This window comes from Algoriphagus chordae, from assembly GCF_003254055.1.
GTDB classification, from domain to species: Bacteria; Bacteroidota; Bacteroidia; order Cytophagales; family Cyclobacteriaceae; genus Algoriphagus; species Algoriphagus chordae.
Map to the genome: position 1 here is coordinate 211,082 of NZ_QKZT01000003.1, position 57,671 is coordinate 268,752.

The following is a 57,671-nucleotide window of genomic DNA, read 5'->3' on the forward strand; positions in this document are numbered from 1 at the left end:
CTTTGTCTATGATGGCACTTCCAAGTCTTTGGCGATTACAGGCACACTTCCAGTGGGAACAGCTGTCGCTTATACCAACAATTCTAGAACGGATGTAGGGACTCAGGAAGTGACTGCAACGATCTCAGGAGCAAATTATACAATGCTAGAGTTGAAAGCCGATCTGACGATTACCCCAGCAACAGTCATGGGAGTCGCATTTACGGATGATAACTTTGTCTATGACGGCACTGCCAAGTCTTTGGCAATTACGGGTACACTTCCAGTAGGAACTGCTGTTGCTTATACCAACAATTCTAGAACGGATGTAGGATTGCAAGAAGTGACCGCTACGATTAGTGGCTCAAATTATTTCACTTTGGTGTTGACAGCTAATTTGGAAGTTACACCCGCTATCATACCTGGACTTGGCTTTAGTAGTGGAAGCTTTGTCTACGATGGTACAGCCAAATCATTGATGATTTCTGGAACGCTACCTTCAGGTACTTCAGTAGCTTATACTAATAATTCCAGAACAGATGTGGGAACTCAAGAAGTAACCGCTACCATTTCTGGCTCTAATTACAATCAATTGGTTGTGAAAGCAGACTTAACCATTACTCCTGCAACAATTACAGGAATTACACTTGCTAATGGAAGCTTTGTGTATGATGGTACGGCAAAATCATTGATGATTTCTGGAACGCTGCCTTCAGGCACTTCAGTAGCTTATACTAAAAATTCAAGAACAGATGTGGGAACTCAAGAAGTAACCGCCACCATTTCTGGCTCTAATTACAATCAATTGGTTGTGAAAGCAGACTTAACCATTACTCCTGCAACAATTACAGGAATTACACTTGCTAATGGAAGCTTTGTGTATGATGGTACGGCAAAATCATTGATGATTTCTGGAACGCTGCCTTCAGGCACTTCAGTAGCTTATACTGATAATTCTAGAACAGAAGTTGGATCTCAAGAAGCGATAGCAACCATTTCTGGGTCTAATTATTCGACTTTGGTGTTGAAGGCAGATCTTACTGTACTTCCAGCAAACATTGCAGGACTGACATTTGAAGATGGAACTATTGAATATGATGGAACAGGCAAATCGCTTGAGATTACAGGTACACTTCCAGCTGGTACTTCAGTCACATATGCCAATAACAGCAGAACAGAGGTAGGATCTCAGGTGGTGACTGCCACGATCAGCGGGTCAAACTTCACTGAGGTTTCATTGACAGCAGATCTAAGTATTACTCCTGCAACTTTGTCCGTGGTGGCAGATGAAGGACAACGTAAAGAGTTTGGATCTATTGAACCTGTTTTAACTTATGATGTGACAGGATTTAAAGGAGCTGATACCGATGCGATTTTGTCCGGGGCATTATCCAGAGAGCCTGGAGAAGATGTAGGAACTTATTTGATCAACCAAGGAAGTTTAGGCGCTGGAAACAATTATACGATTGACTTCACTGGAGCTGAGTTTAGCATTGTAGAAGAACCAAATATAGACAGTGATGGCGATGGCGTACCGGATGATGTTGAGCAGGAGCAGGGCACCGATCTACAGGATCCTTTGGATTACTTAGACACAGATGGAGATGATGTGCCAGACTATGTGGAAGGCCAGCAGGGAACAGACCCAACAGATGCAGGAGATTATGTGGATACAGATGGAGACGATGTGCCAGATTATATAGAAGAGCAGCAGGGGACAGATCCAAACAATGACACTGATTTTCTTGATGCTGATGGAGATGGAGTACCTGACTATGTACAAGACAGAGCCATTACAGAATTTGTAACACAAAGCTTAGAGGCAGTTTGGGGCACAGCAGCAGATGAACTGAAGGTTCCTGAAGATGTGATCGCCATCACCGCCAAAGGAGAATTCATCAACTTGGCTGTTACTTGGGATCTGGGTGGTTATGATCCACTTAATTCAGGGATTAACAACCATGAGGGAGCTGTAGTATTTCCAGCAGGATTATTTAATCCAGCGGGATTACAATCTAATCTGGTGATCATTGTACTAGCCAAGCCTGCCCCAGAAGATGTGAGTCTGAGTGCCAATAGTTTCATTGGAATCCCAGATCAGTACTTCCAGGAGATCGGAGCCTTTACGGTAATCGACCCAACAGATGAGCTGCATACGCTAAGTCTGGCAGCAGGAATACAGGACAATGATTACTTCGAAGTGCTCGATGGAATCCTGTTCTGGAGTAGTGCTGAGCAGGCACCAGGAAGAACAGCGTTCACGATTAAGTTAACGGTGCTCGACAGAGCAGGCAATGTGCTGGAGAAGAGCTTCCAGATCAGCAGAACTAGAACGCTATTGGAGCAACTCGATGTGTCAAATACCTTCACACCAAATGGTGATGGGGCAAACGACACATGGGGAGTGCTAGCACTTCGCTATTATACTGGCGTGAGGATCTCGGTGATGAATCTTGGTGGAGAAAGAGTCTTCTACACAGAGAATCCAGACTTGAAATGGGATGGCCAGTTCAACGGCAAAGCCATGCCAGTAGGATCTTACTTATATGTGATAGAAGTAGGGGAGACAGGGGAGGTCCGTAGAGGAATGCTGAACCTGCTTAGGCAATAGCAAAGGGATAGGCCATTGATGCAATCTAGTATCAATAGTCAATCTCACTACTAAATTTTAAACGAATCAAAATTTCATTTTTCAGTCTTTGAACTTCGACATCATGAAAAGATTAACATACCTAGCCATTTTCCTTTTCACTGGACTTGCATTGACTCAGGTGCAGGCACAATCCCGGAAATACATATCAAGTTTCGACTTTTTCCAGAGCTATTACAATCCTGGGCTGACAGGCTATGAGGGCTCGACGGTGAGAGGATTTGTACGGAACCAGTGGTCTGGAGTGGATGGGGCACCGAAAACCTATTTCTTCAGTACTGAACTGGATTTTGGAGAGCTGGCAGGAGAGGAGGATCCGGCATTGATGGGGAAAAATGCGGTCTCGATCAACCTGCTTCATGATACCTACGGAGCATTTCGGGAGACCGAACTGACGCTAGCTTATGCGAGTAGAATCCGCCTGACCGAAAAGCTGAACCTACGACTGGGAGCAGGGGTCAATTACCAAAATATCAGATTGGATGGCAATGAGCTGACCACCGAGGAACAAAACGATCCGACTTTGAGTCAGTACATCGGTCAGTTCTCAAATATGAATGTGCTAGACTTTAATCTAGGTATCGCTTTGACGCATGCCAACTATTACCTGTCCTATGGAATGCATAGAGTGAATGGTGGCAAGATCAGTTCTGGGGACAAATTTATGGATGGTTACCCAGCGAGTTCTATTTTTCAGGCAGGCTATCGCTCAGCGCTGAGTAATAACCTAGCCGTGATCGTCAATGGGATGTATAGCATCCAAAAGGATCAGGATGATAACATCGAGTTTAATATTAAAGCCTTGATGATGGATAGAATCTGGTTGGGTATAGGGCATCGCATAGACTATGCAACCAATGCTCAGATAGGCATAGTGACCAACCGTCTTCGAATCGGATATTTGTATGAATTTCCAAATGCCCATAGTTACAACCTCCCAGGCAATACCCATGAGTTTACCGCGGTATTCAATTTATTTCGGGACAATGTGCGCACAGATTCACAACAAGTAGTGATGTGGTAACTTGAGATTACTGACTTTTATTGTTTCAAGTTTTTAAGTAATGGCATTATAAATACCCAGCTAATAGGTTTGTCGGGGTGAGTTTTCCAAACTTTTTATTAGAAAACAATGAATGCGAATTCTGAAAATAAATGTCCTAGTTGTACGAAAGCTGGGACAAAGACTAGGTCTTCCGGAGCTGGTAGGAGCAAAGCAAAATCTCTTTATTCTATATGTCTAACAGTGTTAATCGCGCTCTTTCCAAAATGCCCTTTTTGCTGGGCTACATATATGAGTGTTTTTGGAAGCCTTGGCTTGAGCAGAATGCCCTATCAAAGTTGGATGTTACCTGTTTTTATGGCTTTGCTCGCTTTTCATTTATTCCTGTTATTCAGGAATTATAAATCTAAGGGACCATTGCCTATTTTACTTACCCTGGTCGGAGTTCTTATGTTGATTTCTTCCAAATTACTTTGGCCTGAGCTTAGCTCAGTTCTTATTATTTCAGTCTTGTTAATTACAGTTGGATCAGTTTGGAATAGCATTTCCATTCCAATTGAAAATAAATTCTTCAATCATTTTAATAGAAATCATGAACAAATCGCTAAGAATTAGACGCTCAGTAAGAGAGCTTGAAAAAGAGTATGAAGTTGGTAACACGAATGCTTTGGAGAAAGTATTGATTGCATGGCAAGGTATCAAGGCCCTGCCACCTACTAATCCACATTCGTTTTTTATGTTGGGAGGTTTTCATGGAGAGCCATTTCGAGGAGCCGGCTGGGGGAATAATACCTATTGGGGAGGATATTGTAATCATGGGAATGTATTATTTCCTACCTGGCACCGAGCTTATTTAGTAAAATTAGAAGAGGCATTGCAAAGTATACCTGGCTGTGAAGATGTGATGCAGCCGTATTGGGACGAGACTTGTGACGAGTCTCTGAAAAATGGAATTCCTTGGTCATTGACGAAGGACCAGATTTTCTTTGATGGTAAACTTCAAGATAATCCTCTGAAATCATTCAAATTCCCACAGGCAATCGTTGATAATATCAATGGAGATAATCCAAATTATGGTAAGCCAGCAGGGTATGAAACGGTTCGTTATCCACTCTCGGGACTAGTAGGGACAGCGGATGATCGAGCAAAGTCAGCCCAACATAATTCTAGATTCTCCAATTTTGAAGAGAGGGTGAGGATCCTAAATGATAATGTGACGGACTGGTTGACTAGCAGTATCATGGTGAATGGAAAGGTTATTCCTACCAATACATCCAAGAAATTCAAAGACTGTTTGGATTCTCCAAATTTCACTGTTTTTTCAAATACAACATCGGCACAGGAATATAATTCTATTTTGCCAGAAAATGGTAAGGTAATTACGCCACTTGAATCTCCGCATAATGATATCCATTTAGCAGTCGGCGGGTGTGAAGTGCCTGGCTATAATCGCTCGCCAATCCCAAATGCCAATGGTGATATGGGAGAAAATGATACGGCTGGGCTGGATCCAATATTCTTTTTCCATCATTGCAATGTAGATCGGATATTCTGGCTTTGGCAGCAAAGACATAATTCCACAGATCACTTAGATATCATCGCGGGATATCCAGGTACCAATTCTGTTGACTCTCAAGGTCCTACTCCTGGCACGGCTCCCAATTCTTGGCTGGATCTTGACTCTCCATTAGACCCATTCAAAATTTCGGATGTAAGCGGGACCAATAGACCCTACAATTCCAAAGATTTGATCAATATAGAATCTCAACTGGGTTATACTTATTCAGCTGGATCATTAGCTGAGGTATTGACTTCAAAAGCATTACTGGTAACAGAGAATTCTCCAGTGGTGCGTATTTCTAGAATCAATAAGGCTCCTGTAAGAGGTTCCTTTACGGTTTCGGCATTTGCCAATTTGAATGGGAAAAAAGTACACCTTGGTACGGAGGCAGTCTTAAGCAGGTGGTCAGTGATGGGCTGTGCCAATTGTCAAACCCACTTAGAAGTGAAAGCCTTTTTCCCAACACATGGACTATTGAAAAGTAACGAGGTCGATCAGAATGATATCCATGTGGAAATCCATGGAAGGGAAGGAGCTATGGTTTCTCCGATGTTGATGAAAACTGAGGGAGGTAATAAAATGAAATTCCATTTAGAAATCAGATAATAAATCAGGGCCTGGATTTTGGACTTGCCCCCAATAAGTGCATAGCTTTTTGGGGGCAGATCTCCTCTTGGGGTTTTCCTATTAATCCTTCGGCGGAGTAATCATAATATGTGCACGATGGGTACCTGGATCCATAATCCATGGCATTCCTGGAGCGCTGGGTTTTAGGGGGAGCCCTGTTACCTCTGATGTAGCCCAAGGCAAATAAACTACATACCTCAAATAAGTATCAGATACTTTTCCTGTAGTGATATCGAAATTTTCTGCGTCGGCAGATAGAGCGAATAGGGTAGCACCATCTTTTGGCATTTTTAGCTTACCACTTTTAGCTTCAGCTTCTCTAGTATCAAAAATTTCTTGAAAAGATTTCCCTTCTTTTTTTAGTTCGCGGCCTCTTTCCATAAATGGCTCTAAGTCGGACTGATAGCAAGAAACGCTAAATCCTTTGCCATTTGGATCATCTGCAAGGCATATCATTTCATTACTACCTTTTCTCAATTCGATTAGTTCTCCACTTTCGCTATATCCCAAAACTGTTGCATCCTTTTGTTTCTCTTCAGGAGCGGCCAATACCGCTGTTTTTATTTGAACTTCCTTGGAAGGAATCACTGCATCTTGCGAGAAAGCTGGAGAAATAGCCAAGCAAATTATACTAGCACTAAGAAATATTTTCATGGTGTTGGAGTTAAGTAATGAAGTAATTTAAGCTTTATCAGGTAGTTTGACAACTTGAATTTCAGTCGCTTAGAATTCTGTAACTTTATCTACCACAAATTGACGCATAGCTTCACCTTCTTTTAGCGAATATTGAAGTTGACGCATTTTATCAGTTTTCACCCAAGTATCACCATTCTGCTCATAGATAGGGAAGCGTCTCATCAATTTGGTTTCGACGATAGCCATATCTCCACCTCCGTGGTATCCTTTCTTTTGCTCAGCATCCAAAGGAGGAATAGATACTCGGCTCATTGATTTTTTGTCATTTACAGAGAATCCGATCGCAAATTCTTCAGGGTTTTCATCGTAGCTATTGAAAAACAAAATGAATTCTGGTGATCCATCGGAGTTCATGTCTTCTGCTTCTGCTCTAATAAATCCACCTGCAATCTCTATGGTTTGAGGATCATTGCTTACCTCAAGGCCTTCTGTTGTGAGAACTAGTGAATTTGTTGGTTGATTATTGGTAGCCGTAATAGAGAGGCTAATACCTTGCAAATCGAGCTCTTGGCCAGCGCTAAAATTTTGATTAGAGATTTTGGCAGGAGCGTCTACAGGAGCTGTGGAAGATGCCTCTGTGGCAGCGGTAGGTTCTTGGGGGTTTTGTGTCGTTTGATCCTCTGAATCTGAATTTTTGGAAGGTGAACAAGCCGTAGCGAGTAAACCTGCAGCGATCACTGCTGAGTAAAAATGATTTTTCATGGTTATTAGAATGTTTTAATAAGCGTAGCTGATAGTCTAATGGGTAGAAATACTGCTTATAAATTGGGGGTTATCCCAGCAAAATCAAGTCTTAAGAAGCTCTGTTTCATTTCAATATAACGAGTATTCCTGTTTTCTAGAAATTTAGAGACCAAACACCGCCTTTTACAGCTGGAGTAACAGGAAGTACTTGACTGTTTAGCATAGCTTGAACTTTCCCAGTTGGCTTAAGATCCCATAGTTCTCCATGGAGAAAAACTTCCAAACCTACTGTCGCTATTTTGTTTGCCGGGGCGGTAGTTTGACTTTTAGCTTGATTTGAGTCATAGCTTGTCAGTCTGCCTATGTCCTGAGAATCTTGTTGCTCTGTGTTATTCACTAGGCTGGCCCCATCTTGAGTAGTAGTCATAGCATGTTCTCCAGTACAAAATGTGCTGATGAAATCACTTGCTTGCTCATAATTTTCATTACTGGCATGTGGCTTCTTATGCCATTCATTACTGCAGATTGAGACGGAAGTTTTCCCAAATGGCAATTCGAAAACTTGTGTGATTTGTGAGTCCTTAGCCAGCTCAGAGTTAGGAAATGGTCTTAAAATAGGGTCTCCAAGTACTTTTCCCTCAGGGCCAAATAGGAATGAAGCATTGTAAAGTGGGCCGTCGAGTTCCAAATAGATGTTACCATCCACCACACGAGGAGATGGTAAAACAATAGATCCTGCGATAATATAGGTTTTTGATTCAGCTGAAAGCTCCGAAAAAGTTTTGTAATAAGCTGCCAGCATGGTTTTGGCTTTCATCCGAAAAATAGCTGAGGATTCTTTATTGGCTTCATTGCCAGTCTTGAGGTATCCAAGGAAGAAATCAAATGCATTACTCATCGCCAGAGTTTTCATCATTTCTTTTAAGGATTTTTTTGCTGCAAGCCTATGTTTTTCACCGATTAATACTAGCCATGTGCCAATATTCTCTGGATAAATAATTAGTGTATTATTACCAATAAAAGCTTTGGCATTTGCAGCTACTAAATATTGTCGAATTTTCTCTTTATAAATGATCTGGTCAAAGTAGTCGGTCGCTACCATGTAGGGTTGAATTCCTAGGATATTTCGCTTCAAGGAATCAGAAGGATTGATTTCTTCAACCACAGATAGGTAGCTTTCGCCCTCTTCCAAAGGAGTGTTTCTCCCTGAAAAGGACCATATCAGCCATACAAATACAGTAAAGATAAATAAGGTAATAAGCTTCCTGATCATAAGCCGAATGTAAGAATAGCATTGCTGAAAATTACTTTTTCGTCAAGATTAGCTGTTATTTTCCGCTAATTGATGCTTCGAATAATTTTAATTCCTTTACAATTCAACCTCGAAACTTTGTCCTTTTTCCAGATCTAGATCCATCTCTGACCCATCATAAAGAACCTTAATTCTTCCATTTTCACCGGCATGAATTCGACAAGTTTTGAGCTCACCATCTTGCCAAGTCATATCAACTGTATAGTTACCTCTAGCTTTCAAACCGTGCACAGATCCGTTTGCCCAAGCTTTGGGTAGTGCAGGCAAAAGCCGAATTAAACCAGTTTCATGAGATTGAATAAGCATCTCAGAGATTCCAGCTGTATAGCCAAAGTTTCCATCGATTTGAAAAGGCGGATGACCATCAAATAAGTTTGGATAAAGAGATTGGGAAAGTAGCTTCTGAATGTGTTCGTGAGCCATTTCACCATCAAGTAATCTTGCGGAGAAATTGATCAGCCAGGCCCTAGACCAACCAGTGCCAGCTCCACCATTAGCCAAGCGGAATTCTAAGGTTTTTCTCACCGCCGCAAATTCATCTGGGGTTTCGCTAAATGTAATGGCATCACCAGGGTGGAAGGCATATAAGTGAGACATGTGTCTGTGTCCTTTTTCAACTTCCTCATAAGGCTGGTCCCATTCTAGGATTCGTCCATCTTCAGCTATCTGAACTCCAGGACGAAGGTTTTCGAGTTGTTTGGTGACTTTTGCGCGAAGAGGACTCTCTTTCCCAAGAATCTCAGAAGCTTTCAGGAAGTTGTTGAAAACATCAGCTATGATCTGCTGATCCATCGCCGCTCCCATGGTGGTAGCGACAGTTTCTCCTTCAGGATTGAAAAATTGATTTTCGGGTGAAGTAGAAGGAGAGGAGACTAGAGTTCCATCTGATGGATATTCTACTAGCCAGTCAGAATAGAATGCGGAGATATTTTCGAGTGCTGGATAGGCTTTGTCTTCGAGAAATTTCTTGTCTTGGGTGAATAAATAATGATCCCAATAATGCCTGCTAATCCAGCCACCAGCACCAATCCAACCTCCCCAGTAAGCTGTAGCAGCACGAAGAAAAGACACTTGCCAGAGGTCAGTAGTATGAGGGACCATTGATCCAGCCATATCGAAGTTTTGACGCGCGGCATTTTTTCCATTTTCAATTAAGCCATCGATGAAATCAAATAATGGCTCGTTCATTTCACTTAAATTGGTGACATCAGCTGGCCAATAATTCATCTGAAGATTGATGTTGACATGGTAGTCAGCATTCCATGGCGCAGCGATATGTCGATTCCAAAGCCCCTGTAGGTTGGCTGGATTGCTGCCTGGCCGCGATGAAGAAATCAATAAGTATCTCCCATAATCAAAGAGCAATTTTTCCAAGTGCAAATCTAGTTCTCCACTTTTTACCCGTTCAATGCGCTGATCAGTAGCAATATTGTCAGGCTCATCAGTACCCAGTTGTAAATTCATGCGATCAAACCATGAAGCATAGTCTTTCTGATGAGCATGAAGAATTTCGCCCCAGCTTTTCAACTGGATTTTCTCGAGTTGACGATCTGCCTCTTCTTCGAAATCCTCATGGTAAAACGAAGTTTCTGATACCAACTTGAGGATAAACTCCGTTGCTCCAGATACCACTAGGCTGGAATCGCTGGTAGAAATATCTCCAGATTGATTCTGTGCAAAGACTAAGGTTCGGAACTTTACTCCAGTCAAAATCTCAGTTGGTTTGGAATCTATTTGTCCACCACGCTGGGTCACCATGCCCGACATCTCGAGTTGCTTGTCATTGAGCGCGATGGTTTTTGCAGTCGCGAAGCCATTATCTAAAGGTCGACTCATGGTGATTTTGCCATTGAATCCTTTCGGGTTATTCGTCTTAAATCTGAGGATCAGAGCATCGTCAGGAGCTGAAGCGATTACTTCCTGGCTCACCTCAAATCCCTCACTTGTGAATTGAGTGAGAACGGTGGCTGTTTCTAGGTCAAGACTCCGCTTGTATTTTTTGGGTTCCTTAAGGTCAAAGTCAAACCATAGATCGCCCATGGTTTGGTGAGATCTTGTAACTCCTTTTCTGGAGAATTTCAATACTAAAAGTGAATCAGCTTTTTTGTTTTCCCCTGCAAGCAAATAGGCTCTAATTTGGTCTAAATCGGCTCTATTGCCATCTGCCAATCCCCATTCCTCATATCCTCCCGGCCATAGAGAATCCTCATTGAGCTGTAGATGTTCTTGTCCAGGCACACCCATGATCATCGCTCCAAGTCGGCCATTTCCGACAGGTAATCCCTCTTCCCATTCGATTGCTGGTTGAGTGTACCAAAGAACTGAGGAGGATTGTGCTAAAGTGAAATTGTATAGGATAACTGTGAGCAGGATGCTCAGGAAGTACTTTTTCATATTATTTTGGGTCAAAAAATAAGATTACGACAAATCTTTGAGTCAGCCAACGATTAAAAGTGGAAAGTATCCTTTAGCTAGGATTAAGCTTACTGTGAAAGTAAAAAATCCCGAAACTCATCGGTATTGAAATTGCTCATGCCTTCTTGATAGAAGACGATTTTCCCTGCTGAATTCACTACCATAGTAGTAGGGATGGATTCACTTTGAAGACTTTGATTTAGTCCGTAGCTGGCATGAGCAGTAGGGAAGGCCCAACTTTTTCCTTCGATAAATCCCTCACTTTTCTTAATGTCATTGTCAATACCGATCATTAAGAACTCTAAATCTGGTTGATCTTGTACAGATTTATATAGCTCGGATATATGAGGCATTTCTGCACGGCAAGGCCCGCACCAGGAAGCCCAGAGATTGATAAAAAGTGTTTTTCCTCTATAGCTTTCCAAATTGATTTGCTCACCGTCAAAAGTCAAAAAATTACCACGATAATCGAACTGCTGGTCAGTTAAATCAGGGATTTCAATCTTAGGTTTGATCAACCCCGTGGAAAGTAGCACAGATTGTAAACCGCCTACGATGACCGGCAAAAGCCCTGTGAAGTATAAAAATGCAACTACGCTGGCTGTGATGCCCCAGCTTTTGATTTCTTTTTTCCAATCTATGCTCATTTCAGATAGTTGATTTACGAGATTATCAGGACTACAATTACCAAGTCAAAATTTTACTTCCTATTTTTTTCAGTTTGAGATATCTGCATACCATGACGTCCATACGGTATTCAAGCTCAAAAGTTGATAATTCAAAATTACCCTCAGAAAGCCAATCGATTAGTGACCTTCGTCACAGATTTTAACTTTTTGATTCATTCCTACCCATGCTAATCCCTTACCTTCGGGCTCAGAATTGATTCCAAAAATTATGAATTACGAAGTACAAATAGCCGCTGAACTCCAAATCAAATCACATCAGGTAAATGCCACCGTAAAGTTGCTGGATGATGGAGCTACGGTTCCATTTATTTCACGATATAGAAAAGAAGCCACTGGTGAGCTGGATGAGGTGCAGGTGGCTGGGATTCGTGATAGGGTATTGCAGTTGCGAGAGCTGTCTAAGCGAAAGGAAGCAATTCTAAAATCTATCGAGGAGCAAGGTAAATTAACTCCTGAATTGAAGGGAAAGGTAGAAGGAGCGGAAACTATGTCAAAGCTGGAGGATATTTATTTGCCATACAAGCCTAAGCGTAGAACCAAGGCGACAATCGCGAGAGAAAAAGGCCTAGAACCACTTGCTGAGCAGGTTTTTGAGCAGAGATCATTAAATCTCGAAGCTGAGGCTGAGAAGTATGTGGATGCATCCAAAGAAGTAAATTCTGTAGAAGAGGCTTTGCAAGGTGCCCGTGATATTATGGCGGAGTGGATCAATGAAAATGCTGAGTTGAGGGAAAAACTGCGAAAAGTCTTTTTCAATGAAGGTGTTTTTTCTTCGAAAGTCCTACCAGGAAAAGAACAAGAAGCGATCAAATACAAAGATTATTTTGACTGGTCTGAACCTATAAAAACTGCACCCTCTCACCGAGTTTTAGCGATGAGAAGAGGTGAAAAAGAGCTTTTCCTGATGCTAGATTCTCTTCCGGAAGAGGCATCTGCGATCTATCAGATGGAGAAAATGATGTTAACCGATGCTGCTAATTCATCGGTGGATCAGGTGAAGCTTGCTATCAAGGAGTGCTATAGAAGGTTGTTGAAGCCAAGCATGGAGACGGAGGTTCGTCTAATTACCAAGCGTAGAGCGGATGAGGAAGCGATCAAGGTTTTTACTGAGAATATTCGCCAGTTGCTGCTTGGTGCGCCCTTGGGAGAAAAATCCGTGATGGCGATTGATCCAGGATTCCGAACAGGCTGTAAGTTGGTTTGTCTAGGTCCACAGGGACAGTTCTTACATTACGAAGCTATTTTTCCTCATGAAGCCAATCGCAGAGGCCAAGAAGCTGCAATGAATGTAAAAGGGTTGGTGGAGAGATTTGGTATTGAAGCAATAGCAATAGGAAATGGTACGGCAGGTCGTGAAACCGAGGCTTTTGTAAAAGGGCTAGGTTTACCAAAATCTGTGATTATCACGATGGTGAATGAATCTGGAGCATCGATTTATTCGGCTTCGGATGTGGCTCGTGAGGAATTTCCAGACCTTGATTTGACGGTAAGAGGAGCTGTTTCTATCGGTCGTAGATTGATGGATCCTTTGGCAGAATTGGTGAAAATCGATCCTAAATCCATTGGGGTTGGTCAGTATCAGCATGATGTAGATCAGAATGCCTTGAAAAATGCACTGGACGACACCGTGATGTCTGCGGTAAACGGAGTAGGCGTTGAAGTTAATCTGGCTTCCAAACAACTTCTTACTTACGTGTCTGGATTGGGACCAACATTGGCGCAAAATATAATTGACTTCAGAAATGAAAATGGGCCATTCAAAAGCCGTGCTCAGCTGAAAAAAGTGCCTAGATTAGGCGATAAAGCCTTTGAGCAAGCAGCTGGTTTCTTGAGAATCAGTAAGGCAAAACATCCGTTGGATTCCTCTGCGGTGCACCCGGAGCGCTATGCCTTGGTAGAACAAATGGCTAAAGATGTTAATGCTTCTGTTTCTGATTTGATGAGTTCGGAAGACTTGCGAAATCGAATTTCACTTAAGAACTACCTTTCTGAAACGGTTGGTTTGCCGACGCTTCAGGATATTCTGGAGGAACTTGCCAAACCGGGTAGAGATCCTCGTGAGAGCTTCGAGGTTTTTGCATTTGAAGAAAGTGTAAATAGTATGTCTGACCTGAAAGTTGGAATGAAGCTGCCTGGTGTGGTGACGAATATCACAGCTTTTGGGGCTTTTGTAGATGTGGGAGTTCATCAGGATGGTTTGGTTCATTTAAGTCATCTGGCTGATCGCTTTGTGAAAGATCCGAACGAGATCGTTTCTGTCAATCAAAAAGTGCAGGTGACTGTCATGGAAGTGGACATTCCCCGCAAGCGAGTGGGGTTGAGCATGAAGTCAGATCCATTTGCGGAGCGTGGGAAAAAGATGGTGAAAAAGCCAGCTTCTAAAGTTCAGACAATAGAAGCGGAAGGCTCTATGGCTGATAAACTAAAGTTGCTGAAAGGGAAGTTCGGAGGCTGATGTTTCTTTAACAGCAAAGTCCGCTGAGTTTGCGCAGAGAGGGCTCGGAGGATTTTAGCATGTGAGTGAGGACACTCACATGGGCGATGTGGAGGATTATGCCCTCGTGACTGTCTTCACACGACTATACTTTGCCCAAGTTGGAGTCGTGGTGACCATCTTATTTAGATCATGTGATCGATGACACTCAAATGGGCAGGGTTTTCTCAATACATCATCCCAAATAACCACAACGGTACTTTTTTGCCGAATCCATGCTCTATCTCGTCAGCAGCGATCAGGTAGTTTTCGAGGTGGTTGACTTGACTGGCATCCTTGTTTTTGCCACCAACTTCAATCACTAGGTCATCCACTTGGAAGTCACCTGAGTTTGGAAGTCGAACTTCTTTATTGATGTTTTTGAGTTGATTCAGAAGGAAAGTTTCTCGTATGGAGCCGATTTCCGGAGTAGCCTTTAATGCGTAGGATAGATTGGTGTTTTCTAAGTACACTTTATCAGGCTTTTGTAAAAGTGAAACGCCTTTTCCTTCTGTGATCAGGAAATTAAGTAATTTGGCTTTTTCCAATTGGGTAAGCCATTCATACACTGAGTCCCGACTGGTTTCCACTTTTCGTGCAATCGAAGATACATTCGGTTTGAAAGGAACTGACTCTGCCAATACACCAAGTAGTTTTTTGACTTTATAAGCTGTTCCAGCATTGTAATCAGCTATAAATGCCAGATCAGACTCAACCACCGTATTGATGATCTGCTGGAGGAAAACCGGGATGGTTTCCGGATTTGACCCGGTGATGATAGGGAGATAACCTATTCTCAAGTACTCTTTGAATGCAGGTAGAGGTTGGAGTTTTGAGGTGATCTCATGTGTAATCTGTGAATGTGAAGTTTGGATTTCTGCCAAAGAAACTGATTGAAAATTCTGCTCATGAGTTAAGTTCAGGTATTCCCGAAAAGACATTCCCGGTAATTCATAGCTGATCACTCGACGACTCAAGTCAGATTCACCTCTATAAATATCCAGTGCGGAAGAGGAGGAGAATACCACTTTCAGATCAGGATATGAATCATAAATATTCTTGAGCTCCCGCGACCAATTTGGGTATTTGTGAACTTCATCAATAAAAAGAAATCTACCACCATGTTGATAAAAGCTATCCGTGGTCTCCACTAGGTTGTGAGTGTAAAACCAATAGTGATCAGCTGAAAAGTATAGCACTTCGTTGGATTGAGGCTTTATTCCATACTTGATTCGTTGGAGCATCAAGGTTGTTTTGCCAGAACCTCTAGGCCCCTTGATGGCAATCATACGTTGGTTCCAATCAATTTTATCGAAAAGGTATCTGAAGAACTTATCGTCAGTTTGATTGAGTAGGTTTTGGGAAATTGAAAATAGAATATCCATTATTTGTCGAATCTATTCTGCAGATGTAATTTATAAATGTCGATTAAAAAGGACAATAAATATATTAAAAAGGACAATAAATATATTAAAATGTCTTTTTAAATCGACAAAATTGAATAATCAAGTATTTCTTCTAACAGGAGGCCAAATTGTCTTCGCCCGAAAGCGAACAAAATTGTTCGGGACTTAATCATCGAATTGCCTATTAAACCTCCCTTACGCCTCTAATGAAGGTTTTTTTTTGGTTTGATCTTAGATAAAAGCTACCTGCTAATTAGTAACTGATAGTAAATATCTGAGTGAAGACACTTAGGTAGGTTTAGTCAGTGTTTAGTTGTACTTGACTAGACTAATTAGGAAATCTGAATGAAGTCACTCACAAGGGCGCAGTAATTATATTTAAAACCATGTGGAATACATACTCTAAAATCGCTTGGCGAAATCTTAAAAAAGGTAAGCGCGTGACGCTGATCAATATTTTTGGCTTGACATTGGGCATCACAGCTGCATTTTTGCTTTTCACGGTAGTGAGCTATGAACTTAGCTTTGATAATTTTCAGTCCAATTCGGATAGTATCTATCGCATAGTCACTCAGGATGAATACTCAGATGGCATCAGTCATAATCCTGGGGTTTCGCCACCTATGCCTGAAGCATTGAAAGATGATCTCACTGGCGTCGAAACTCTGGTGCCCGTAGTTAATTCTTCAATTTTTGTCAGCATCGATAATGCGGTGACCAACAGTGGAGAGAATAATTTCATAGTAGAAGATGCTTTCTTTACCGAAAGTGGATATACAAGACTTTTTGACCTGGAAGTTCTCGCGGGGGACCTAGATGCCTTGGATGATCCAGGTCAAGTGGTACTTACAGAAACTGAAGCAAAGAAGCTTTTTGGAACATGGGAGAATGCCTTTGGCAAATCCATAATGTTGGCAAAGCGAGTGGAAGCCACAGTGGCGGCAGTCGTGGCAGATATTCCTGACAACAGTAATTTCAGATTCAACATGCTTGCTTCTTACCAGACTTTAAAAAGCAATAAGGAGGTCTTTGGTTACGATTTCGAGGAATGGGGGAGTTTTGGAAGTAATTTTCAACTGTATGCATTGATCCCAGAATCCCCAGAATCTGCAAATGTGAGCCAAGTAGATCAGCAGTTGCTGGCTTTTGCTGAGAAGAATTACAAAGATAGAGGCACATCCAAAAAGTCGTTTTTCCTGCAAGCAATGCAAGAAATTCATTTTGATAATCGATTTGATCCTATCAGTGGAGAGATGATTCGAAAAGCAACGATTTACACTTTAGCATTAATCGGAGTTTTCATTTTGATCATGGCTTCGATCAACTTTGTGAATCTGTCCACAGCTCAGGCAATAGGCAAAAGCAAAGAAGTTGGGATTCGAAAAGTAATGGGAGGAAGCCGACTTCAGGTGATCGGGCAGTCCTTCGGAGAGACCTTTATCATTGTCTTAATTTCGGCTCTCATCTCTACCCTTGCCGCTACAGTTTTACTTCCCTATTTGAGCAAAGTAGCAGAGGTCCCAGAGACAATTAAATTGATCACACCTTCATTTTTACTTTTTTCAATTGCCATAATTCTAGGCGTAACCTTCCTTTCTGGACTCTATCCAGCGATAATTCTTTCAGGATTTCAGCCTATTCAAGCGCTGAAAAATAAGATTCAGGTGGCTCAAATTGGCGGAGTTTCCCTTCGCAGAAGCCTTGTTGTTATGCAGTTTGCGATAGCACAGATTCTGATGATTGCGACCGTGATAGCAGTGAAGCAGATGACTGAAATTCAGAATGCTGACCTAGGCTTTTCGAAGGAGGCTGTGTACTATTTCGATATCCCAAGTGATGAGGACAAAGACGGTCGAATAGATGTGCTGAAGCAGAGATTACAGGGGAATTCTCAGATCAAAACTGTCAGTGTGTCTAGTGATGTGCCTTCCTCTAACAACAACTGGGGCTCGAATTTCTGGTTTGATGGTAAAAGGGAAGATGTGCAGTTTATGACTTCCTTAAAATATGGTGACGCGGATTACTTTGAAAATTATGGGCTTCAGTTTGCTGCTGGAGTCGGTTTTTCGGAAAGCGATACGCTCAAGGAAGCTGTGATCAATGAGACCATGGCGAAGAAATTGAATTTGGGGAGTCCAGAAGAAGCCATTGGGAAAACAATTACTATAGGTGGAGGTGAACCTTGGATGACGATCACTGGTGTAGTGAAGGACTTTGCTCAGAACTCGCTTCGGGATGAAGTGAAGCCATTTATTATCGCAACAGAAAAATCTCAGTATGGAGTTTTAGGTTTGAAACTGGATAAAAATGCCGGTAAGGAAACGCTGGCAAGTATTGAGGAGGAGTTTAAAAGTATCTATCCCGACGCGATCTATTCAGGGACTTTTTGGGATGAAAGTATTGCCAATTTCTACCAAAGAGAAAATCAACTGGCACTGGTGTATAAAATCTTCGCTGTACTTTCGATTGTGATTTCTTCCATTGGATTGTATGGTTTGATATCCTTTTTGGTAGGGCAAAAGCTAAAAGAAATCGGAATTAGAAAAGTGCTTGGCGCATCAATTCCTCAGATTACTTTCCTGCTTTCAAAGGAATTTATTTACCTGGTATTTATCGCTTTTGTGATTGCCGTTCCGCTGGGTTATTACCTCACTGATCAATGGCTACAGAATTTCTCCTACCAAACTTCCGTGCCGATTTCTCTATATGTTCTCGTCATTGCAGTTTCACTTCTGATTACTGCTGCGACTGTGGGCTTTAGAGCTGTGAAGGCTGCACTGAGTAATCCTGTGGATAGCTTGACGGATGAGTAAAGAGATTTAGAAAAGTTTCCTGCCGATTTAAAAACAAGTTTCCCGCAGATTTTCGCAGAAAAGACCCGCAGATTGACGCTGATTTTTTTGTGCAAATAACTGAATTGAACATGAATCCAAATCTGCGAGGATCTGCGATAGTTATCTGCGAAGATCTGCGGGAAGTTAAGGTGGTTAAATCTAGCTAAAAGCCAAATTCACGGAAAGTAGAATAGCTTTTGAATATCAATAACCTAGGCTATCTGTGTTTCCTTCGACTAATCCTGTGGATAGTTTGACAGTTGAGCAAAGCAACATCGGAGTTAGAATGATTTCCCGCAGATCTTTTAGTAATGACCATGTTGAGATTGAAAAGGACTAGCGTTTTTAGGCGTGTATTCCTGCATAAATCTGCAGGAGAATAGATGCTCGAAAATAATAGAAATGCCCCTGAATCACAATGATCCAAGGGCTTCTGTTTTATGTTTGGCTTAAGGACTTAATCCTCCAAATACCCGAATTTACCGACGTTGAAGTCGTTGAATGCTTCCATCAATTCTGCTTTTGTATTCATCACAAATGGGCCATGCGAAGCTATAGGCTCATTGATAGGCTCACCGCTCAGTACCAAAACAACAGCATCTTCACTTGCTTTGATTTCAAAGGTTTCTCCCTCTGTTTCGAATAATGCGAACTTGTCTGTCCCCACATTATCTTTTCCATTCACTTCAATTGAGCCTTCGATTACTAGTAATGCTGTGTTGAAATGCGCAGGAAATGAGAAGTTAGCAACTCCATCTTTTTTCAATTTAGCATTCATCAGATTCACCTTCGTGAAGGTACTTGCAGAGCCTGTTAAGCCTTGGTATTCACCGGCGATTACTTCGATTTCACCAGCATTATCAGGCAAAGTGAATTTCTGAATTTGATCATTGGTGATTCCCTGATATTTGGGAGGACTCATTTTGTCTTTGGCAGGAAGATTCACCCAAAGCTGTACCATCTGAAATTCTCCTCCAGTACGGCTGAATTCTTCCTCGTGGTATTCTTTGTGCAAAATCCCTGAAGCGGCAGTCATCCACTGCACATCACCTTCACCGATTATCCCAGAATTCCCCGTGCTATCATGATGGGCTACTTTGCCTTTATAAGCAATTGTCACAGTCTCAAAACCTCGATGAGGATGAACTCCAACTCCCTTTGGTTCATTTGAAGGAGGGAAGTGAAACTTGGAATTATAATCCAGCATGATGAATGGAGACATGCGCTGCATGTCCAGATGATATGCGCTTGGAATGAAATTGTGAACTCTGAATCCATCACCTACAAAATGAGGAGCAGGTGGATTGACGATGATCTCTATATTTTTGATTGCCATGATATTTGTTATTTATCTGTATTTGTTAAGATTAATCTCAATTATGCTAGTAGCCTTATTTAAGAGGCTGGAAGACCGATGTGGCTTCTAATCAGCACTTTTCCTTCTCCTTCAAAGGATGCATTTGCTTGCATTAAAGAAGGTTTTACATAATGATTATACAAATATCGACATGTGGAAATCCCTGTGCCTTGATGTATGGTAAGTTCGCTTCAGGACTTGAAATTCTTTTTTGCAAGATCTTTTCTCACTCTACTCAATGATTCGGGTGTAATGCCCAAATAGGACGCAATCATCCAAAGTGGCACTCGGAGTAGTAGATCAGGATATTTCTGGATGAAAGTTAAATAGCGTTCTTCGGCAGTTGCTCCAAGCAATTGGTTGATTCGCTGTTGCAGTTGGTGAATATGACTTTGGAGTGCCCGATCATTTGCCTTTCGGAATTTGGAACTCATCTCTGAAACCATTCCCATAAATTCCGCGCTGATGAAAACCACCTTGCTGTCTTCTATCGCTTCAATGAAAAATTCTGAAGGCTCATTGAAGTAAATACTACTTCTATCAGAAATCAGCCAATTTTCTGGAGCGAATTGAATAATGTGCTCCTTCCCGGATTCGTCCACAGTGAATGCTCGAAGTAGTCCTTTCTCTGTGTAAAAAGCATGTTTGCAGACATCGCCAGCAGTGAGTAGAAGATCACCCTTTTGGATGACTTCTACTCTTACATCTTTCAGTAATTCATCAATAGCAGCATCCGTAAGGTCGCTTTTTTCACTTAGGTATAATTTGAAGTTATCTAACACATCATGGGGTTTGGTCTTCAAAATAGCCAAAAAGAATCAATATCTGAGTTATGAATTTATCCTATAACCTCGGCAGTGATTTCTAAAGATCTCAATCGCTTTTCTGTATCATAGATATTTGTAGACACCATCAGCTCATCGACTTCTACTTGCTTGAAGAAGCTGTCAAATTGTGGTTTGAGGGATTCTTTAGTGCCAATAAATGTGCAAGCCATCATGTTCTGAATAGCAGCGGCTTCAGGTTCTGACCAGATGCCATCCATGCTTTTCACAGGCTTTTTCATAGGATAAGATTTTCCTCGAATGATACCCAAAGCGGTCTGGTAAAAGGAAGTTGCCAGATAATGTGCTTCTTCATCAGTGTCCGCAGCAATCACATTCACGCAGGAGATAAAATACGGATTGGATAGATTTTCAGAAGGCTGGAAGTTTTCCCGATAATGCCTCGAAGCATTGATCAGATATCCTGGTGCAAAATGACTGGCAAAGGCGTAAGGCAATCCTTTTTCTGCACCAAGCACCGCAGAACTCATGCTCGAACCCAGCAAGTAGATAGGTACATCTATTCCCTCGGCTGGGAATGCCCGGACTTTGGAATCTATATTGTCTTCAGAGAAATAGCGACGTAGGTCATCGAGGTCTGAGGGGAATTCTTGCACCGATTCATGTCTTCCTCTTCGAAGGGCCGTAGCAGTCGTCTGGTCTGTGCCAGGCGCACGGCCAAGTCCTAGATCAATTCGGTTGGGATAAAGTGTAGCCAGGGTTCCAAATTGCTCAGCGATGATCAGTGGGCTGTGATTAGGAAGCATGATACCGCCAGATCCCAGTCGGATGGTAGAAGTGCCATTGGCTAAAAATCCGATTAGAACTTGGGGTGATGAGCTGCCTACATTTGCCATGTTGTGATGCTCGGCTAGCCACATTCGGGTGTAGCCAAGTTTCTCGGCCATCTGGGCAACTTGCATGCTTCTTTCATAAGCATCTTTGGCATCAAAGTCTTCACGGATAATGGCAAGGTCGAGTAGGGAATATGGTTTGGTCGTTTTCAAAATAGCGGTCAATTTGTTGTGGTAAAAGGTGCTTGCAAAATATAGGTTTGCTCTTTCCTTTCATGCTAATAGAAAAATGCCTCGGAAAGTTTCTTGTAGAAGAAAGCAAATTATCCTGGACTATACATTATGGCTCGTGTCGAGGGCTCGACACCTAAGAAAAGTAAAGGAAAACGACTGATCTTCTGCTGCGTTTTAGGTTTTATGGAGGTCCATTTTTCCATTACTATTGGCATCAGCGCGATTTAATTTTATCAGCTATATGTTTTGTTTCCTGCATCCCCATACTGAGACTATTATGCCCCGTCTGCAAAAATGAATATTTAGGATATGAAGCTGAATTTAGCTTAAAGGACTCGCTGAGTAGCTATCACTTACTGGCTTGTTTTTTGGGACTCATTATGCCGAGAGGCTATAATTAGGGATAATTCACCCTTAGGTTTTGAAATAATTTAAGCTATCCTAGACTTCTCATAAGAAGATATTCTACACTAAAATTTTGTCCTATGAACTCAATAACGCAAATAAAAAACAATTGCATAGTAGCTTGTGAGCGATGTATTGCTGACTGCCTTGCCTGCATTGAATCATGTCAAAAAATGAAAGGAATGGAACAATGCATTTTGCTCTGTGAGCGATGCATAGATGCCTGCAAAGATTGTATTTCTGCCTCAGAAAGCAGCTCGCTGGATCGCGCTATAGCTATGCAACAATGTATGGATGCTTGCTACAACTGCGCCAGTGAATGTGAAAAACATGAGCATGATGCCTGTAAAGCCTGTGCTGATTCATGTCGTAAATGCATCGCTGAATGTGAATTGCTCTTAGCTTAAGTGCAAGAAAAAGATAAGCAAAAAGAGGCTGATGGGTTATCCATCAGCCTCTTTTTCGTAGTCTACAGTCTACTAATTAATTGTAGATCTCGTTGTAATCATCCATACTCGTTCCTTTGTTGAAGTGACGGATATTGTAAGAGAAGGACAGCATAAAATAACGTTGCATTACATTGTTTTGACCATCTTCTACATAAGCATCAGTGACATTTCTATACACAGATCTATTTTGGCCCAGTAGATCATAGACATTCAGAGATATTTCTCCTCGCTGATTCCCGAATACTTTTTTACCAATACTCATATTCATTAAGATCACATTTGCATCGTAACCTTCAGAAAGTCCAGAATTCAACTGATGATTGATATCCAATCTATAGACAAATCCTTCCCAAATAATCCAGCTAAAATTCAGTCTTGAACGCTGATTGAAATATTTGTTGTTTAGGCTAGAATTTAGCGTGTTTTCTACATCATTGAATGAAAGACGAGTAGATATATTGAAGTCAATTTGGTCTGAGATATTAGAGCTTAATGACACGCCTGTACTGATTCGAGAGGAGTTATTGAAACTCAATTGATCATTTATCTGACCAGGTCTTTTGGTACTACTGAACCCGCCATTGATATTGAAATTGGATTTGACAAAGTCAAGTGGAATACCATAGCTTACCCAAGATCTGAAGTCTCTGTATCCATCCAAATTCACAGGTCTAAACAGTTGTGATCCTTTTTCCAAAATAATTCCACCTGGCAATTCTGTAGGTTCCTCTGCAGTAAAAGTACTGTTGGATACCGCATTCTTTACGAGGTTGTACTGTGCAAATACAAACCATGAACGATCATTCTCAGGGTTATTACTTCGGAATCGCAGCCTAAGTCTATTAGAATATGATTGCTCTAGATTTGGATTACCAGTTTTTAGTTGCAATGGGTTTGAGTTGTCTATCACATTTTGAAGGTCACCTACCGAAGGTGCATCCACATCTGTATCATAGTCGAGTTCAAAATTTGTGTTATCCGAGATTTCATAATCAAAACGAACAGTTGGCATAAAGCTCTTGAAAGTACGGTCTATTGTACCTGCTGCTGGAAAAAACTGATCATTTTTAAGAGTTGCATTTTGATGCTTTAGTTCTGCTTGGAATTTTAATTTTTCCAACTGGTATTGGTATCCTAGCTCCACTTCATGTCTCAGGTATTTACTCTCGAAAGAGTTACTTAAAGCTGTGTCAAGCGCAAGGTCAGGATTGTTAAAGTCTTCATTTAAGATATCAAAAGTCAATTGGTCCGAGTCGTTAAATCTATTACCCACTTCATATTCTAATTCCAATTGCCCATTTTTTCCTAATGGTTCTGTGTATGAAATGCCTGTTTCCCAGTCATTTCCAGATCTGTCACGGGTGATGTTTTGATTGATTATTTCGGTACGCTCAGTTGGTTGGTAGTAAATATTGGTTGCCGTTCTATAAGCATCGTCATTGTTGGCATGACTTCCAGTGTTGGCACTAAGCGTTAGACTTCTGCCTGCTTTTCCGAATTTGTGGCTATAAAAAAGACGATGAAACATATCGTAATCCTGATTGTCAGCAGTTCGGATATTTTCAGTCTGGTTTAGTGGACCATCAGAATTGACACTTTGTCCAAAGAACCCTGAGTTTTCTGTTTCGAAGCTAGCTGAGATTCTAGGACGATAAAGAATTCGGTTATTCTCATTGATGTTGTATTCCAACCTCATATCAAAGCGATGATCCTGTCTGGTTCGCGTTTCTCGACTGTCTTCTGTGTAGACTTGATCTGACGAAGAGCCAGTTACATATTCTCTGGCTAGGCTAGATTGGTCATTGTTTTTACGGTGATTAAATTGATAACTACCAGATATTTTTATTTTTTCACCCCAATTATCGGAATAATTCACACCAAGAATATTTGTGGTGATAATGCCATTTTGAGGACGATTGTTGCTCTGTGAATTCGCATCGCTGGAATAATCCAACACATTAATGTTATTGCTAAGTCCCGTAAAGGTTATACGCTGGTCTTCATTGAAGGCGTTAATACTTGCTCCTACCAAATAATTATCATCGGTGCCATAGCCTGCCGTAGCTTTTCCAAATTGCCCTTTTCGCTTATCAGGTTTTGTGATGATGTTGATGGTTTTCATCCGTTCACCATCATCAAATCCACTGAGGAGGGCTTTATCACTTTTTTGATCGAATATTTCAATACCCTGAATAACCTCTGCTGGGAGATTTTGCAGTGCAGTGTTTACATCACCACCAAAGAAAGGTTTTCCATCTACCAAGACCTGAGTGATCGCTTCTCCTTGAGCCTGTAAGGAGCCATCTTGGGATATTACACCAGGAAGCTTTTGGATTAAGGTTTGGGCACTGGCGTCTTGCATGGTTTTGAAAGCATCAGCATTATATAGTGTAGTGTCACCTTTCTGTTCGCCCTGTGCTCTTCTTGCGCTAATGGTCACCTCATCTAAATCCGTTGCTGATTCCTTAAGACCTAATACTCCTAAGTCCATATCCTGAGTCACATGGATAGATTTATAGAGATTTTCGAATCCTAGGTATTGAATTTTTAGCAAGTACTCACCAGTCTTGATACCGTTAATCTCGAATTCCCCATCCAAATCTGAAATCATTCCTTCTACTTGCACAGAATCAGGCAGATTTTGGACTAAAACAGTTGCATTCGGGATGGTGATCTCAGTACCTGCTTGCTTTACTTTTCCCTTGATCGAATAGGTCTGCGCAGTGACTTGAGAAATACTTAAAAATATGATTAACAGGTATATATAGTTTTTCATCATCATTGGTAATTGAATAAATCCTAAAATCTTTCCTTTGCTATAAAGAAAGAATACTCCTTTTGCGGTGGCTTGTTTTATCAACTACAAAGTAACGGACTTGCGCTACGATTTGGGAGTGATAAATGGCTAAGCGGTCAAATGGAGTACTGAGTAGCAGATAAAGGATATGTCTATACAGTTTTTCACTGAAAAAGATTGTTCTGCTACATAATCTTACTGTTTTGAGCTACAAAAGTTTTGACTTGACAATCTCTGTCAGACAATATGTTGATTTTTCATTCATTGATATGTTTATAAAAACAACATTTATATATTAGCTGATGTTAAAAGAATCGACTATGGAAAACCAGGAAAAAATCAGCATTACGACAAAGACTTTGGCTTCAGGCAATTGTCAAGTAAAATTTTTCATCGAAGACGAGGCAAAACCGCAATACGGTTATTTGCTGGTAAATGGCCCCAAGCCTGTCGGAGAAATTATCGATGAGATTAAAGAACGTATGGAGAGAAGACGGAGCACTGCTTTGAATATGAATCCGTTTTTTCCTGCAGCTGCTAGCCCAGAAGATCATAACTTTTATTTATACTCAGCATGAAATATCTAGCGTCTAACCTTCGCTTTTTGCGCAAGCAAAAAGGAATAACTCAGACTGAGCTAGCGGATCAACTAGCTGTACAGCGGACTATGATATCTGCCTATGAAGATGGTAGATCTGAACCAAAGTTGTTGACACTTGGGAAGATATCTGATGTGCTAGAGGTAGGGCTGGAAGAGCTGCTCAATCATGATATAGAAGGCAAGGGCAGAAAGGCAATTCAGAAAAGAGGAATCAATATTCTTACGATTGCCTGTGATGAGGATGAGAAGGAGAACATCACTCTGGTAGGGCATAAGGCTTCAGCTGGCTATCTAAATGGTTTTGCAGATACTGAATACATGGAAAGTCTTCCTCAGTTCCAGATTCCTACGCTATCTAAACAGGCAACATACAGGGCCTTCGAACTGGCAGGAGATTCGATGCTTCCCTTGACTTCTGGTACAATTGTCATAGGAGCTTATGTAGATCAGCTGAAGGATATCAAAAGCGGCAAAACCTATGTGCTTGTCTCTGATTCGGAAGGTGTGGTTTACAAGCGTGTTTTCAACTACTTAAGTGACAATGGTAAACTCTATTTGGTTTCTGATAATGAGCAATACAAGCCTTATGAGATTAAGGGAGAGGATGTGGTGGAGGTTTGGGAAGCCAAAGCTTTTATCAGTACAGATTTCCCAAATCCAGGAGATAAGAAGAAGCCTTTGACTTTGGAAGATCTTGGGGAAATGATCTCTGATATTCGAGCTGATCTACGTCAGATTAAAGGCTAATTTCTTTTAAGTGCTGCTGTCAATTCCTGATTGGAGCCTACGACTTTCAATGTTCCTTCCCAAGATCGACCTCCATTACTGGTTTTGAGAATGAACTCTCCATATGAGTCGTAGTAACTATTGTAATAATCTAAGTAAAGTGTGTTCCCGGAGATAGACCCTGTTCCTGTTCCAACATTTGAACCGTTTACATCATACTCGACAAATTGAATTTCTTCCGGGTACTGATTCATTACAAAACTGCTGACAATTTGACCATTGGAATAAACTACCCAATTCCCTTGGACATTTAGCGGACCATCTTCTGATAACTGAGCGCTAGCCTCCTGATTGAAATCATCGGTTACATATTCTCTGTTAGAATCTATAGGATCGTCATAATAAGGTTCATCATCAGGAATCAAACCAATGATAAGAAATGCTACAAAGACGCCTAAAACCCAAAGGTAATTTTTAGCCCACCAACTTTTAGGCGGCTTGGGTACAGGTCTTCGAATTGGATCAGGTTTGGGCTCAGTTTTATTAATCTTTGGAATGACCTGTTCTATTGATTTGATTAGAACTCCTACGTCATATTTCCATCGAGAGATAGAAATCTCTTTCCAGTGTTTTCCAGCCAATTCTTTGATATTATCTGGAAGTTGGCTAGCTGATGGCAAGATTGCTTTTTTGATTAGAACGGGCACCACTCGCACGCCTTCCATGGAAAGCGCCATTGCTACTTCTCTTCTTACCCAGTCATTTTCTTTGAATAGACGCAGGTTTCCTTCTTCGTCTTTTACCTCCGCCCAAGTTGGGCCAATCATCACCAAAACCACTTTGCTTTGGCTAAGTGTTTTTTCGATGGCATCGGCAAAGTTTAACCCTGGCTCAAGGGTCTCTATATCGAAAAAAACATTTTCCTCTCCAAAGACTTCCACCAGGTCTTCTTTGAGTCTACTGGCCTCACTTTGTGTGTCGCTTTGACGATAGCTTATAAAAATTTTTCCTTTTTCCATAAAAAAACCTGATTCGTTCTCTCTAAAGTTAAGCGAATCAGGTTCTTAATTGCAATATGAAGGCTAGTTTTTATTCTTCAATTAGATTTTCAAATCCATCTTTTATCATTCCAACTGCATCAAAAGAGGTGTCAATGTTGATCACTCCCTTTCCAAGTTCATGCCAGTAGCCATCTCCGCATTCGATGTATGAACCACGTTTGGTACCTGCTGTTTCTTTGGCGATCTCATAGTTGTAATCCGGAGAAAACACTAGCTTCATCAGTTGCACAGCATATTCCCAGTTAATAACTTTTGACTCCTTATTGGACACTAAAACTGCTTCTCGATTGGAGAAATTCATCGTGATAGAGCAGTCAAGACTGTTCTCATTGGTTACTTGACGGTAGTTGACTGTAAGTGGAGCTTCTTTCTGAGAAGTCTCATAGATAGCCTGGATGACATCTTGAGCTAGCATTTGCCAAGCTTCCTGATCTGCAGGAGCTTTTGCAGAACTTGTCTTGCCATCTTCAATTGCGGCAAGGTTGAGACCTCCATCTTCTAATTGTCTACCACTCCATTTTACTTTTTCAAACTCTTTAGAAACCACCTTTTTCCAAACTGAATCAAGACTGCCTTTGAAACTGAAATCATCATTTGCAGTGAATCCTTCATCGAGGATCTCATCTTCTGTCAAATCTTCTCTGTCAGTATAATGCAGTTCAAGTTCTGCGAGCAGTTCAGCGTTGCTCCAGTCTAGTGAAAGTCTGTATACATGACTATAAGGAGCCGGGATTATTCCTGAATCGAATTCAATTACGATTCCGCTAGTGTGGTCGTTACTCTTTTTCATCGCTGCAAAAGTAGGTCTTTTAGCTCAAAATTTCTTAGCGCAATTCAATTTCAAAAAGAGTGACTTTTCCTGGATTTACTTTTTTACTGCTTTTTTCGTAAGAAGGGATGCCGAAAACCAGACTGGGATTATTGGAAAAGCCAAATTCATCCAATGGATAGCCTACTTTGTTTTTTCGTATTGCTCCGTCCTCGTCATGATCATGGAATACGGTAATAGCATAGTTCCCAGCAGGTACATCTTTAAAGGTCTTCCTAGCAATACCCTTTTCAATTGGGAGTCTCACCATCTCCCAGGCATGGTCAAGTGATTCTGGCCAGCCTTTGCTTTGGTCAAAAATAAGCAGCTGAATCACCCCGTTATCTGAATTGGTTTCAGAAATGTGCAGTTCTATGGTTCCCAAATTACTTTGTACTTGAGAGATATTCATAAAAAATAGAAGGCTTAAAAATGCCAGTTTCATAAGTTTAGTATGGTTTTCGGTCTGTTTACTTTTCCAGTGCTTGACCTTGAAAACTCAGAGATTACAAAAATGTTTTTAGGGACTTCATATTTTTCTAAGATCAGCTTCAATTTTTCGAAAAGCTTGCTTGAATTATCTAAATCATCTTTTGATTCAATCACCAAACATAATTTCTCTCCGAGTTTCTCGTCGTACATCCCAAAAAAGAAAAATGATGAGTTGGGAAAAAAGCTATTCATAGTGTCTTCAGCTTTTGCTTCCAAAAGCTCTGGGTGAAGCTTAATTCCTCCAGAATTGACAACGAAGTCAGCCCTTCCAAGCCATCGAAAGGAATTGTCATCAACTAACTCAATCAGATCATTTGTTTGAACCAGTTCATCATTACTTGAAGCAGATTTCACCCAAAGTGCTTTTCTCTTGTCCACACCAAATTCAACTTTGGGGAGTAGTTTATAGATCAATTCTCCATGTTCAATTTTGGCCAAGGCGATATGAGAAACTGTCTCGGTCATGCCATAAGTCTGGTAAGCTAAGATACCCTGACTGACAAGTTGATGCTTCAAGCTAGCACTGACCGGAGCTCCACCGATGATAAGCTGCTTGATTTTTTTTAGCTTTTCTAATGAAGTTTTGTGCAGTAAACAGGCTTCTACTTGCAGTGGAACCATCGCCACAAAATCAGGAATCTCATTTATCTCCAACAGTGGATTAGACTTAGGTTCGCACAATTCGATTCTGCAATTCCAAACCATCGCTCGTACAAGCATCATTTTGCCAGCGATATAGCTAGGATCAAGACAGCAAAGAAGCTTGGTGTTTTGGTTAGTTTGGAAAAAAGCCTGGGTCGCTTCTGCGCTAGCGATCATCTGAGATCTCGAAATTTCAATATTCTTAGGCGTTCCTGTTGAGCCTGAGGTTTGCTGCACAAAAGAGTTTTGACCTGAAAGCCAATCCTGGCAGAATTGAAAAGCGGCTAGGGCAAAGTCAGGAAAATCATTGTTTCCAAATTCAAAGTTTTCTTTTGTCTGAAATCTGTGTTTGCCGAAGCTAAGTTGAAACATTTGAGCTGTGCTTGATAATGGCTTTCCCGAAGGTAATAATCTAAGTTCAAAATTCAGGGAAGGCTGTTATCTTGCAAAAGAATTAGATTTTTAACCAAATCGGAAGTTATGAACTGGATCACAGCAAAAGAATACGAAGATATCACCTATAAAAAATGCGATGGCGTGGCAAGAATCGCCTTCAATCGCCCAGAAACAAGAAATGCTTTTCGCCCGAAAACTACGGCAGAATTGTATGATGCTTTTTATGATGCCCAAGAAGATACTTCTATTGGTGTAGTGCTATTGAGTGGGGAAGGGCCTTCTGCAAAAGATGGAGGCTGGGCATTTTGCTCAGGTGGAGATCAAAAAGCTAGAGGCAAGCAAGGCTATGTGGGCGAAGATGGTTATCACCGATTGAATATTTTGGAAGTGCAGCGCTTGATTCGTTTTATGCCAAAGGTGGTGATTGCAGTGGTGCCGGGTTGGGCAGTAGGAGGAGGACATTCTCTGCATGTGGTCTGCGATCTGACTTTGGCGAGTGAAGAGCATGCGATTTTCAAGCAAACGGATGCAGATGTGACTAGCTTCGATGGTGGCTATGGTTCTGCTTATTTGGCCAAAATGGTTGGGCAAAAGAAAGCTCGTGAGATCTTTTTTCTGGGAAGAAACTATTCAGCTCAGGAAGCCTACGAAATGGGGATGGTAAATGCTGTGATTCCTCATGCTGAATTGGAGTCAACTGCTTATGACTGGGCGCAGGAGATCTTGGCTAAGTCGCCAACTTCTATCAAGATGCTGAAATTTGCGATGAACCTGACTGATGATGGTATGGTTGGTCAGCAGGTTTTTGCTGGAGAAGCAACTCGCTTGGCTTATGGAACAGATGAGGCGGTAGAGGGTAGAAATGCCTTTTTGGAGAAAAGGAAGCCAAATTTCGGTAAGAATAATTGGATACCCTAAGGGAGACGTTAGTAGCTAGATACTAGAGTTGAGAGAATGAGATTGGGTGCAAACTCAAATAGGATTGAGGTTTACGAGACTACTGCTGTGAAAGCAGTCACTCTTGTTCGGATATCCAACATCTACTTTCTAAGGCTAATGTCTTACTACTAACGACTAAATACTATCTTTCTATTCTATTGCTTGATAAACCATCTGTCTCATTTTTTGGTCGTAGAATCCGCTGAAAGGAGCTGTTTGAGTCATAAGAATGGAAATTAGATCTTCTTTAGGATCAATAAAGAAATAGGTGCAGTATGCGCCGCTCCAATAATATGTTCCTACCGATCCCAAGGATTTCGTGTCAGCCAAATTGGTTGTTACTCCAAACCCAAATCCAAAACCCTGACCTGGTTCTCTTTGGATATCTCCTATCTGATTGATCGTCATGATTTCCACTGTTTTTGGACTTAGATACCTTTTACCTTCCAATTCCCCTCCATTACTCATCATTAGTGCAAATCTCGCGTAATCATGCGCCGTGCTGAATAAAGCATTTGCACCAGCAAAAACTTTATTTCCCGATGTTGGAGTTTGTCGAGGAGCGACAATCAATTTTCCTGACTTGTCATAGCTGTGTAAAGTTGCCATACGGCTGGCCTGCTCCTCATTTAGATTGTATCTGGTGTCCGACATGCCCAATGGGCCTAGTAGTCGTTTTTGTAAAAACTCATCTGCTGTCATTCCAGAAAACACTTCGATCAATCGAGCCAAAATATCGGGAGCGGCTGAATAATACCAGCGCTCACCTGGCTGTGCATAGAGAGGAAGACCTGCATAAGCCTCCACTCGGGACTTGATATCTGGATGATCTACATAATAAATGCCCTGGAGTACTTCCTTATCTACTTCAGACTGTCCTAAACCATGTGATAGACCAGCTGTATGACTCATTAGTTGATGGATTCGAATTGGCGAATCCAAAGGCTCCAAACCACCGGCCGTTCCCAGTTTGGCATCTTTAGCAACCATCGCATCCTTAAATTCTGGAATGTATTTAGATACCGGATCATTCAATAGAAAATGACCTTCTTCGTATAGCATCATGAAAGCCGTCGTGATGATAGGTTTTGTCATTGACTGGATGTAGAAAATCTGATCTGCTTTCATCGGAGCTTTGGTATCCAAGTCACTATATCCTAAGGTCTTTTGATGCGCTTGTTCGCCATTCTTATAAATCAAAGTGACTGCACCGGCTAGTCTGCCTTCATCGATTTCTTTCTGTAAATAGTTGTCATAGCGCACTAAGCGTTCAGGAGAAAGCTTGGTCTGTTCATGGTGGAGTGCCTGTGCCAATGCTCCGTCACTGAGAAGCAGGAGCGCAATAACAAGTAATCTTAAGTGATTTTTAAACATGAGGTTGGGTGGTTATTGTTAAAGGTTAACTTGGGACTTTCTATAAATTTAATCAAATCATTTTCTAATGTTAAAAAAAGCCCTTTCTGGATAATCCTGAAAGGGCTCATGATGTTTGTGACGGTCATCGGACACCAAACATATTATCAAATCTCAATCTTTGCTCCCAGTACTTTTAGAAACTCACGAATCCAGGCTGGATGACCTGGCCATGCTGGTGAGGTTACCAAGTTGCCATCAACATAAGCATCCGTTGCAGGAATGTCCTGAAATTCTCCACCTGCGATAGTCACTTCAGGGCCTACTGCAGGATAAGCAGTGAGTTTTCTGCCTTTTACCACTCCAGCAGCAGTAAGGATTTGAATCCCATGACAAACTGCAGCTACGGGCTTATTGGTGTCGAAGAAATGCTTCACAATCTCCAGAAGTTTCTGGTTTAAACGAAGGTATTCTGGCGCGCGGCCTCCGGCAATCGCCAAGCCCACATAATCATCCACATCTACTTGATCAAAAGAGTAGCTCAGCATAAAATTGTGGCCTGGCTTTTCAGTGTATGTTAGATCACCTTCAAAGTCATGAATGGCTGTTTTGATGGTTTCTCCTTTTTTCTTTCCAGGACAAACAGAATGCACTTCATATCCTACCATCTCCAGCATCTGCACTGGTACCATAGTTTCATAATCTTCTGCAAAATCGCCTGTGAGAAATAATATCTTTTTCATTTTCTTGAAATTAGTTGGTTAGAAAAATTGGTGGAAATTCTACCAATTATAGTAGGACCAATTTAAGAAAATGCAATCGAATAGAAGTTAATGGTAAGTTAAGTTTTGCTAATCATATTTAGGAAATTGGTCTTCGACTTCGCTCAGCCTGACAATTACCTAGAAATTACGATTGTCAGGTCTAGAGGAGTCGAGATTAGTTATTGTTTCAATTGAAAGTCTTTGAATTTATAAGCAGCCATTTTTTAGCTTTCGATTTTCTGTGCAACTTATCATTCCAAACCCGAAATCAAGTACCCCATGAATCACCTCGAAACTTCCTATAAAACTCATGACAATCAAGAGTTGTACCTCCAAGCTTGGATGATTGATTCGCCAAAGGCGTCGTTACTCCTTGTTCATGGTCTGGGTGAGCATAGCGCTAGGTATTTGCATTTGGTAGAAAAGCTGAATGAAGTCGGGATTTCAGTTTTTACTTTTGATGGGAGAGGGCATGGGAAGTCGGCAATTGATAAGCCAACTGCCTATTTTGAGTCCTATGAGGATTACCTGAAAGATATTGACGCGCTTTTTGGAAAGGTGAAAACTTACGTTCCAGGAGTTCCAGCATTTATCTATGGACATAGCATGGGAGGAGGCTTAGTCGCAGCATATGCCTTAAAATATAAACCAGTTACAGCGGGGTTGATTTTGAGTTCTCCAGCCATTAAAGAGGCGGAGGGGACATCGAAACTTCTTATTGCCGTTTCTAGCCTTGTGAGTAAGTATCTGCCAAGGCTAAAAGCGCTTCAACTTGATGCTCAAAAAGTATCCAGAATTCCTGCTGAAGTAGAAAAATACCTGAATGATCCATTGATTTATACCGAGGCTATTCCTGCAAGAACTGGCTACGAATTGCTTCAAATGATGCGTTTCATTCAAAAAAATGCTTCGAAATTTGCACTTCCATTTTTAATGATTCACGGTTCCGATGATGGATTGACTAATCCAAAAGGATCTGAATTGCTTTATGAAAAAGCTAATTCTACTGATAAAACACTTCAGTTTTTTCCTGGTGGCTATCATGAATTGATCAATGATCTGGACAAGGAGGAAGTGATGAAACTGATTGTGAATTGGATTTCTGACAGAATCTAGATTTTGGGCGTTCCAAGCAAATACAGCAAATGAGTAGGCCCTGATTTGATTCTGCCTATGTCCCAGGCGAACTTTTCCTTGCCTTCAACTTTGGCTACCAGCTGATTCATTTCTTCTACTGAGTAGGTTCTCAGGCAGGAAACCATGCCATCCCACCAAACGAAAACAGGGACAATGGGGATCAAATAAGTGAAAAGCAATCTTCCTAATGAAAAAGGCCGGATAAATGGAGTAGTCAACAGAACTGTGATCGGCGAGAAAAACATCGCAAGAAAACTTGGAATAGCTCTTTCCTGACCTTCAGCTATGAATATGGGTTGATTGGAGATTATGGCGTTTTCTAAGATTTTTACAGCATCATCTGGTTGAAAATGATGAAGTGAAAGGAACTGCGTGCGCAAACCTGTTAGGATTTCTGGGACTTTTCTAGCATCAATTGATTCCTTGGAAAAATTGATGTTAGAAGCTTGGGAACATGTGTGCTGAAAGGCTTCTAGATTGGGGAAAAAATCAGTCAGTAGAATAGAGACTTCAGGATTAGATTCCAATATTTCCTTATTCAGCGAGAGAATTCCTCCTCCGCCGCCTGATGCTAAATCTATGATTTTTGAGTTTTTTGAAGCAGTTAATCCCTTCTCCATCCACGGGATTAATGGGACAAACATCCTTGTTTTATTCGCCAAAAATTGAAGGAAGTCTGTTCCGTAGTTTCTGATAAAACCAGGAAACCATTTCTGATCTTCCAATTCAAAAAGGTGAATTCTGCTCATTAAAAGTTCTGCTAAATTATAATGGTAAGTTATTAAAGTTTTGGATTATATCTCTGCCATCAATCCATTGATGTCCAATTGCCTCGTGTACATCTGAATACTGCCATCAGGGTTCAATGGCCATTCCTCTCTTGGCCTATCCCAATACAGTTCAACACCATTTTCATCCGGATCATCTAAGTACAATGCTTCTGATACACCATGATCCGCAGCACCTGTCAGCGGGTAGCTGGCATCCACTAGTCTTTTTAAAAGCACCGCTAAATCACGTCGGGTCGGTAACACTATAGCCGTATGGAAAAGTCCCGCTGTGTTTTTGGGAGCTGGCTTTCCGCCTTTGCTCTGCCAAGTATTCAGACCTATGTGATGATGATATCCACCAGCAGAAATAAATGCAGCATCCTGACCATACATAGCCACCAATTCAAAGCCTAACAAACCTTGGTAGAAATCCAGCGATCGCTGAAGATCGGAAACTTTTAGATGAATGTGTCCTATGCGAGTGTTGGCGGGGATAGTGTATCTTTCCATTCAATAAAACAAAAGCTAATAAGTGCTAAACATACTTCATTATTCGAAATTAAGAATTCATCATTCGACTTTTTTCAATAATGAATATCAAACATCGAATGATGAATTTTGAAGGAATTTCAAATTATAGGTTTCAAATTTTTTATCTCTAAATCCCCGGCGCATTTGGGAACATCAAACTCTTATAATACTCCAAATCTCCTTCTGGTTGCTCGATATCTGCCGGGAAAGGTCGTTTTGAGAAAGTCTGGAAGTATAGCAAACAAGCATTTCTCCACCATTCTGCCTCTGTTTCCTGAACTTCTAGAAGCTGTCGTACATGGTCGAATTGAGCTGGATCAATCTCCGATTCCAAACTAGCCCAAGTTTGCTGCATTTTTCGCACTTCTTTCACTCCTCGATCGTAATGATAGGCAATTCCATCCCATAGCGTATTGCCGTCTTTTATCTCGAAATCCCATGGAACATGATGAAACCAAAGCAAATACTTCTCAGGAATCTCATGTGGATCAGACCAAGCCTTAGCCACTTCTGGAGCGTATTGTTCCAGAGCTCCACTTCCATTGCTAGTTCTGTCAAAGCCAATTCCCAGACTATCTGCCTGATGGTAATAAGGAGCAGTCCAGTCTGCTCTTCCGCCCATCACCCAAGGTCCTGGGCCATAGTGATGACTTCTGCCCATGATATGATGCAAACCGAGCGGAGTCATATAATCCACGGCAGCTTCATGGGATTCGAGCATGATTTCTTCGACTTTGCTCAGGACTTCAGGCTTAGTGCCGAACGTCAGTTTGATCCATTCTTCAGCGATTTGCTTGGATTCCAGGCTTGGATCCCAAGCCTGACGACCGAATGCATACCAGTTTGATTGTCCAAATAGATGTCCAGTCCAGTTTTGATCTGTTCCGATATTGGATACTCCGGCGATAAGGGTAAGCTTTTGTCCGCTTTCCTTTCCTTCGAGAATACTAGCTACTGTCGTTGTTGGAGTAGGCCGAAAGGTTTTGGTCTTCAGTACTTCTTCCCACATAGGAGCGAGGAAAACGAGGTTTGTAGCTTGTCCTAGGTATTCCTGAGTGATTTGGAACTCCATACCCACATTGGTTTTGGTGATGGCGCCGTATAGTGGGTGAACAGGTTCCCGCGGCTGAAAGTCAATTGCGCCGTTTTTTATTTGGATGATAACATTGTCTTTGAATTGCCCATCCAATGGCCCGAACTCATTATTTGCCTGCATGTGCCGATCTACATCGTCTTCATGGGAATAGACAAAAGCTCTCCAGATCAATACCCCGCCATGTGGTTCGAGTGCCTCGGCTAACATATTAGCTCCTTCGGCGTGATTCCTCCCATATTCATGTGGCCCTGGCTGGCCTTCCGAATTTGCTTTGACCAAAAATCCTCCAAAATCAGGAATGAAAGAATAGATCTCATCTGTCTTCTTTTTCCAGAAAGCTTTCACTTCTGGATCTAGCGGATCAGCAGTCTTCAAGCCACCAATCTGGATAGGAGCAGAAAAGCGAGCAGTGAGGTAAACCTTGATTCCATATGGTCTGAAAATGTCTGCCAACACCTTCACTTTCTTCATGAAATCCGTTGTCAAAATCAATGCATTAGCATTCACATTAGTCAGCGACACGGCATTGATCCCAATGGATGCATTGGCTCTGGCATAGTCCGTATAGCGAGGATCCACATAGCCTGGAAGCTTGTGCCAATCCCAGATCGAGAAACCTGCATAACCTCTTTCGACAGTACGATCTAAATTGTCCCAGTGATTTAGCATTCTAATTTTAATTTTCGGATTATCAGCTAATTCAATGGTTTTGTCGAAAGTGTTGCTTTGAATAGAATTTAGCCAATTATAGACTCCGTAAAGCGCGCCGACTGGTTGGTTTCCAATAATCGCGTAGAAGGATTTTCCATCCAATTCTATATTTCCTCTCCAGTATCCATCTTCTCCAAGTGCCTTGATTTTGCTTTGTTGATCAAGTGAAAGTGTTTGTGAAAGTTGTTCGCGCGTACCAATCCAAAGCTTCGTATTTTGAAGCCTGTCTTTTGAATAAATAGGAACTTTTCCTAGCATCTTTTGAGAAGCCAGGTTCAACTCATTTTTGATGGCTTGGTATGTGGGGTTGTCGCCGTAGAAGTAGATTTCGTTAAGAAGAGGTTCGACGTGAGATTTTAATTGTGAATTGCTGATGGGCCGGTAGTCCAGCCAAAGTTTGTAGCCGTCGTTGGCGAGTGATGTCACTGTGAAGCATAGCCATAGCAAGGCTGTGAGGTAAATAGGTTTGTTCATAGGTTATGGGTTTTCTAATCCAAAAGATCGATAATTCAGAGCTAATTCCAAGGGTTTGATTTTGAATGCGGTACTAAAATACTTGATTAATATCCCGACAATTTTTGTCAAACTTAATTTCTGATTGCCTATAAACTGACTCCCTTCCTTATCTTAGTTCCATTACTTTTTACCTATGGATCAGAAACCTTTCATCATTTACAAATCCTCCGCTGGCTCGGGCAAGACCTACACGCTGACGCTGGAGTATCTCAAACTTGCACTACAAAGTTCGCATGCTTTTAAGCAAATCCTCGCGGTGACCTTTACGAATAAGGCCACTCAGGAGATGAAGGAGCGGATTGTAGAGGAGCTGAAAAGACTACGAAATCAAGTGAATCCTGAAGAAAAAATGGATTTCGAATTGATGAGTTCGCTTGGCGTTGATGAATCTGGTCTAAAATTATTGGCTCAGCAGACGCTTACTGCGATACTTCATGATTATGGAAGATTCTCTGTCAGTACCATCGATAGTTTCTTCCAAAAAGTAGTGCGAGCCTTTGCGAGAGAGATTGATCTGAATGCCAAATTTGATGTGGAATTGGAACAAACTGCAGTGTTGGAGCGTGTAGTAGATCGGGTGGTGATGCTCGTGATGGAGGATGAATTTCTTCACAAGTGGCTGGTAGATTATGCCTACGAGCAAATTCAAAATGGAAAATCCTGGGACATCAGACGTAATATCCGTGGTCTTGGTCAGCAGATTTTTCAGGAAGATTTTAAAAAATATGCTCCTGAAATTAAGGAGTTTATGAAGGATGAGGAAAATATTACTTTACTACAGTCTTTTGTCCGAGAGCGTAAAAATGAAATTGTCAATTTATCAAAAGAGTTAGGCAAGCAAGCGGAAGCTATTCGTCTTTCAAATGGTTTGGAATGGTCAGATTTTAATAGAGGATTTATCAAAGTACTTGACAAGCTTGGAGATCGAACAAACCCACTTCCTGAGCTTACGCCAGCGACAATAGCCAAAATTGATAACCCCGAAAGCTGGCATACCAAAACGAGTAAGCAAACCGATTCTATTCTATCTGCTTACGATCAAGGCTTAAACCAAATATTGCATCAAATTCTGGTATTGACAGGCAAGTGGAATACGCTTCAAGCCATTGCCAAAAACAGTTATGTCTATGGGGTTTTCAGGAATCTGCTCGATGAACTTACTCTGATCAAAGACGAGGAAAATATTCTACTTATCTCTGATGCGAATGAATTTCTAAAGGAAATCACCAAAGGAAATGATACACCTTTCATCTATGAAAAAGTAGGGAATCAATATAAAAACTACCTGATTGATGAGTTTCAAGATACTTCGGGGTTTCAATGGGATAGTTTCAAACCCTTGCTAGAAAACTCTCTTGGTCAAGGTCAGACCAACTTGCTGGTAGGCGATGTGAAGCAATCGATCTATCGCTGGCGTGGTGGTGAGATGAAATTGTTGCTTTCGCAGGTGGAGGATGAAATCGGAAAGGACAATATACAATTGGAAAATTTGGACACGAATTTCCGTAGCCTTCCTAATATTATCAATTTCAATAACGCGGTTTTTAAAGCTCTACCACAGGCAATGGAGCAGGTATTGACCACAAGCTATGGAGTGGTAGACCCCCACATTCTATCCCAAGCTTATTCCGATTCCTTTCAGAAGATTTCTCCCAAAAAGGAAAAGTCTGAATTCAAGGGAAAAGTCAAACTGGAATTCATCGATCCTAAAGATGAAGAAGAGGAGGGTAAGTTCGACGAGGTTGTTCTGTCAAAATTGCCTGACTTGGTTATGGAATTGCAGGATCACGGATATGAGCTGGAGGACATCGCTTTTCTTGTGAGAACAAGATCAGAGGGTGAGGCGGTAGCGGATTGCATGATGAGCTACGCTGCGGAGTACCCAGACACTGCTTATAGCTTCGATGTGCTTTCGGATGAGTCTATGAATCTAAACAAGGCAGCTTCGGTGAAAGCCCTTGTTTCTGGCTTCAATTACTTGCACAATCCTGCCGATAAAGTTCAGTATAAAACCATGTGGTATTATCTGGCAGTGCTAATGGACGCGCCCGTTGACCACGAATTGTTTGCTTTGGATAAGATGCCTGCCTTTTTGGAAGAGCAGGTTAAGCAATTCAAGGAAAAGGAAGTTTTAATGCTTCAGCTGCCTCTGATGGAGGCTTTGGAGGAGTTGATCAAAGTTCTTGGACTGATGGAGTTGGGACTTGAGAAGGCTTATATCTCAGGATTCAAAGAAGCTGTTTATGACTTCACGGCGAACAATCGGGCGGACCTGAGCGGTTTCTTGGAGTGGTGGGAAATCAATCAGACTAAGCGAACCGTCAAAATTCCAGATGGTCATAATGCCATGCGGATTCTGACGATTCACAAGTCAAAAGGTCTGCAGTTTAAAGTGGTGGTGATGCCATTTCTGAAGTGGACAATCTTTGATGTTACTAAGGGCAATGTAGTGTGGTCACCATTTGAGGATCGGGAGAAAGGGCTTTCTGCAATTATTCCGTTGACACTAGGTAAAGAATTAAAAGACTCTGACTTCAACGCTACTTATGCTGAGGAAGCGACCATGGCTTATCTAGACAGCTTAAATATGCTTTATGTGGCACTCACGAGAGCTGAGGATGTCTTTTTCGGTTTTATTCCTTACAAAGAAAAAATCGGTTCACAGAATATGATGGAAATTCAGCTTCAGCAATTGGTACAATCCCATGCTGATGCTGAAGCTAACTTGAGCTTGATCTCTCATTATGACTCAGAGTCAAAAGTTTTTGAGTTTGGCGATTGGCCTGAAAGTCAGGTGAAAACCCTGCACTCTAAGAAGTCACCAGAACTTCGCTGGGCTTATAAAAATTGGGCTGAAGTGCTCACACTCAAGAAATATGCTGTTGATTTTTCGATGGAAGGATTGGAGCAGCGGAAGAAGCAGAAGTTTGGCTTGATCGTGCATGAGATCTTGGAATTGTCTGCCGACAAAGCTTCAGCCTTACAGAATTTGCAGTCATTTTATTTTGAAGGAAGACTGAACGAGGAAGAAAAGCAGCTAGTAGAACGACAATTAGATCATCTATTTACAGATTCGCTTTTTGCTTCATGGTTCGGCAATAAAGGCATTTTATTGGCTGAGCAGGGAATTCTTCTTCCGGGAGGGAAGCAGAAACGGCCAGATCGGATTATCCTAAATGAAGACGAAGCAGTAATCGTGGATTTTAAAACGGGTGAGGCTCAAAGTCGCTACGCCAATCAAGTGAGAGAATACATGTCATTGGTGGCAACATTATCTCAGAAGCCAACCAAGGGCTATTTATGTTATTTAGAAACGGGAGTAATCGAGGAAGTCTATGCATAGTTTTTTAAGAAATACAGCAAAAGAGATCCTCGAAAGCGGAGTTGATCTGCAAAAAGTAACCGTCGTTTTGCCGAATAGGAGAGCGGGATTGTTTTTTACCCAGCATCTGGGAAGTTTGATTAGCGAACCGACTTGGATGCCCGAGGTGAAAACTATCGAAGAGATATTCTATGAACTGGCAGGAAATCGACCTGCTGATGATCTGACCTTGATATTTGAATTGTATCGAGTGTATCAGGACCTCAACCCAGAGGCCGAGACTTTTGATCGTTATTATTTCTGGGGAGAAATGATCCTTAAAGATTTCAATGATGTGGATCAGTTCATGGCGAATGCAGGTAAACTCTACCATCATTTGTCTGAAATCAAGGAATTGGAGTCAGACTTGAGTTTTCTGACCGAGAGTCAGATTGCTTTAATTCGGCAATTTTGGTCATCATTTGTGAATCAGGATAGGGATCATCAGGAGAAATTTTTGAAGTTCTGGCAATTGCTCAGTCCACTTTATACCAGTTTCCAAGCTTCACTTGCCGTATCTGGCTTGGCCTATTCTGGGATGCTGTATAGAAAAGTAGCAGAATCGCTGGATAGTATTCCTCGTCCTGAAAAAGTGCATCATTTTATTGGTTTCAATGCCTTCACGGGAACAGAGGAGGCTTTGATCAAGCATTACATTACCGCTTTTGGCGCTAAGATTTACTGGGATATTGACGGGTATTATTTAGACGATAAAGTGCAAGAGGCTGGTTTGTTTTTCCGTGATTATCAGAAGGACAAGATCTTTGGGCCGACTTTTCCAGAACATATTCCTACTCAGATTGATGACAGAAAAGCAAAGATCAAGACCTATGCAACACCTTTGAAGACCAATCAGGCGAATTTGGTAGGTTCTATTTTGGAGAAAATTCCAGCTGGTGAAGCTTGGGAGGAGACAGTTGTGATTTTGCCAGATGAACAGATGCTCTTTCCTGTGCTACATACACTACCGGAGCAAGTGGATAAGGTGAATGTCACCATGGGGTATCCTGTGAAAAATGCGCCGGTTTATTCCTTTTTAGAAGCTGTGTTAGAGATGCAGCGATACATCAAAGAAGAGGATGGTAAGCTGTTGTTTTATCACACAGCTGTTAAAAATCTGTTGAGCTCAATCTATCTGAAAAGTGTCAATCCGGGCTTTGCAGAGGAGTTGATGGCAGAAATGCAGCTTTTGAACCAGATTCATGTTTCGGCAGAAAAGCTGCGTAAGGGTGGTGAGTTATATCAGTTGATCTTCCAGAAGTTGGAGAATGATTCTCTTTTTTCCTATCTGGCTAAGCTGATGGAAGTTCTGGCTGAGCGCTTGAAAGATGAGCCTCTGCAGCGTTCTTACCTTTATCAGTGCTTTAAGCAGTTAACAAGATTGCGTGAGATTTTTGCAGGACAGGATATTCTTACAATCAATCGAGAGTTTTTTATTCGACTTTTCCGTCAGGTTTTCAGAGAAGTTAAATTGCCTTTTGAGGGCGAACCACTTCAAGGTTTGCAAATCATGGGAGTACTGGAATCCAGAAATCTTGACTTCAAGCGAGTTATAATTTGCAATATGAATGAGGATAGTTTTCCGCCTTCCGCAGGGCTGAATTCCATGATTCCTTTCAATATTCGTAAAGCTTTTGGCCTGCCAGTGCAGGAGCAAAATGACTCGATTTATGCCTATACCTTTTATAGATTGTTGCACAGTGCGGAGGAAGTTCACATGATTTATACCACGGCTTCGGATCAGGGAAAAGCTGGAGAAAAGAGCCGCTACATGCAGCAAATGGGGGTGGAGCTTGGAAGAGAAATGGAAGAAGAAGTAGTATTCATTCCTATTGATCAGAAATCTCCCGAATCGATTACCATCCAAAAGGATACGGAAGTTCTGGGCTTACTGGATAAGTATTTGATCGATGAAAATGGACAATCAAGGACTTCCTTTTCGCCTTCTGCCATAAGTGTATTCTTGGATTGTAGGTTGAAATTCTACCTTCAGTATCTCGCCAATATTCAAGAAAAGCAGGAGGTAAGCGAGGAAATTGATGCGGCTGTTTTTGGGAATTTGGCTCACCTGAGTATGGAGATTTTATATCAGGATTTTGCAAAGCGAAAAAATAGAACCTTACTGGAGAAGTTAGATTTCGAGGAATTGAATAAGTCTTGGGTGTTTCCGGCTATTGAAAAAGCGATCCGTCACTATTATCATTTGGAAGGAGAAGCAGATACAAAGCTCAATGGACAGATGGCTATCGCTCGCGATGTGCTTCAGAAATACTTGCATCAAATTTTGAAAATCGATGAGGCTTCAGCGCCATTTAAGTTGATTTCTTTAGAGAAAGAGAAAAAATATACTGCAGGCCTACAGATTGAAACCGCAGCTGGAACGAAAACAGTATCTCTAAAAGGAATTATTGACCGAGTGGATGAGCATAATGGCTCGGTGAGGCTTATCGATTACAAATCAGGTAAGGACAATAAGAATTTTCCTGATGTGGATTCGCTGTTTGATCGGGAGCATAAATCACGCAATAAGGCTGCGATGCAAACCATGTTTTATGGTTTGATCTATCAGGCGACTGTTCCTGAAAATACCCTGCCTTTAAAACCTACAATCTTTAACCTTCGGGAGATGTTTGGCGATGATTTCAATCCATACCTGCAAATTAAACTTCCTAGAGCAAAACAGGGTGTCGAAGTAAATGATTACAGGCAGTTTGAGGATGAATACAAGATTGGATTAAAATCACTTTTGGAGGATATCTACAATCCTGAAATCCCTTTTGACCAAACGGATGATTTGAAAAAATGTGGGTATTGTCCTTACAAGGAGATTTGTGGGAGGTAAAAGAATTTCAGGGAATAGGTTCAGTAAGTTATCCTCAGAGTTATTTTTATGACCTAAGTGAAGAATATGATGACTAAAACATAAGGCCAACACGTGCCACAAAGCTTCGGTAGATGTAGTTGTTTTCATTCATCGAACTGAATCCTGGAGGAAGTAAATCTGAAGCTATTGTAGGTGAACCTGATTGCAATAAACTCCCCTGAAAATAAGTGATGTTCTGCCTCTTATAAGCTAGGCTGAAGCTGAAAGAACTATTGCCTTTGAGTGCTGGGAAACTTATTCCTACAGAGGGACTGTACATTAACCCGCCCTCATACCAGCTTTTGCTCCATTCGTTGCTTTCTTTTTTCTCCAGTATCGCTGAACCTCCACCTATATCAAATCCCCCGAATATCTTCGGTTTACTTTCCTTACCCAGAAATCCTCTCCAACCTAAAGCAAAGGGGATGATGGAAATATCATCGTATTGGTCTAAACCTATGGTGAATCCTACAACTTGACTTTTGGTAATGTGTACGCCATTGAAGGTCATGAAACTGATATCAATACGCCTTTCATGGTTTCCGTCCCATTGCTCGGCACCGCGTCCGTACAGAAACCCGATTTCGGTCTGTCCAAAATACAGTTTTTCTTGAGCCATAGATGTGGCAGAGCAGAGCAAAAAGCCGAGTAGTAGGAGTTTAGTTTTTTGAGCTATCATCCTATCAATAAAATTTCACTGGGTTTTTGACTTGAATACAGCTGAGTTTTTTCAGTTTGGAAGGGTTGCTATAATCAAATTGGCAAACACCATCAGGACCGATTACTATCAGAGAATTGGGACCAGGAATAAGGTCAACTGATTTTTCGCTAGTCAAAAACTCAAGTTGATTTTGGTCAATGTTCATCACATCTGAGACGTTGAAGCTTTTCAGACCATGATTACCTTCAGTTAGATAAAGGAAGTCTCCTGCTAAACCCAAGCCATGAGGATTCAGCATTGGATAGGATTTTACGAGCGTAGGCTGATAGAGGTCTTTGATGTCGATGACCTGAAGTTGATTGGCTCCATTCCAGCAGGAAGTGCCATCTCTAAGTGTCACAAAGGCATAATCAGAATTTACGACTACTGGATCGCAAGCTTGGACATGCTCATAGACTGCCATTCGAGTGGGCGAACTCGGCGTGCTGGCATCGTAGATATGCATTCCGATATTTGATCCTATAAATAGCTTGTCTTCAAAAGGGAAAATGGTTTCGATGCCCCAGCCTAAATCAATCGGCTTGACGAAAGTTGGCTCAGCTGGATTCTCTACATCAAATACTCGCATGGTGGTTTCATCCACAGCATATAAGTGACTGTTTGCAAGGGTAAATCTGGCCATAGATCCGCCAGTCCCATAGCTCTGGGCAGCAGCTGAATAATTGGCTGAATAACTCTTACTTGAGTTCATTAGAAACATATCTCCTCTTTCCCAAGTCGGGCTATCGGTGGTAATAACGGTATCACGGAAAGTAATAATCTCTCCAGTTTCATGACGGTACATATGTTTGAAGACATCTTCCACTCGTTTCACCAACTTGATATCATTAATGTTGCTGAGGTCAAATGCCAGTAGATCAACATAATTATCTGCGTACAGGATTTTGCCATTTACTGCCATATCCACGTTCCCTGCTATGGGTATAAAACTTAAGTTGATTGGATTCGAAGGGTCAGCATTGTTAAGGATATGAATTCCCTTGGTGGGTTCATTGATAAAAAGGTAATCCTCATAGATATAGATTTTACCTGGATTGTCTAGGGGTTGGGCGGGCTCAGTGCTGATGATTCTAGCTCTGACATCGCTCATTTCCAGGTAAATAGGCACCATGGTTTGATAGGTGTAGGTATTCGTGACCTCATCTACACAGGAAGAAAATAACAACACCGATAGTAAGAAAAGTAGGGAGAAAGCTGAGTAGAGGGATTTCATATAATTCGAGTTTAGAGATATTAATGCGTACAATCTTCTTACGAAGCCGAACAATGAAACGCTACAATGGAATTGATGAAAATTTTGTTTGGAGTGATATTTTTAGGAATGTCAATTATTGTGCTGGAATGAAATACCAATGTAAGACCGAGATGAGTTTATAAGTAGTACAATTTCCTTCAATGGCATCTACTTGATTCCAGTAGCAAGGATTAGTTATAAAACTCTCGGCTTTCATGTAAGTTGAATTTAAGAAAAGCTTTCTCAATCTTCAATAAAGACCTTTAGTCATATTCTGGCCCGTAGATTTTCAGATTTCTTTACCTTCACGACTTGAATAAATTTAAGTAAGCCTTATGAGAAAGTACCTGCTATTATTTGCAGTTTGTAGTTTGAGTTTTTGGAGTTGTGAAAATAAGCAAGAGGATCCCTTTGCTACCGAAAAACCTGATGAGTCGAGATTCACAAAAATCCCTTTGGCAGGCAATTTCAATGAGCCTATGGAGATTGAGGTGCTCGATAATGGGGATGTACTGATCATAGAGCGACATGGTTTGATGAAGCTTTACCAAAAAGCAACAGACGAGACAATTGTTGTGGGTGAATTTGATGTGTTTCCAGAAAGAGAAGATGGTTTGATGGGAATAGCTAAGGACCCGGATTTTGCAAGCAATCACTGGCTATATATCTATTATGCTCCAGCTTCTGAGCCAGCTAAAAACAGGATATCAAGATTTGATTTTGTAGACAATAAGTTAGACTTGGCTTCTGAGGTGAAAATTATAGACATCGATCTTTTCAGAGGATGCTGCCATTCAGGTGGAGCATTGGAATTTGATGCCCAAGGTAATCTTTACTTGGGGATAGGGGACGATTCTACGCCTTTTGAATCAAATAATTTCAATCCAATCGATGAGCGTCAAGATCAACCGAAAAATGTGGATGCTCAGAGAACTTCTGGTAATACCAATGATTTGCGAGGCGCAATTCTTCGAATCAAACCAAATCCAGAAGGTGGATATTCTATTCCTGAAGGAAATCTATTTCCCGAAGGAACACCTAAAACACGTCCTGAAATCTATGTAAAAGGCAATCGAAACCCATTTAGATTTTCTATCGATAGTCATAATGGGAATTTGTATTGGGGTGAAGTAGGACCAGATGGTTCGGAGGACAAAGAAGGTCGTGGCCCAAGAGGATATGATGAGATCAATGTGGCGACTGGCCCAGGATACTACGGCTGGCCGTATTTTGTGGGGAATAATTATGCCTATTGGAAATACGATTTTGCGACTGGAGAAAGTTTATTTCAGTTTGATCCGAAAGCTCCTAAAAACACTTCTCCTAATAATACCGGAATGGAAATCCTTCCTGAAGCTCATCCAGCGTTGATTTACTATCCTTATGGAGAGTCAGCAGAATTTCCTATGCTCGGTCAGGGTGGTAGAAATGCCATGGCTGGTCAGGTTTATTATCGAGAGGATTATGAAGCTTCTGAGGTTAGATTTCCAGGATATTACAATGAGAAGTTGTTTATCTACGACTGGATGCGGAACTGGATTTTCACAGTTAGTCTGACGGAGAATTTTGAGTATGATACCATGGAGCGTTTTATGCCTGAAACTCATTTTGAGAAGCCGATGGATATGCAGTTTGGGAAAGATGGTTCTCTCTATGTATTGGAATACGGTACGTTCTGGCGTGCAAATAACGATGATTCTGGTTTGTATAGAATTGTTTTTTCCGAAGGAAATAGAAAGCCAGAAGTAAAAATCTCGGCAGACAAAACAGTGGGAGCTGCACCCTTGACGGTGAATTTTTCCTCAGCGGGAACGCAAGATTTAGACCCAGATGATCAGGTCAGTTTCTTATGGGAGTTTGGAGAGAATGGAGCGACTTCTACCGATGAAAACCCAACTTATAACTTTGACAAGCCTGGGGTTTATAAAGTGAAATTGACAGCCACAGATCTTCAAGGAGAGACTTCGAGTTCATTTTTGGAACTGAAAGTGGGCAATGAGGCGCCGGCAGTTACTATAGCTTGGGAAGGGAATAAGAGTTTCTATTTCGGTAAGGAAGCGATCAATTACTCTGTGACTGCAAAGGATAAAGAGGATGGGGAAATAGATCCATCACAAATCAAAATGAGCGTTGACTACTTGGAAGGTGGGTACGATCTGATAGAAATGGGGCACCAAGAGGAGGTTTTGAGCATTGGGGAGACTTACATCAATGAAGCTGGCTGTAAAGCTTGTCATGGTATCAACAATGAATCTGTGGGGCCAGATTATACCTCGGTGTCTGAGAAATACAAAGAGGATCCAAATGCGAAATCCTACCTGATCAATAAAGTTAGGAATGGTGGTTCTGGCGTCTGGGGTGACCAAATCATGCCGGGACACACACACTTAGATGAGAAGCGAGTAGGGCAGATGGTTGACTTTGTGCTAAGCATAGCCAATCCAAATGCTGTCTCGGGCTTAGCAGCTTCTGGGAAATACCAAATTGAAAATACGGATGATCCTGAAGGTTTCTATATGGTTCAAGCTTCTTACGAAGACAAAGGGGCCAATGGTATTCCGGCGATTAAGACTACGAGTCAGCTAAAATTGAGGAATACTACCGTTTCAGCCTACAGCGCAGAAGGTATTGATCATGTTGCGCGTGCAAATCCTGAAGATGAGCATTACGTGCAGTTTACTGCGTCTGGAGCTTGGCTATTGTTTCGAGATATTGACCTCAATGAAATCAAGAAAATCACGCTTTCTATCATGCCTGGAAATACCAAAGGTAAACTTCAGGTAAGAGCTGGTTCTCCAGATGGTAAGCTTTTGGCAGAGACAGGTATTCTAACCAAGGATTCCAGACCTAGCACAGGCCCACAAGTGGGTTGGTTTGCCGCTCCATTTAGCATTCCAGCCACTGATTACTTTGGGGATTTATACTTCGTCTATGTGACGGATGAGCCTATTTCGATCTGGGGCACTTTCAATCTGAATACGCTGCAGTTCGAGAAATGAGAAGATTGAAAAATTGATGCCGATTAGTTTGGAATATTATTTTTCAAACTAATCGGTTAAATTAGATCAAACTTTTTAGCATATGGCACTAGAGAAAAAATACTGTTTGAATTGTGGAGAGGCGATTCAAGGCAGAATAGACAAGAAATTCTGTGATGATCAATGCCGCAATACCTACAATAATCAGCAAAATGCATTATCTACAAATTACATACGTCGGATTAATCACAGTCTGAAAAAGAACAGGAATATTTTGGAAGAAATCATTCCATCGGGTGAGGAAATGGCAAAAACGACCCGAGAGCGTTTGCTTCGCGATGGATTTCAGTTCAAATATTTCACTCATCTCTACGAAACCAAAAAAGGGAATATCTATCATTATTGCTATGATTATGGTTTTTTGGCGCTAGATGGAGATTGGTTTTTGGTGGTAAAAGGCAAGGAAATTTAGCTTCTCCTAAGCTCTTGGATATATAGCTCGCAGTTAATTGGTACTTTTGGGGGTGTCAGAAAAACAAACAGAATCCACCGCCCAGTATCTCAAAAGTCTTTCGATTGATAGTCTCAACGAAATGCAGTCTGAATTCATCTCTAGAGCTGCCAAAAATCCCCATCTTGTACTTTTATCTCCAACAGGCTCCGGCAAAACGGTAGCCTTTCTGATTCCACTTTTAAATTCCCTCAAGGAAAATGTACGGGAAGTGCAGGCGCTGATTATTGTGCCTTCCAGAGAATTGGCCATTCAGATCGAGCAGGTTTTCAAAGGCATGAAAACTCCTTTCAGGGTGAGTACAGTATATGGAGGACATTCTTCCAAATTGGAATCAAACAGTTTGGGTGAAGCACCAGCCGTAATAATTGGAACTCCAGGAAGACTAGCGGACCATATAGAGAGAGGTTCTTTTAATCCGAAAACTATCCAAACGGTTGTTCTTGATGAATTTGATAAGTCTCTTCAAATGGGCTTTCATGAGCAGTTGAAAGTGATTTTTGCTGCGCTCAACGGTGAACAAAGACACTTGCTCACTTCTGCTACGGTGCTGAAAAGATTGCCTGATTTTCTGCCATTCGTAGATCATCGCACGGTTAATTTCCTGAAGGATGTGGTGGAGTCAAAGTTGGAACTCAAGATCGTCCATAGTTCAAGTAAGGAAAAAGGCGAAACGTTGATGCGCTTGGTTGCAGGATTTCAGGATGAATCTTGCATTGTTTTTTGTAACCATCGAGATGCTGTGGATAGGCTGAGCATTCTGCTAAATGATTACGATTACTTCCATTCGGTTCTGCATGGAGGTTTAGAGCAGATTGATCGGGAGAAAAACTTGATCAGATTCCGGAGTAAAGTCACCAATCTTTTGATAGCGACAGATCTGGCTTCAAGAGGATTGGATATTCCAGAGATCAAGCATGTGGTTCATTACCAATTGCCTCCTAAGGAAGACGCCTTTATCCATAGAAATGGTAGAACTGCCCGGATGCATGCTGAAGGATTATCATATATGATTTTAGCTAACGATGAGTCTAGACCAGACTATATCGATGAGTTTATTGAGGAGTTCAAGGTATCGGAGAAGATTGTGCCGCCAGTTGCCCAGGAATGGACTTGCCTCTACGTGAGTGCAGGCAAAAAAGATAAAGTGAGCAAGGGTGATATCGTAGGGATGCTGACCAAAAAGGGTGGGTTAACGAGCACTGAAATTGGCTTGATCACCATTATGGATTTTGCTTCTTATGTAGCAGTGAAAAGTAATCTCGTACAAAAGCTGATGCCAAAATTGAAAAACGAGCGAGTGAAGAAGGTAAAAGTGAAGATCGAGGAAGCTAATTAGTTTTCAGTGTTCAGTCTCAGTTGTCACATTTAAACTCAAATGAATGCCAATAAACATTTTGTGAAAATAGTTGAAGTTCAGCTGATGCGATTCCCCTTTATAAAGGGGGAGTTGATCCGTTTTCAAAATGTATTAGGATCATCGGTGGTGTAATAGATTTCTGTAAATTCTAGTCTAAAATCAAGTAATTGCCTGTAAGTCCTTTGCTAAAATAGTTGAAGTTCAGCTAATGCAATTCCCCCTTTTCAAAGGGTGCAAGGGGGATTTTCAATCTTAAAGCGGGCAACAATTCTTCACCTTTTCAAAGGGGGTATCAATGCAAGTGTGAGTTTAATTTACTTAAAACAACTTCTAGCAATTCCATTTTTGTCTTCCCATTCATCAATGTAAAAGTTCAATTCATTAAGTACGAACTCCATGTTTTTCTTCACATCGATGTCCAGAAATCTAAGGAAGTTTAATCCATTCTTTTCCAGTATTTGCTGACGAACCTCGTCTTCTATCATAGCTTTTTCATCAAAGTGTGAGTCACCATCTATTTCAATTACTAGATTTAATTTATTGCTGTATAGATCAACAATGTAATTGCCTAGAGGTTTTTGTCTATTGAAACCATAACCTCGGAATTGACTCGCTCTTAACTTTTGCCAAAGCAGTATTTCAGAAAGCGTGCTATGAGATCTAAGTTTTCTGGAGAATTCACGTAATGATTTATTGTATGGCAAAAAATACATACAGTTAATTTAAAAAAATATGGAGTTAAATCCCCCTTGCCCCCTTTATAAAGGGGGAGTTGACCCGTTTTCAAAATGTATAAGGAACAGTGGTGGTGTAATAGATTTCTGTAAATTTTAGTCTAAAATCAAGTAATTGCCTGTAAGACCTTTGCGAAAATAGTTGAAGTTCAGCTGATGTGATCCTACCTTTATAAAGGGGGAGTTGATCCGTTTTCAAAATGTATTAGGATCAGTGGTGGTGTAATAGATTTCTGTAAATTCTAGTCTAAAATCAAGTAATTGCCTGTAAGACCTTTGCGAAAATAGTTGAAGTTCAGCTAATGCGATTCCCCCTTTTCAAAGGGGGCAAGGGGGATTTTCTACCTTCTCAGGTAACAATTCTTCACCTTTTCATAATGGGAGGTACCCTTTTTCAAATTAAACTTGGAATAAAAGCGCTCTAATTTTTTCTTACCTTAATACCTCACTAACCCATAGCAAGTCACATGAAAAAGCGCGTTACAGGAATAGGAGGAATATTTTTCAAAGTAGAAGATCCTAGCAAGACCAAAGAGTGGTATCAGAAGCATCTAGGATTAAATACGGATGCCTACGGAGCTACCTTCGAGTGGCGGAATTCCGAAAATTCAAATAAAAAAGGCTTTACCCAATGGTCGCCTATGAAGGACGATACGACCTATTTCAAGCCCTCGGAAAAGGATTTTATGGTGAACTACCGGGTAGAGAATCTGGTGGAATTGCTGCAAGAGCTGAAAGCTGAAGGAGTGACTATTCTAGATGAAATAGATGATACCTCTTACGGAAAGTTTGTGCATATTTTGGATCCAGATGGCCACAGCATAGAACTCTGGGAGCCCGTAGATGAGGCCTATGATAAAATTGTAGATACCAAAACCAAAGGATAAATACCATGGCAGAGATCAAAATCAAGCAGGAATTTGACGGTAAAAGAGGTTCCTTCTACCTTGAAGAAGGTGCCAGGCGATTTGGAGAAATGGTCTATGTAATGGCCGGCCCAAAGAAAATGATCATTGAACATACTGAAGTTGATGAAAGCCTAAAAGGGCAGGGCATCGGTCTTAAGTTGCTAGTTGAATTGGTTGACTATGCGCGAGAGGAAGAGATCAAAGTCATTCCCTTGTGTCCATTTGCTAAAGCTATGTTCAAGAAAAATGAAGAGTTGCAGGATGTGCTTAATTAATGCTTTCTAAAGGAATAATCTTGAGTAATATGTTATTAAACAGGGATTAAATCGAAAATCACATCCTGTTCACTAGGAAGGAAAATAAATAAACCTGTGTTCTTTGCGTTAGCCTCCGCGTCATTGGCGGTTTAAAAAATTAGAAAAACACAGTCCAAATAACCCAGGCCAAGGTTAGTATTACCATGATGGCGAAGAAATACCCACTGCTGGAGGAGGAAGAGTATCTATTAGCTCTGAACTTGATGCTGTCGTCGATGCTTTTGAGATCAGCTTTATCCATATTTTTTTCTCGGGATAGCCCATCAGGACTCGTCAGCTTTGGGCGTATTTTTCCCAAATTCCGATTTTCTTTCGAAGACTTATTTGCTGAAACACTAAAGCCGGCTCCTCCTGTCATACTTTATCAATTAGCCATCAAAATAATGATTTCTAATGAAGTAGAAAAGAATTGACATATATGATCCTAATGGTATCCACGATGCTGAAATTGTTTCGAAGGATAATTTTTTTGTCTGCAGTTGGCGAAAGTGCCTTTTTCATATTTTTTCACTAAACTGCTTCTTATAATAGCCAACCAACCAAACTATATTTTTATGAGAAAGATCATACTAAGCGGAATAGCTTTACTATTTTCTATCTGTGCTTTTGCACAGAAGACCTATATACATGCAGGGAAATTAGTAGATGTCCGAAACCAGAAAGTCCTAATTGAACAGACAATAGTAATTGAAGGCGAGAAAATTGTTTCCGTCAGTGCTGGATACCAAAATCCAGGTTCAGAAGATTCAACAATAGATCTGAAGGGAAGTACAGTGATGCCTGGATTGATGGATATGCATGTTCATATAGAAGGAGAAACAAGCCCTACACGATATATAGACGGTTTCCGAGAAAATGAAGCTGATGTTGCTTTTAAGTCTATTCATTTTGCTGAGAAAACTATCATGGCGGGATTTACGACAGTACGTGATCTGGGTGGTTCTGGAGTCAATATCTCACTTAGGAATGCTATAAACTCTGGAAAAGTTATTGGGCCTCGTATCTATACAGCAGGCAAATCAATAGCTCCTACAGGTGGGCATGCAGATCCTACCAACGGCATGAAAAGAGACTTGATGGGGGATCCAGGACCAGATGATGGAGTAATCAATGGGCCTTATGAAGCTAGAAAGGCTGTTCGCCAACAGGTGAAATACGGTGCAGACTTGATTAAGGTGACAGCAACAGGCGGTGTGCTTTCTGTCGCTAGGGATGGTTCTGCGCCTCAGTTTGCTCAGGATGAATTAGACGCTGTAGTACAGACGGCAAACGATTTTGGTATTATGGTGGCAGCACATGCTCATGGAGATGAGGGGATGCAGCGTGCTATAAATGCAGGTGTTACCTCCATTGAGCATGGCACGATGATGTCTGAGGAGACGATGGATTTGATGATAGAGAAGGGAGGCTGGCTTGTGCCAACGGTGACAGCGGGAATGTCAGCAGCAGCTTACGGTGAAATTCCGGGATACTATCCTCCTGTGGTAGCTGAAAAGGCAAGAAGAATTGGTCCTCAGATTCAGGCGACTTTTGGAAAAGCCTACGAAAAAGGAGTGAAAATAGCATTCGGAACAGATGCAGGAGTTTTTCCTCATGGTGAAAACTACCGTGAGTTTATCTACATGACTGAAGTGGGAATGCCAAATCTAGAGGCTATTAAATCGGCTACTTTAACCAATGCTATTTTCTTGGGGATTGAAGATAAACTGGGGACTTTGGAAGCTGGGAAGTTGGCAGATATCATCGCTGTCTCAGGAAATCCAGAGCAGGATATCACTGTAATGAAGGATGTAGTTTTTGTGATGAAGGAAGGTAAAGTAATCAAACAATAATCAACGTGGCCCCTCAAGTGGCCTTTTTTAGTATAGATAGTTTCAATCCAAGATATTATGAAAGTCAGATTATTAATTCTATTCGTATTTATTTCTTGCCTAGCTCTGGCTCAGGAAAAAACTGAAAAAACTACTGAAGATCCAAAAGCACAGGTTTTTGAGTCCAAGCAATCTGTAGAAATTGATGGGAAAACGATCAATTTGAATGCTAAGGCAGGAACCTTTGAATTGAAGGATGAAAACAATAAGCCTATTGCGCTATTCGGTTTTACCGCTTATTTCAAAGAAAATCCGGAGAAGAATAGACCAATTGTATTTTCTTATAATGGAGGTCCTGGCAGCTCGTCATATTGGTTGCATATGGGGATAATGGGGCCAAAAAGGATGGTTATCGATGATCCGAATTACAATGCAAGTGCACCTTATGAATTGACAAACAATGAATTTTCTATTCTAGATGTAGCTGATGTGGTGATGATGGATCCAGTGGGAACAGGATTGAGTATGCCGATAGGAGAGGCTACTGGCAAGGATTTCTGGGGAGTGGACCAGGATATTCGAAGTGTAAGTTTATTTATTATGCAGTTTTTGAAAGCCCATGACCGCCTTAATTCTCCTAAGTATATTTTGGGGGAAAGTTACGGTACCTTCCGAAATGCAGGAGTGATGAGTTATCTGCTGAATCGCGGCTATGCGCTAAATGGCGTGATCATGGTTTCTTCTGTGTTTGACCTTAGAACCTTGTTTTTTGTTCCAACAGAAGATATTTCATACATCGCTTATTTGCCTACGATGGCTGCTACGGCCTGGTATCATGATAAGCTTACTAATAAAGGTGATGATCTGCCTGCTTTTGTACAGGAAGTTAGGGAGTTTACCGAAAATGAGTATGCCCCAGCTTTATTTAAAGGAAATAAGCTATCTGAAAGTGCTGAGACTGCAATTGCACAAAAACTCCAGACCTATACCGGCATCAGTGCCACTATTTGGAAAAGAGCTGATCTGAAAATGGACGCTGGAGAATTCTTTCAAGAGTTGCTGCGCGATGAAGAAATGACTGTTGGTCGGCTAGATTCTAGATACAAGGGAATTAATCTTGATCCTATGTCTATGAGCTCTTTCACTGATCCGCAGAGCGATGCTATTTCCCCTGCCTATACCATGGGCTTTTTGGACTATTTTCATGGAGATTTGGGTGTAAGCAAAGACCTAAACTATTCTACTTCGGCTTATAGTAAGCAGGGATTTAAATGGGATTGGTCGCATAGAGGAAATCAATATTGGGGAACTGATGGAGCAGTCACCACGCTTCCAGATATGGCAGATGCGATGAGTAAGGATCCGAATGTGAAAGTGTTGGTAATGAACGGATATTATGATTTGGCTACCGTATTCTATGGTGTGGAGCATTCTATTTCCCATCTTGGTCTTCCTAAGTCTGCAAGTGATCGAATCATTATGACTTACTATGAGGCAGGTCATATGATGTACACAGATTTGCCATCAGCCCAACTTTTCCGAGATGATGTGAAGAAGTTCATTGAAGACACTTTAAGGAAATAAGTTGGATCCAAAATTTCTTATGAAACAATTAAAACCTTTTACAAAGCATCTCTTAATGGGATGCTTTGTCCTATTTTTTTATTCCTGTGCCGAAGCGCAGAATCCAAGTTCTACAACTTCAAGTCGCTATTTTCCACCCATAGAATCAAGCATCTGGGATCAGCAATCTGCTTCAGAGCTAGCTTGGGATGCTGCTAAGCTGGATGAATTATTGGCCTGGTTGCAGACGCAGGACACTCGAGCCTTTATCATCCTAAAAGGAGGGAAGATAGTGGTAGAAGAGTACTGGGGAGAAAAGCTCACGGGTGCAGGAAAAATGGATCAAAATTCATATTGGTACTGGGCTTCTGCTGGGAAAACGCTTACTGCGACCTTAGTCGGGATAGCCGAAAATCAAAAATTGCTTAAAACAAAAGATCGTACGCAGAAGTATCTAGGAGAAGGTTGGACCTCTTTAGATGACCAACAGGAACGTGATATTAGATTGATTCATCAGCTTTCAATGACCACAGGTTTGGATGATGGAGTAGCAAATCAGGATGATACTAGTCCGGCATCCCTGTCATTTCTAGCAGAGCCAGGAGAAAGATGGGCATATCATAACGCACCCTACACACTTTTAAATCAGGTAGTTCAAAATGCTTCTGGTCAAAGTTTCCAAGAATACTTTGAGGAGAATTTGGGCTCTAAAATCGGAATGAAGGGCTTTTGGCAGAAAACAGGAATGAACAATGTGTTTTATAGTGATGCTAGATCATTTGCTAGGTTTGGCCTTTTATTGTTGTCCGAAGGCAACTGGGATGGCAACCAAATTTGGTCTGGCGATTATTTTGATGAACTATCTCAGTCCTCTCAAGACCTGAATCGTAGCTATGGATATCTTACCTGGCTCAATGGAAAAAGTTCCTATATGGTGCCTCAGTCTCAGCGAGTATTTCCGGGTTCATTCGTGCCTGATGCTCCAGCCGATATGTATCAAGCCATGGGTAAAAATGGCCAGTTTTTGATGGTTGTGCCGTCGGAAGATTTGGTAATAGTTAGAATGGGAGGCTTAGGGGATAATTCACTGGTCTCGTTTCTATTGATCAAAGATATTTGGGAGCATTTGAAACCAATAATCGAGTAAGAGAATATTTAGTCCTGATTATATTTTTCTAGCTGAATTCTGATCTTATCCAAGGTCAGTGGTTTCTCGATAAATCCTGAAACAATCTCATAGCCTTGAGCTTTGGATCTGTCTTGATAATCAATAGAACTTGAAAGAATGACAATCTTGTCTGACCTCTGAGCGTACATCTCTAAGTATCTGTCCAGAAATTCCCAGCCATTCAAGACAGGCATGTTAATATCTAAAAAAATCAGAAGGCTTTGATTAGGGTCAAGATCAGAGAGCGAGCTTAGGGCTTCTTCAGCTTCCAGAAACTCCACGATATTCTCAGAAATACCAATTTTACCCAACAGTCTTTTATTGATTAGGTTGTTGATGGGGTCATCATCCACTAGAAAAATGGTATCAAAATGGCTCATTAAAATGATTAAATAGCAAAAGAGGGATTT

General features: G+C 41.2%; 43 protein-coding genes. 19 read left to right on the plus strand and 24 right to left on the minus strand.

All coding sequences use genetic code 11. From position 1 onward, the window contains the following. The 3 genes from LV85_RS22030 to LV85_RS04580 all read left to right on the plus strand — a co-directional run. A partial coding sequence (locus LV85_RS22030; RefSeq protein ID WP_158531141.1) for an MBG domain-containing protein occupies positions 1–2,590 on the plus strand: 2,590 nt, incomplete at its 5' end. Between the two features lie 103 nt (positions 2,591–2,693). Further along, complete coding sequence (locus LV85_RS04570) at positions 2,694–3,653, plus strand: PorP/SprF family type IX secretion system membrane protein (RefSeq protein ID WP_111317005.1); 960 nt, start codon at positions 2,694–2,696, stop codon at positions 3,651–3,653. 571 nt (positions 3,654–4,224) lie between these two features. Next, positions 4,225–5,799 carry a tyrosinase family protein gene (locus LV85_RS04580; RefSeq protein WP_111317007.1) on the plus strand — a complete coding sequence of 525 codons (1,575 nt, stop codon included), beginning with the start codon at positions 4,225–4,227 and terminating at the stop codon, positions 5,797–5,799. An 81-nt stretch (positions 5,800–5,880) separates the two neighbouring features. On the opposite strand, the gene LV85_RS04585 is transcribed toward LV85_RS04580, so the two are convergent. The 5 genes from LV85_RS04585 to LV85_RS04605 form a co-directional block, all read right to left on the minus strand. Beyond that, on the minus strand, positions 5,881–6,474 hold the full coding sequence (locus tag LV85_RS04585; protein WP_111317008.1) for a hypothetical protein: 594 nt from the start codon (positions 6,472–6,474) through the stop codon (positions 5,881–5,883). Between the two features lie 69 nt (positions 6,475–6,543). Next, on the minus strand, positions 6,544–7,218 hold the full coding sequence (locus LV85_RS04590; protein ID WP_111317009.1) for a hypothetical protein: 675 nt from the start codon (positions 7,216–7,218) through the stop codon (positions 6,544–6,546). Between the two features lie 136 nt (positions 7,219–7,354). Then, positions 7,355–8,473 (minus strand): carbon-nitrogen hydrolase family protein, encoded by a 1,119-nt coding sequence (locus LV85_RS04595; protein ID WP_111317010.1) that lies wholly within the window; start codon positions 8,471–8,473, stop codon positions 7,355–7,357. 96 nt (positions 8,474–8,569) lie between these two features. Continuing rightward, complete coding sequence (locus LV85_RS04600) at positions 8,570–10,906, minus strand: glycoside hydrolase family 95 protein (RefSeq protein WP_111317011.1); 2,337 nt, start codon at positions 10,904–10,906, stop codon at positions 8,570–8,572. 89 nt (positions 10,907–10,995) lie between these two features. After that, positions 10,996–11,568 (minus strand): TlpA family protein disulfide reductase, encoded by a 573-nt coding sequence (locus LV85_RS04605; protein ID WP_111317163.1) that lies wholly within the window; start codon positions 11,566–11,568, stop codon positions 10,996–10,998. 256 nt (positions 11,569–11,824) lie between these two features. Between LV85_RS04605 and LV85_RS04610 the strand changes: the two genes are divergently transcribed. After that, positions 11,825–14,071 (plus strand): Tex family protein, encoded by a 2,247-nt coding sequence (locus LV85_RS04610; protein ID WP_111317012.1) that lies wholly within the window; start codon positions 11,825–11,827, stop codon positions 14,069–14,071. Positions 14,072–14,277: 206 nt separating this feature from the next. Here the strand turns inward: LV85_RS04610 and LV85_RS04615 are convergent, their stop codons facing one another. Next, the gene (locus LV85_RS04615) at positions 14,278–15,474 is read right to left on the minus strand and encodes an ATP-binding protein (protein WP_111317013.1); all 1,197 of its coding nucleotides are present in this window, start codon (positions 15,472–15,474) and stop codon (positions 14,278–14,280) included. Between the two features lie 407 nt (positions 15,475–15,881). Here LV85_RS04615 and LV85_RS04620 point away from each other — a divergent pair, with 407 nt between their 5' ends. Continuing rightward, positions 15,882–18,308: an ABC transporter permease gene (locus LV85_RS04620; protein ID WP_111317014.1), complete on the plus strand. Its 2,427-nt coding sequence runs from the start codon at positions 15,882–15,884 to the stop codon at positions 18,306–18,308. 478 nt (positions 18,309–18,786) lie between these two features. On the opposite strand, the gene LV85_RS04625 is transcribed toward LV85_RS04620, so the two are convergent. The 4 genes from LV85_RS04625 to LV85_RS04640 form a co-directional block, all read right to left on the minus strand. Next, a complete protein-coding gene (locus LV85_RS04625; protein WP_111317015.1) occupies positions 18,787–19,665 on the minus strand; it encodes a pirin family protein in 879 nt (292 codons plus the stop codon). 212 nt (positions 19,666–19,877) lie between these two features. Beyond that, entirely contained in the window at positions 19,878–20,468 is a 591-nt protein-coding gene (locus LV85_RS04630; protein ID WP_111317016.1) for a Crp/Fnr family transcriptional regulator, read from the minus strand. Positions 20,469–20,524: 56 nt separating this feature from the next. Continuing rightward, the gene (locus LV85_RS04635; RefSeq protein WP_111317164.1) at positions 20,525–21,517 is read right to left on the minus strand and encodes an LLM class flavin-dependent oxidoreductase; all 993 of its coding nucleotides are present in this window, start codon (positions 21,515–21,517) and stop codon (positions 20,525–20,527) included. A gap of 909 nt (positions 21,518–22,426) precedes the next feature. After that, positions 22,427–25,252, minus strand: a complete 2,826-nt coding sequence (locus LV85_RS04640) for an outer membrane beta-barrel protein (RefSeq protein WP_245942148.1) — start codon at positions 25,250–25,252, stop codon at positions 22,427–22,429. Positions 25,253–25,509: 257 nt separating this feature from the next. Between LV85_RS04640 and LV85_RS04645 the strand changes: the two genes are divergently transcribed. Next, a complete protein-coding gene (locus LV85_RS04645) occupies positions 25,510–25,767 on the plus strand; it encodes a hypothetical protein (protein ID WP_111317017.1) in 258 nt (85 codons plus the stop codon). Continuing rightward, positions 25,764–26,537, plus strand: coding sequence for an XRE family transcriptional regulator (locus LV85_RS04650; RefSeq protein ID WP_111317018.1), 774 nt, complete (start codon positions 25,764–25,766; stop codon positions 26,535–26,537). Before LV85_RS04645 ends, LV85_RS04650 begins: the two co-directional genes overlap by 4 nt. Here LV85_RS04650 and LV85_RS04655 read toward each other — a convergent pair. The 4 genes from LV85_RS04655 to LV85_RS04670 all read right to left on the minus strand — a co-directional run bounded on the left by LV85_RS04655 (position 26,534) and on the right by LV85_RS04670 (position 29,891). Next, complete coding sequence (locus tag LV85_RS04655) at positions 26,534–27,535, minus strand: toll/interleukin-1 receptor domain-containing protein (protein WP_111317019.1); 1,002 nt, start codon at positions 27,533–27,535, stop codon at positions 26,534–26,536. The two genes, LV85_RS04650 and LV85_RS04655, sit on opposite strands and share 4 nt — an antisense overlap. Positions 27,536–27,605: 70 nt before the next feature. Continuing rightward, complete coding sequence (locus LV85_RS04660; protein ID WP_111317020.1) at positions 27,606–28,367, minus strand: hypothetical protein; 762 nt, start codon at positions 28,365–28,367, stop codon at positions 27,606–27,608. 34 nt (positions 28,368–28,401) lie between these two features. After that, the gene (locus LV85_RS04665) at positions 28,402–28,797 is read right to left on the minus strand and encodes a DUF2141 domain-containing protein (protein ID WP_158531142.1); all 396 of its coding nucleotides are present in this window, start codon (positions 28,795–28,797) and stop codon (positions 28,402–28,404) included. A 29-nt stretch (positions 28,798–28,826) separates the two neighbouring features. After that, positions 28,827–29,891: an AMP-binding protein gene (locus LV85_RS04670; protein WP_111317022.1), complete on the minus strand. Its 1,065-nt coding sequence runs from the start codon at positions 29,889–29,891 to the stop codon at positions 28,827–28,829. Positions 29,892–29,999: 108 nt separating this feature from the next. Here LV85_RS04670 and LV85_RS04675 point away from each other — a divergent pair, with 108 nt between their 5' ends. Then, complete coding sequence (locus tag LV85_RS04675) at positions 30,000–30,833, plus strand: 1,4-dihydroxy-2-naphthoyl-CoA synthase (RefSeq protein WP_111317023.1); 834 nt, start codon at positions 30,000–30,002, stop codon at positions 30,831–30,833. Between the two features lie 171 nt (positions 30,834–31,004). Here LV85_RS04675 and LV85_RS04680 read toward each other — a convergent pair whose 3' ends face one another. Next, on the minus strand, positions 31,005–32,228 hold the full coding sequence (locus LV85_RS04680; RefSeq protein ID WP_111317024.1) for a serine hydrolase domain-containing protein: 1,224 nt from the start codon (positions 32,226–32,228) through the stop codon (positions 31,005–31,007). Positions 32,229–32,374: 146 nt separating this feature from the next. Beyond that, a complete protein-coding gene (locus tag LV85_RS04685; protein ID WP_111317025.1) occupies positions 32,375–32,950 on the minus strand; it encodes a DJ-1/PfpI family protein in 576 nt (191 codons plus the stop codon). 300 nt (positions 32,951–33,250) lie between these two features. Here LV85_RS04685 and LV85_RS04690 point away from each other — a divergent pair, with 300 nt between their 5' ends. Then, entirely contained in the window at positions 33,251–34,087 is an 837-nt protein-coding gene (locus tag LV85_RS04690) for an alpha/beta hydrolase (RefSeq protein ID WP_111317026.1), read from the plus strand. Here the strand turns inward: LV85_RS04690 and LV85_RS04695 are convergent. From LV85_RS04695 to LV85_RS04705, 3 genes are all read right to left on the minus strand, one after another. Next, the gene (locus LV85_RS04695; RefSeq protein ID WP_111317027.1) at positions 34,084–34,857 is read right to left on the minus strand and encodes a hypothetical protein; all 774 of its coding nucleotides are present in this window, start codon (positions 34,855–34,857) and stop codon (positions 34,084–34,086) included. The two genes, LV85_RS04690 and LV85_RS04695, sit on opposite strands and share 4 nt — an antisense overlap. 45 nt (positions 34,858–34,902) lie before the next feature. Next, a complete protein-coding gene (locus LV85_RS04700) occupies positions 34,903–35,388 on the minus strand; it encodes a VOC family protein (protein WP_111317028.1) in 486 nt (161 codons plus the stop codon). Between the two features lie 148 nt (positions 35,389–35,536). Next, positions 35,537–37,690 (minus strand): alpha-glucuronidase family glycosyl hydrolase, encoded by a 2,154-nt coding sequence (locus tag LV85_RS04705; RefSeq protein WP_111317029.1) that lies wholly within the window; start codon positions 37,688–37,690, stop codon positions 35,537–35,539. Between the two features lie 175 nt (positions 37,691–37,865). Between LV85_RS04705 and LV85_RS04710 the strand changes: the two genes are divergently transcribed. Further along, positions 37,866–41,075 carry a UvrD-helicase domain-containing protein gene (locus LV85_RS04710; protein WP_111317030.1) on the plus strand — a complete coding sequence of 1,070 codons (3,210 nt, stop codon included), beginning with the start codon at positions 37,866–37,868 and terminating at the stop codon, positions 41,073–41,075. Further along, complete coding sequence (locus LV85_RS04715) at positions 41,068–43,935, plus strand: PD-(D/E)XK nuclease family protein (protein ID WP_111317031.1); 2,868 nt, start codon at positions 41,068–41,070, stop codon at positions 43,933–43,935. The genes LV85_RS04710 and LV85_RS04715 overlap by 8 nt, the downstream gene beginning before the upstream one ends. A 73-nt stretch (positions 43,936–44,008) precedes the next feature. Here LV85_RS04715 and LV85_RS04720 read toward each other — a convergent pair whose 3' ends face one another. Together LV85_RS04720 and LV85_RS04725 are read right to left on the minus strand one after the other, a co-directional pair. Next, positions 44,009–44,635, minus strand: coding sequence for a hypothetical protein (locus tag LV85_RS04720; protein ID WP_146260431.1), 627 nt, complete (start codon positions 44,633–44,635; stop codon positions 44,009–44,011). Positions 44,636–44,639: 4 nt separating this feature from the next. Continuing rightward, the gene (locus LV85_RS04725) at positions 44,640–45,890 is read right to left on the minus strand and encodes an LVIVD repeat-containing protein (RefSeq protein WP_111317033.1); all 1,251 of its coding nucleotides are present in this window, start codon (positions 45,888–45,890) and stop codon (positions 44,640–44,642) included. 356 nt (positions 45,891–46,246) lie between these two features. Here LV85_RS04725 and LV85_RS04730 point away from each other — a divergent pair, with 356 nt between their 5' ends. The 3 genes from LV85_RS04730 to LV85_RS04740 all read left to right on the plus strand — a co-directional run bounded on the left by LV85_RS04730 (position 46,247) and on the right by LV85_RS04740 (position 50,739). Beyond that, entirely contained in the window at positions 46,247–48,910 is a 2,664-nt protein-coding gene (locus LV85_RS04730) for a PQQ-dependent sugar dehydrogenase (RefSeq protein WP_111317034.1), read from the plus strand. A gap of 82 nt (positions 48,911–48,992) precedes the next feature. After that, on the plus strand, positions 48,993–49,361 hold the full coding sequence (locus LV85_RS04735; protein ID WP_111317035.1) for a DUF2116 family Zn-ribbon domain-containing protein: 369 nt from the start codon (positions 48,993–48,995) through the stop codon (positions 49,359–49,361). A gap of 52 nt (positions 49,362–49,413) precedes the next feature. Further along, the gene (locus LV85_RS04740; protein WP_245942150.1) at positions 49,414–50,739 is read left to right on the plus strand and encodes a DEAD/DEAH box helicase; all 1,326 of its coding nucleotides are present in this window, start codon (positions 49,414–49,416) and stop codon (positions 50,737–50,739) included. Positions 50,740–51,074: 335 nt separating this feature from the next. Here the strand turns inward: LV85_RS04740 and LV85_RS04745 are convergent, their stop codons facing one another. Next, positions 51,075–51,473 carry an endonuclease domain-containing protein gene (locus LV85_RS04745; RefSeq protein ID WP_111317036.1) on the minus strand — a complete coding sequence of 133 codons (399 nt, stop codon included), beginning with the start codon at positions 51,471–51,473 and terminating at the stop codon, positions 51,075–51,077. A 488-nt stretch (positions 51,474–51,961) separates the two neighbouring features. On the opposite strand from LV85_RS04745, the gene LV85_RS04750 reads away from it, so the two are divergent. Together LV85_RS04750 and LV85_RS04755 are read left to right on the plus strand one after the other, a co-directional pair. Further along, positions 51,962–52,381: a VOC family protein gene (locus LV85_RS04750; protein ID WP_111317037.1), complete on the plus strand. Its 420-nt coding sequence runs from the start codon at positions 51,962–51,964 to the stop codon at positions 52,379–52,381. A gap of 5 nt (positions 52,382–52,386) precedes the next feature. Beyond that, positions 52,387–52,677 carry a GNAT family N-acetyltransferase gene (locus tag LV85_RS04755; protein ID WP_245942151.1) on the plus strand — a complete coding sequence of 97 codons (291 nt, stop codon included), beginning with the start codon at positions 52,387–52,389 and terminating at the stop codon, positions 52,675–52,677. A 139-nt stretch (positions 52,678–52,816) separates the two neighbouring features. On the opposite strand, the gene LV85_RS04760 is transcribed toward LV85_RS04755, so the two are convergent. Then, positions 52,817–53,077 carry a hypothetical protein gene (locus LV85_RS04760; RefSeq protein WP_111317038.1) on the minus strand — a complete coding sequence of 87 codons (261 nt, stop codon included), beginning with the start codon at positions 53,075–53,077 and terminating at the stop codon, positions 52,817–52,819. 196 nt (positions 53,078–53,273) lie between these two features. Between LV85_RS04760 and LV85_RS04765 the strand changes: the two genes are divergently transcribed. The 3 genes from LV85_RS04765 to LV85_RS04775 are packed head-to-tail and all read left to right on the plus strand — an operon-like array spanning position 53,274 to position 57,240. Next, positions 53,274–54,551, plus strand: coding sequence for a metal-dependent hydrolase family protein (locus tag LV85_RS04765; protein ID WP_111317167.1), 1,278 nt, complete (start codon positions 53,274–53,276; stop codon positions 54,549–54,551). A 57-nt stretch (positions 54,552–54,608) separates the two neighbouring features. Beyond that, positions 54,609–56,114: a S10 family peptidase gene (locus LV85_RS04770; RefSeq protein ID WP_111317039.1), complete on the plus strand. Its 1,506-nt coding sequence runs from the start codon at positions 54,609–54,611 to the stop codon at positions 56,112–56,114. 19 nt (positions 56,115–56,133) lie between these two features. After that, a complete protein-coding gene (locus LV85_RS04775; RefSeq protein WP_111317168.1) occupies positions 56,134–57,240 on the plus strand; it encodes a serine hydrolase domain-containing protein in 1,107 nt (368 codons plus the stop codon). Positions 57,241–57,248: 8 nt separating this feature from the next. Here LV85_RS04775 and LV85_RS04780 read toward each other — a convergent pair whose 3' ends face one another. Continuing rightward, positions 57,249–57,641, minus strand: a complete 393-nt coding sequence (locus LV85_RS04780; RefSeq protein WP_111317040.1) for a response regulator — start codon at positions 57,639–57,641, stop codon at positions 57,249–57,251. Between the last annotated feature and the right edge of the window lie 30 nt (positions 57,642–57,671).

What these genes read in the sequence shown, in the direction of transcription:
- LV85_RS04570 (WP_111317005.1), top strand. Translation starts at nt 2,694, where the DNA reads ATGAAAAGATTAACATACCTAGCCATTTTCCTTTTCACTGGACTTGCA.
- LV85_RS04580 (WP_111317007.1), top strand. Translation starts at nt 4,225, where the DNA reads ATGAACAAATCGCTAAGAATTAGACGCTCAGTAAGAGAGCTTGAAAAA.
- LV85_RS04585 (WP_111317008.1), bottom strand. Translation starts at nt 6,474, where the DNA reads ATGAAAATATTTCTTAGTGCTAGTATAATTTGCTTGGCTATTTCTCCA.
- LV85_RS04590 (WP_111317009.1), bottom strand. Translation starts at nt 7,218, where the DNA reads ATGAAAAATCATTTTTACTCAGCAGTGATCGCTGCAGGTTTACTCGCT.
- LV85_RS04595 (WP_111317010.1), bottom strand. Translation starts at nt 8,473, where the DNA reads ATGATCAGGAAGCTTATTACCTTATTTATCTTTACTGTATTTGTATGG.
- LV85_RS04600 (WP_111317011.1), bottom strand. Translation starts at nt 10,906, where the DNA reads ATGAAAAAGTACTTCCTGAGCATCCTGCTCACAGTTATCCTATACAAT.
- LV85_RS04610 (WP_111317012.1), top strand. Translation starts at nt 11,825, where the DNA reads ATGAATTACGAAGTACAAATAGCCGCTGAACTCCAAATCAAATCACAT.
- LV85_RS04615 (WP_111317013.1), bottom strand. Translation starts at nt 15,474, where the DNA reads ATGGATATTCTATTTTCAATTTCCCAAAACCTACTCAATCAAACTGAC.
- LV85_RS04620 (WP_111317014.1), top strand. Translation starts at nt 15,882, where the DNA reads ATGTGGAATACATACTCTAAAATCGCTTGGCGAAATCTTAAAAAAGGT.
- LV85_RS04625 (WP_111317015.1), bottom strand. Translation starts at nt 19,665, where the DNA reads ATGGCAATCAAAAATATAGAGATCATCGTCAATCCACCTGCTCCTCAT.
- LV85_RS04645 (WP_111317017.1), top strand. Translation starts at nt 25,510, where the DNA reads ATGGAAAACCAGGAAAAAATCAGCATTACGACAAAGACTTTGGCTTCA.
- LV85_RS04650 (WP_111317018.1), top strand. Translation starts at nt 25,764, where the DNA reads ATGAAATATCTAGCGTCTAACCTTCGCTTTTTGCGCAAGCAAAAAGGA.
- LV85_RS04655 (WP_111317019.1), bottom strand. Translation starts at nt 27,535, where the DNA reads ATGGAAAAAGGAAAAATTTTTATAAGCTATCGTCAAAGCGACACACAA.
- LV85_RS04660 (WP_111317020.1), bottom strand. Translation starts at nt 28,367, where the DNA reads ATGAAAAAGAGTAACGACCACACTAGCGGAATCGTAATTGAATTCGAT.
- LV85_RS04665 (WP_158531142.1), bottom strand. Translation starts at nt 28,797, where the DNA reads ATGAATATCTCTCAAGTACAAAGTAATTTGGGAACCATAGAACTGCAC.
- LV85_RS04670 (WP_111317022.1), bottom strand. Translation starts at nt 29,891, where the DNA reads ATGTTTCAACTTAGCTTCGGCAAACACAGATTTCAGACAAAAGAAAAC.
- LV85_RS04675 (WP_111317023.1), top strand. Translation starts at nt 30,000, where the DNA reads ATGAACTGGATCACAGCAAAAGAATACGAAGATATCACCTATAAAAAA.
- LV85_RS04680 (WP_111317024.1), bottom strand. Translation starts at nt 32,228, where the DNA reads ATGTTTAAAAATCACTTAAGATTACTTGTTATTGCGCTCCTGCTTCTC.
- LV85_RS04685 (WP_111317025.1), bottom strand. Translation starts at nt 32,950, where the DNA reads ATGAAAAAGATATTATTTCTCACAGGCGATTTTGCAGAAGATTATGAA.
- LV85_RS04690 (WP_111317026.1), top strand. Translation starts at nt 33,251, where the DNA reads ATGAATCACCTCGAAACTTCCTATAAAACTCATGACAATCAAGAGTTG.
- LV85_RS04695 (WP_111317027.1), bottom strand. Translation starts at nt 34,857, where the DNA reads ATGAGCAGAATTCACCTTTTTGAATTGGAAGATCAGAAATGGTTTCCT.
- LV85_RS04700 (WP_111317028.1), bottom strand. Translation starts at nt 35,388, where the DNA reads ATGGAAAGATACACTATCCCCGCCAACACTCGCATAGGACACATTCAT.
- LV85_RS04705 (WP_111317029.1), bottom strand. Translation starts at nt 37,690, where the DNA reads ATGAACAAACCTATTTACCTCACAGCCTTGCTATGGCTATGCTTCACA.
- LV85_RS04710 (WP_111317030.1), top strand. Translation starts at nt 37,866, where the DNA reads ATGGATCAGAAACCTTTCATCATTTACAAATCCTCCGCTGGCTCGGGC.
- LV85_RS04715 (WP_111317031.1), top strand. Translation starts at nt 41,068, where the DNA reads ATGCATAGTTTTTTAAGAAATACAGCAAAAGAGATCCTCGAAAGCGGA.
- LV85_RS04720 (WP_146260431.1), bottom strand. Translation starts at nt 44,635, where the DNA reads ATGATAGCTCAAAAAACTAAACTCCTACTACTCGGCTTTTTGCTCTGC.
- LV85_RS04725 (WP_111317033.1), bottom strand. Translation starts at nt 45,890, where the DNA reads ATGAAATCCCTCTACTCAGCTTTCTCCCTACTTTTCTTACTATCGGTG.
- LV85_RS04730 (WP_111317034.1), top strand. Translation starts at nt 46,247, where the DNA reads ATGAGAAAGTACCTGCTATTATTTGCAGTTTGTAGTTTGAGTTTTTGG.
- LV85_RS04735 (WP_111317035.1), top strand. Translation starts at nt 48,993, where the DNA reads ATGGCACTAGAGAAAAAATACTGTTTGAATTGTGGAGAGGCGATTCAA.
- LV85_RS04745 (WP_111317036.1), bottom strand. Translation starts at nt 51,473, where the DNA reads ATGTATTTTTTGCCATACAATAAATCATTACGTGAATTCTCCAGAAAA.
- LV85_RS04750 (WP_111317037.1), top strand. Translation starts at nt 51,962, where the DNA reads ATGAAAAAGCGCGTTACAGGAATAGGAGGAATATTTTTCAAAGTAGAA.
- LV85_RS04755 (WP_245942151.1), top strand. Translation starts at nt 52,387, where the DNA reads ATGGCAGAGATCAAAATCAAGCAGGAATTTGACGGTAAAAGAGGTTCC.
- LV85_RS04760 (WP_111317038.1), bottom strand. Translation starts at nt 53,077, where the DNA reads ATGACAGGAGGAGCCGGCTTTAGTGTTTCAGCAAATAAGTCTTCGAAA.
- LV85_RS04765 (WP_111317167.1), top strand. Translation starts at nt 53,274, where the DNA reads ATGAGAAAGATCATACTAAGCGGAATAGCTTTACTATTTTCTATCTGT.
- LV85_RS04770 (WP_111317039.1), top strand. Translation starts at nt 54,609, where the DNA reads ATGAAAGTCAGATTATTAATTCTATTCGTATTTATTTCTTGCCTAGCT.
- LV85_RS04775 (WP_111317168.1), top strand. Translation starts at nt 56,134, where the DNA reads ATGAAACAATTAAAACCTTTTACAAAGCATCTCTTAATGGGATGCTTT.
- LV85_RS04780 (WP_111317040.1), bottom strand. Translation starts at nt 57,641, where the DNA reads ATGAGCCATTTTGATACCATTTTTCTAGTGGATGATGACCCCATCAAC.